This is a genomic window from Halolactibacillus miurensis, assembly GCF_900116255.1.
GTDB lineage: Bacteria > Bacillota > Bacilli > Bacillales > Amphibacillaceae > Halolactibacillus > Halolactibacillus miurensis.
Genome location: NZ_FPAI01000003.1, coordinates 115344 through 173014 on the forward strand (window position 1 = coordinate 115344; position 57671 = coordinate 173014).

A 57671-nucleotide genomic window follows, 5' to 3' on the forward strand; every position below is an offset into this window, starting at 1 on the left:
CATCCGATTGTTGTTTTTCACTCGTCCGAGCAAGAGCAACACGATAAAGACAACAGCGGAACCAATCGTTGCGACTAAATAGTCACCCGATCCACACCCAATCCCAACAATAATTGCCCAAAAGATATACGTGGTATCCCGTGAATCTTTAATCGCCGTTCTAAAACGTACGATCGAGAGTGCCCCCACCATACCGAGAGATAAAGCAATGTTATTACCGATGACGGTCATAACCGTTGCTGTTAAAATCGTCAAAGTAATTAAGGACACATTAAACTTTCGACTATAGGCGGTCCCAACATGGGTATACCAATACGAAATATAAATCGCAATAGCCAAAGCTGTCGCCATTAAAATATTAATTAAAATATCATTTAAACTTAAATTAGGGGACTGCTCCGCTAATTGATAAAGAAAGTCACGCATCGTTTGTCCACTCCTTTTTTATGTTACGTCTTATTTTTCTAACTGATAATCTTTACTTATTTTACGACTCATACTGTATTTACTGACCGATAATTGAGCTGATTCCAGTGGAATGAGTAAGTCTTTAATATATTGGAGTAAAAAGCCATTGTACTTCACTTCTAATACAACATAGCTGTCATCGATTAATGGTGTTTCAATTAACGTTTCATCAAACAGACTAAAATCGCTTTCTGACCCACGGATTTTTTGATCAAAGGTGACACGAATTTGATTTTCTTTCGCGATAAACGCATCCCGTTCATAAGTCACAACCGATTTTGGACGGTACACATGCGTCATCATCATTTGGTAACAATCGAGTAAGAACGGGTGTTGTTTCTCAAGCAGCAGGCTATAGTTACCCGCAATCAGTTGTTCTCCCTCTTCCTTCGTCAATTTATACGACGTTTTTTGTTGATAAGGGCCTTCTTTTTTCTTTAATTCAAGTAAACAGTAATTCGGATCATGCATATACGTCCGTAATCTTAACTTGCGTCGTAATTCAACCCCGTCTTCCTTCTCATGATAATCTCGGTCATCAATCGAATCAAAGTATAAGGAACGAATCGTATAACCCTCGCCTTTTTTACCTTCATAAGGATTGTTTAAACTGTGTTTATCACGCGTCATAATCTTAGCGATATTGTGTCTTAAAAGGTAGTACTGCTTAAGATTAAGCAAATATTTCTTCTCTTCACGGTACACATTATTCATATCCAACCACCTCCTTCAGTGCCGTCAAATCATGAAAGGCACCGTAAATGTCTTGATTCGAAAAATTTTCTATGATGGTATCTAAGTTATTGTGAGCCGCCGTTAATCCTTCTTCGTAGTAAGTATTGCGTTCTGTCAGTCCATACTCACCTGGTGGTTTGAATTCGTAAATGGTTGTGATTGGTAGCCCAATAGATTCCGCAAGTGCTGCTTCATATATCATATGTTCAATTTCATCATCTCGATAATAATTCATTATCGCTAATTCTGTCGCTGCTTCTGTTATTAAGAATTCTAATACTTGCTTATAGCCTCTTGTATCATAAAAGTAGGGCACGACCGTAATCATCTCCAAATCATGTGCGGTTAAATACGTATAAAGCGCACGCATATTGGCCATAAAGCTCAGCTGGAGCGTTTCATCGTCCCAGTCAAAGTCATCGAGTAAATATGGTTCAACATCGACGACCAGCCCTTTCAATTGCTGATCAACTTGTAATTGCTTGTTAATCGTGATGATACGCCGAGCTTCTTCAATTAAACTAGCCGCTCCACCTTCACGTGCCCACTCGGGTGTACCAATCAACTGGTAGACAGCCATTTCACTGCCCATGTCTTCAAGAAACAACTGGATGTCTGTGACCGACAAATCGCTAGAAAACGATTGAAACAGTCGTTTGATCTCATACTGATGAAGGAAATCCGCTGTATCCTCCCCCTTATCGATTACCGTTTCTTTATCCCACGAAAAAATAGCGATGTTCGGCTCTTGTTGATCATTTGTGACATATAACCAGACACCTATGATGAATACGACAATGACGATCAGTTTAATTAGATCATCCCTCAATCACTCACCTCCCTTAACTCAGCTGACACGCAGTGTGACACGATAGGGCTACTCTTAAAAAAAACCGCCCTAAACAGCTAGGACGGTTGCGCCACCTGCTCGTTATCTACCAGGCACCCATTTAAAGTAGATAAGTCTTCACACCTTAAGTAAAACCTTTAGTTCATTAAAAAAATAATCATTTATTTATACCCGCTTTTTCACATAGTGAACCCTTTTAAAGACAAAAAACGAGAAATTTCTTTATTATTTAAAAAACCACCACCCATTCACATGTTTGGGTGGTGGTTAACATAACGCATGAGACGTTCTTAGTTATTCATTCCAGGCAGTGCCCATTCTCCTTTACGGAAGACGGCTTCTGTTTCACCATTTTCTAATACACCATCAATATCTAACTCAGCTGAGCCAATCATAAAGTCAACATGCGTCAAGCTATCATTCACACCGTGTGCGTCAAGTTCTTCATCTGACATTTTCGCCCCACCTTCCATATTGGTTGGATAAGCTTTACCTAAGGCGATGTGACAAGACGCATTTTCATCATACAGTGTGTTATAGAAAATCAGACCTGATTGTGAAATAGGTGAATGATGCGGTACGAGCGCAATCTCACCAAGACGCTTCGCGCCTTCATCGGTATCAAGTAAATGTTTTAATGTGTCATAACCCGTTTCTGCTTCAAAGTCTGTGACTTTGCCGTCTTTGAACGTAAGTTTAAAGTGATCAATCATGTTGCCACCGTAAATCAGTGGCTTCGTGCTTGTGACAACCCCGTCAACGTGGTATTTATCCGGCATCGTAAACACTTCTTCTGTCGGCATATTCGGGTTAAAGTGACGGCCTTCTTCTGTATACGCCCCGCCACCTTTCCAAATGTGGCCTTTCGGTAAGCCGAACGTAATATCCGTACCTGGTGCCGTAAATTTAAGTGACGTATATTTTTTATCATTTAAAATTTTATGGGCCGCTTTAAGTGTTGCATTGTGCTCATCCCATGCTTTAATTGGGTCTTCTGTATTCACACGGACAATGTTAAAGATTTGTTCCCACAGTAATTCTTTTGCTGTTTCAGCATCTTTACCTGGGAAGATCTTCATTGCCCAGTCATTGGTTGGAATCGAGATGATTGACCAAGCAATTTTATCATTCATCGTATATTTGCGGAATGCTTTCATCGCCTCAGCACTCGCTTTTGTCGCTTTAGCCACGCGACTAGGGTCAACATCTTTTAATAGATCTGGGTTTGTTGAACGGACCGATAATAAAGCCACATCATCTTCTGCATAGTATAAGTATTTATCAACGAGCCACTGAGGAACCGTTGTTAAAGCTTCTTCTGCCGCATGTAAGTAACGTTGTAACGTGATCTCATCATCTTGCCAGTTAATCACGACATCTTTCGCTCCAAGCTCATAAGCTTTCTTCACAAGTGTTCGGGTAAAATCAACGCCTTCAATTGATGAGTTAATCATTAATACTTGATTCTCTTTTAAGTTGACACCTGTTTTTAGCGCGAGTTCCGCGTATTTTTCTAACATTTGTTGTTCTGCCATTTGTTTTCCCTCCAAATATAATCTAGGTTACTCCACGTCTATTATACACAAACACTTTCCATTGTTGAAATAATCTATTTTTCTAATGACTCAACCAGTAATGATAATTCTTCCCAGCGTTCCATCTTTTCTTCTAAAGCCATTTCAAGCGCAAGTTGTTCATCATAAGCGAGCCTGACCTTTTCACTATCACTCCCTGCATCAATAACGGCTTGTTTTTTTTCTTCAATTTTATCTTCAAGCGCACCAATCTCATCTTCAATCGTTTGCCATTCTTTTTGTTCATTATACGACAATTTCTTTTTCTTCTTCACGGGGGCTGATGGTTCTTTATTCATGACTTTTTGTTCTTTTTTATCTTCTTTGCGCTCGGCCAAGTAGTCACTATAATCCCCGTAAAAGGTGTCGATGATACCATCATCAGTAAAAACAAATAATTGATCAGCCGTGCGGTCTAAAAAGTAACGGTCGTGAGACACACTGATGACAACGCCTGGAAACTCATCTAAATAGTTTTCTAAGATAGCCAGAGTCTCGGTATCTAAATCATTGGTCGGCTCATCGAGTAGTAACACATTCGGTTCCTGCATTAAGACATGTAGGAGATAAAGTCTACGCTTTTCGCCACCTGAAAGCCGGCGGATAAACGTCTGTTGGTCACCTCGACTAAAGAGGAAGCGTTCGAGCATTTGTTCAGCGGTAATGACTTGGTCATCTTTCGTATGAATGACGTCAGCCGTCTTTCTGATATAGTCAATAATTTTTAAATCTTCATCCATCTCCGAGTGGTCTTGCGTGTAGTAGCCAATCTTGACTGTTTCACCCACACGAATCTCACCCGCATCAGGCAGCATTCGCCCCGCCAACATATTGAGTAAGGTTGATTTACCACTCCCGTTTTTACCGACGATACCAATCCGGTCATCTGGCTTAATTAAGAAGCTAAATGGTTGAAACAATGCTTCTCCCTCAAAGCTTTTGGTTACGTCCGTTAACTCAAAGACTTCATCGCCGAGACGCGTCCCCCGCAAGTTCAACTCTACTTCTCGTTGTTTCTGTTCAAAGGTCTGTTTTTTCATCTCTAAAACACGGTCAATGCGCGCTTTTTGTTTCGTCGTCCGTGCTTTAACTCCCGCTTTTAACCAAGCGATTTCTTTCTTTAAGATGTTTTGGTGCTTTTGTTTACTTTGTTCAGCCAGTTCTAAACGCTCAGCTTTTTTCTCTAAATACGTTTCATAGTTACCAACATAACGGTACATCTGCCCTTTATCTAGTTCATAGATGCGATTCGTCACCCGGTTTAAGAAATAACGGTCGTGAGTGACGATAATGAGCGCACCTTTATAGCTCGGTAAATATTGTTCTAACCACTCAATCGAATCATGATCGAGATGGTTGGTCGGCTCATCTAATATGAGTAGATCTGCCGGTTGAATGAGTGCCTTTGCCAGAGCGACCCGCTTTTTCTGACCACCAGAAAGGGCATGAATCGTTTGATGATAGTCATGAATACCGAGCTTTGATAGAATGGTTTTCGCCTGTGTTTCGTGATCCCAGGCATTTTCTCTATCCATTCGTTCTTGTGCTCGTTGAAACACTTTTAGTTTTTGTTCACTTAACGGATCTTGTTCTAAACTGCTCCGTGCTTGTTCATATTGATGCAGCGTTTTGATCAGTGGCAAATCCCCCATGTAGATTTCATCTAAGACCGTCAGGTCTTCTTTTAGTTCCGCTTCTTGAGCTAAGTAACTCACGGTGAAATCTTTCGGATGTTTTAACTCCCCGAAGTCTGCGTCTTCTTTTTTACTCATGATTTTTAAGAAGGTCGACTTGCCTGTTCCGTTAACACCGACGAGGCCAATCCGTTCTCCGGTTTCGATTGAAAAGCTCACCCCATCGAGTAAGACTTTTTCACCGAACGCTTTATGTAATTGATGTGCTGATAGAATCTCCATAATAGTCTCCTTTTTCACGTATCACTACTGTTAAGTATAGTATAACTTGAGTCAGTTAAACAAGAAAAAACACAGCACCAAAGCGTTAAGGCTGTGTTTTTTCCAATGAGCTTATTGATCTATCCATTTAAAAAGTGCTACTTATAGAATTGGCGAAATTAACCTTGCGACGGATTCTTTAAAGCGAATCCAAGTTGAACGTTTTTTATAATCTTCCAGTGAGAGCGTGTAACATTCCTTCATGTCCCGTTCATATTGTTTAAGGAGTTGACGTGCCACTTGTTCACTGTACATAAACGCATTCACTTCAAAGTTTAACCGGAAACTACGCACATCAATGTTGGCGGTACCGACACTTGAAAGTTTCCCATCAACGACAATCGTCTTCGCATGAAGAAAGCCGTTTTCATAAATATGGATTTTAGCCCCTGCTTCTAACATATTTCCTACATAAGAATACGTTGCCCAGTAAACAAACGGGTGATCGGGCTTATTCGGAATCATGATCCGAACGTCAATCCCAGACAGTGACGCAATGCGAACCGCATCGGCCAGTGATTCGTCAGGAATGAAGTAAGGCGTTTGAATGTAGACATATTCTTCTGCTTCCATGATCATCTTAATGTAGCCATACTTAATCTGTTCCCAATCATTATCCGGTCCGCTTGAAACAATCTGCATCCCGACATTCCCTTTTGGTGTTGCTGTGTAGTAGACAGGATCGTATTGAAGCACACGCTCCTTTGATGCTTGGTTCCAGTCTAAAATAAATCGGGTTTGCATATTTCGCACCGCTTCACCAACAACGCGCAAGTGCGTATCACGCCAGTAACCAAACTTTCGTGACTTTCCTAAGTATTCATCGCCAATATTAAACCCGCCGATGTAACCAATCCGGCCGTCAATAATGGCGAGCTTACGGTGGTTGCGGTGATTAATTTTAAAGTTCAATTTAGGAATGATTGACGGGAAAAAAGCTTCAACATGTACACCCGCATCTTTAAGGGCCTTAATATATTTTCTGCTGAGGCGTCTGGCGCCCATGTCATCATATAAGAATCTAACTTCTAATCCTTTTTTCGCACGGTCAATGAGCGCATCAGCAATCTTCCACCCAAGTTCGTCACTACGTACAATATAATACACTAAATGGACGTGATGCTTCGCATGTTTAATATCAAATAAGAGCTGATCAAACTTTTCTTTACCGTCGCTAAAAATCTTCACATCGTTATGTTGGGTTAGAATCGCATCATTGTTACGTAAATGTAGATAAAATAAGTCTTTATGATGGCGGTATCCCTTTTGAATCGGAAATGAATTTTCTTCAAGTAACTGTAACTGATTCTGGGCTGCCTTTTTGACACCTAACTTACTTTTATTATCCCAAATAAATAGTTTCGTGTTACTGAGCTTACGTCCAAAGATTAAATACAAAATAAAGCCCGCGATAGGGATAAAGGTTAAAACGAGTAACCATGCCCATGTCGATGTAGGATTTTTACGCTCTAAGAAGACAATCGTGAAGGCTAATACAATATTAAAAACTAATAGGGCCCCAAGTAAAAATGTAGGGACTGTCATTTCCTCACCTCTTTTCTTTCATATCCATAATATAGCATACCTAGGCTAACTCATGCACTTTTCTAGGTAACAGATACGAAAACCATGTGAAAAGTCATGGTTCACCACTCATTATTTAGGCCTCTTTATCTAGAAATTGACTCGTCTTATTCATTATTATATGTTATTCCCCTTCATGACATGAGTTAGGCAGGCAAACGATCAAAATTGATTAAAAAAGTTAAAAACGCACCTTTAACGTTATTGCTTTCTTTCACTATTTATAATAAGATACTAGTATACATGAAAACGCATGCAATAATAAACATAGCTTGTTCACATCACTTTAATACTACAACTCAATAAAGGAGCGACTAGAATGGCAAACGTCTTAACATTAGGTGAGATTCTACTCAGACTCTCAACACCGACAGGCACACGATTATCCACCGCAAAACAACTTGATTTAAATTACGGTGGGGCCGAAGCAAACACGGCCATCTCTTTAGCTATTTTCGGACACGAGACAACTTTTATCACCCGCTTACCCGATCATGCTCTCACAATCGGTATGATGCGTTACTTAAAAGGACTTGGGGTGAACACAAATAACATCATTAAAGGAGGGAAAAAGGTAGGCAGTTACTTTTTAGATGTGGGGGTCGGACAGCGTGCTTCAGAAGTCATCTATGACCGGGCAGGTTCTGCCTTTAGTGAACTAACAGAAAGCATGATAGATTTAGATACCGCAATCGATGGTTATGACTTGATTCATCTAACTGGTATTACACCGGCCTTATCACAATCTTTACAAGGCTTCACCCTTAAACTAATGAAAAAAGCAAACGAAAAAAATATCCCTATTAGCTTTGACTTTAACTTCAGACAAACACTCTGGTCTAAAGAACAAGCGCGTTCATTTTTCACTGAAGCGATGCCGTATCTGACCCACGTGTCACTTAGCCCGTGGGATATGACCCATCTTCTCGGCTACGATGACTTATCTCTATCAAATCGTCATGAAGATACACTCAACACGTGCTACAAACGTTTAATCGCTGATTATCCAAATATCCAAACGGTGTATGCGACAAAACGCCTCAGTCCATCAGCTTCTAAAAATGATTTAACCGGGTATTTCTATACAAACGGCACGCTTTTCTCATCTGAGACGTATACGATTGACCCGATTATTGACCGCGTCGGCGGTGGCGATGCTTTTGCATCTGGTATTTTACACGGGATCTTATCTCAATTTGAACCAGACAAAACGGTCACCTTTGCGACACAAGCATCGGTATTGAAACACTATATCTCAGGAGATGCGAACCTTGTTACCGAACAAGATGTGCTTGATGTGATGGCACACGGAGCGCAGATTAAGCGGTAAGTTAAATAGACACACGCACTTAATTGTCGTTTAGTACCATGTTAGTATAAACAAAAACACCGTTAAATCAAGCTTTCGATCCTCTTGATTTGACGGTGCTTATTTATTGAGCCATTTTGATTCACACTATCTAAGTCAATAATGCCGATTGGAAAATTAAACAAGTTACGCTATCGTTTTATTAAAAAATCCAGTTATAACGTTACACATATTAACTCAATTCAAATGATAAAAAATCCAACACTCCTTCCCCTATAAACATAAAATATAGCGCTACTATACCTTCAACATTTTCTAATTCTCTAGACGAAAACCAAGAAAATTCCTCACATGATTTCACATCAATTGCCGTCATTTGTTTACCATTTAGTTCCGTACTAACGAGGATTTTTCCATTCATTTTAGATTTTACCTTTATTGCTAGCTTATTTAAGTTCATCATGTTAAAGTACTTAAATCCAACCACACTTCCATCATGCATATTCGCAATATATTGGATAGGTCTGTCCTCGCCGTCTTGTTTTGTTTCTGTTATATAAGGCTGTCGATATTTGTTTAAAATCGCCCATGGACGGTAACGATTCGCACCTTTATCTGACATAAGTACACTAGCGATTCTCGCCTCATATTCACCTTGACCTAATAACGGTCCATTATTTAATCCACAGCTTGTCATCTCCACTTGATCAATCGAGCCATTTGAATTAATGGTTATTTTCTCTGCACATGCTTGACGTGAAAACATATGACCATTGGTATGTCGGTGATAAAACACATACCATTGATTGTTTATTTCGACTAAACTGCCATGGTTATTGCCATAATAATATTCTGCTTGTCTGTCTTGTTGGTCAACGTCTATATTACCGTTACTAATGATCGTGCCACCAAAAACGAAATCTCGATCAGGATAATCACTGATGGCATAACAGAGTTCGTGTTCATGAATCGATGAATAGATAAAGTAATAGCGCTCACCCATCTTTCTCATCGAACTCGCCTCGAAAAACGCGTGATTGTTAAAGCTTGTATCTTTAGCGTCAGAGACTTGAGGCACGATTAATGCCGGACCTGATTTAACCGTCAGCATATCTTTTTCTAACTCAAAAACATACGCACCAACCATCCGTCTGCCTTTTGATAACAGCCTTAAAGGTGAGGTTTTCTTTGGTGCAAATCCTGAATAGAGGTACACGCGTTCATCGTCAACAAATATGCCCGGATCAAATTGAAAGACATCGCCTGTTTGTTTGCCGACAATGTTACCGTCAGGATATTTTACGTGCCCGTAAAATTCAAAAGGTCCCGTAGGTGTTTCGCTTTTGGCGACAGACATGACACCAGAAAAACCTAATGTATAGTAGAGATAATACTGTCCATCAGGTCCTTTCGCGATATCTGGCGCAAACATATTCTTTTTTCCTGTTTTGTTGTGTGGATCTTGATTCTTTTTGTATATGATACCCTCATATCGCCAACTTGCTAAATCATCGATTGGGGCAGACCACGTCACATAATCATTCTCACAAAAGGCTTTGCCATTAAACTGATCATGTGAACCATAAACATACACACGGTCACCAAATACATACGGCTCTCCATCAGGTATATACTCATCACTTGGAAGGTAAGGATTAAACGCTTGTTTCTTCATCATTAATTAAACCCAATCACTTTTTGCGAGATCTTATAAGCCATGACACTAATCATTCGCCCGACTTTACCCGGTAGATTAATCAACCTGCCCATCAATCCATATTTAAGATTGACGTATAGCTCAACATTTTCTTGTTTCACATAACGCATGAGTTCACGCTTTTTCCGTAAGTTTTCTTTCGTGCCTGATTTAATCAATAAAATAGCGGAAATTACCGTGACAATTTCTAAGTGTTTCAACATGTAATCGCGTAACCGTTCATTGTGTATCGTATCTAAATCAATCGCCTCTAACATCAAATGATTAACTTTAAGTTGCTGATCAATTCGGCGAATCATCACACTTTCATTGACTGATTGATCACTTCTACCAATGAAATATCGGTAGAAGTCAACATCAAGATAAAACAACCGTGTGGCATGAGGGAGCGGTGTGTAGACATACAGATTATCAACATAAAACGTATGCTTTGGCAACGTCAGATTCGCTTCTCGTAATAGATTTGTCCGGTAAATCATCGCATGCATCATCATGAATTGCCCTTTTTTAAACGGTTTAACCTCATCCCATGAAAATATTTTATCTTTTGGTAACACGTTGTCATAACGCATCACTTTACGATACTTACTTCCTTGTTTCTCATAAACAAAATTACTGATGAGTAAATCAATCGTCCCGGTCGTTCCAGAAAATGTCTTTAGTGTGTCAAGTAGTTTAAGGTAAGCCCTAGTATCGACCCAGTCATCGCTATCGACGACTTTAAAATAAAGACCCGTCGCATGTTTAAGACCGGTGTTAATCGCCTCACCATGTCCGCCGTTTGCTTGATGGATAGCCGTAACGACCCCTGGATACTTGGCTGCATAGTGAGTCGCAATCGCTTCTGTTTCATCAGTTGAACCATCGTTAATGAGCAGAATCTCAACATCTTCTCCACCTACCACAAGTGATTCAATCGCGTAGTGCATATAACTTTCCGAGTTGTAGCAAGGAATAATAATAGATAATAGTTTCATACAATCACAACCTTATCTTTCTTTTGTTTCTTCAGGTACTTGTTTAAAGATAATTTTAAAGATTGGATAAAAGACCCAGAATGAAATGGCCGCATTAATCACCATTGTAATAATATCAGCGAGCGTCTCTCCTGTTTGCCCTAAGCCCCATGTATTCATGAATAGGTCGTAAATCGGTGCCTTATAAAACCCTTGTGCTGCGGCTGCGCCGATCGTGATTAAGATATACGCAATTACATACCAAAACGCCGCCACCCATGGATTCGTATTCGATTTAAAGGTAATATTTCGCTGAGCAAAGAAGTTAATAATCTGTGCCACCGCAATACTAATTTGAACCGCTAAAAAGTAAGCTAAACCGCCACCTCCGCCGTCAGCTAAAGCACCAGCTGGGTAGTCAAAAATATAATAGGCACTACCATCCACACTCTGACCGACTTGCCAGATTTGAAAATCGGTAAAAATTAAGGCTGTATCCGCAAACCAACTTCTTAACAACGGCATTAACACAATCTGTAAGACCGTCACACCATTACTCAATAAGAAAAACACGAGAAACTGCGCGGTATTTGGATGGTTTTCTTTAAAATTCGTCCAAAACTGAAGTGGCTTTGCCCCTTCTTTCTCTTTTTTAATGTAGTCAGCACTCATTTTACTGCTCCTTTGTTGTATAAGTCTAGTATTTTTTAAATAACTTGCATCCCTGTCGTTCACTTTTAGATCACACACTTATTGACATTGGCCATGTCTCGTATGATGACCTATAGTTTGATTAATTTTTTAGCGGCACTCAATTGAGTACCGCTAAATGAGCTGATAAATATAGTTAGCTAATTAAATTAAGCAACGTCTCGTTTTTTACTGTTTTTGAATACAAAGTAGAAAGCTAATACAATGGCTAGGCCAATAAGAATATTGACATAGATAGAAATTGTCACCCATTGCGGTGTTTCATCACTCATACCTGCATCCATCGCGCGACTATTTGCTGTTGTGTAAAGAATATTTTTAGAGGCGTCTCTAAGTGCCCACTGCGTATCAATGCCCGTAGCATCAAACTCAGGTACACCATAAGGTGCAACACCCGTAAGCAATAAGTCATTACCATTTCTAATCGCTTGTTGTGCACTCATATAAGGTGTGTCATCAATAATATACATATCGGTAATAACTGTCCCTTTAAAGCCCCACTCATTACGTAATACTTCGTTTAATAAACCATTGCTGGCACCGGCCCAAGTCGTTCCGATACTGTTAAAGGCAGACATCGCTCCCATAGCGCCACCTTCTTTTACAGCAAGTTCAAATGGTTCTAAATAAATTTCACGAATGGCTTGTTCATGACTCCAAGTTAAGACGCCTAATTGACGATTTTTTTCTTGGTCATTGAGCGCAAAGTGTTTCATATAAACAACGCCACCATTATCTTGGTACCCTTTGATCGCATTTGCCGCCATTTTACCTGAAAGTAATGGATCTTCAGAATAATACTCAAAGTTACGTCCGGCAAATCCCGTACGGTGAAGGTTAATACCAGGCGCATACCATCCTGTTACGCCATACACTTCTGCTTCAGCTCCAATGGCTTGTCCCATTTCTTCAGCAAGCACAAGGTTCCACGTGGAGGCTACCATCACTTGTGACGGGAATGGAATCCCTGATGCTCCAGTAGCAGATACAAACGAACTAATACCCGCTGGTCCATCATAATCTACTGTCCCTGGTTTTTCTACAGATTCTAATTCAACGGTTTTATAACCACCATTTAATACAAGTGATTCCATATCTTCAACGGATAGTTGATTTAAAAGTTCTTCCCAGCGTTCATCGTCATAATCTACACCGGTAAACTCCTCTAATGTCAATCCGTTGTCTTCTCCAGTTATCGGTGCTTCATCGTGTTCACGCTCAGTAATATCATAACGCACATCATTGACCATGCTTATAAAGGCTTCATCTACTAGTGTTCCTTTTACTTCAACGACGTCGCCTTCTTCTGTCGTAATCTCAAATACGTCGTTTTGATTTACTTCATCGATATTTTCAAATCCGTTTTCTCTAGACAGATACGTTTCAATACTGCCTTCTCCTGTCACATCTTCATCAAATTGATTGGTTGCCACTTGTTGATCTGTTTCACGAGCTGTTTCATCAAAGACTGTTTCACTGAGTGTTTTTGAACTTACATCAGCGATTTTTTCATGTGAGTTACGCATTAACATTAAGTCATACTCACCAGATTCTAAAACATATGCCCCATTGTCGCTATAGACTTTGTTTGAATCGTATGAAGCCATATCATCTACGTTAAATGACAAGGTCACAACTTGTGATGCACCTGGTTCAATCACGTCTGTCTTCACAAATGCGCCAAGGTCAACAACTGATTTTTCAATATTGCCTGTGTAAGGCGCTGAATAATAGAGTTGAACAACATCTTTTCCGGCCATTTCTCCCGTATTGGTTACTTCAACGTCAACCGTCACTTCTGAGTCATCCCATACGAGTGAACCAGACACGACTTCTTGTTCGAAAGTCGTATAGCTTAACCCATGTCCAAAGGGATACATAACTTTTTGTTCGTAATTGATGGCCCCTTCTGCAGCTGCCGTTTCATAATAACGGTAACCAACGTAAATACCTTCGGCATAATTAATATACTTAAGTGGTACATTCTCTTGATCATAAGCTTGTGAGAAGCTACCATCTGAATTTTCTACAACATAGCTAAAGTCACCAAAGTTTTTAGCTGCCGGTGCATCAAATAAATCTGTCGCATATAGATCAACCGTGCGACCTGATGGGTTGATTGTACCTGCAAGCACTTTTCCTAATGAACCAAAACCACTTTGTCCTGGTCCAGCAATATTAATAACACTCTTCACTTGTTCATACTCTCTTGTCCAGTCTAATTCAAACGTATTAGCACTGTTCACAACAACGATAATATTATCAAAGTTGGCTGTAACAACTTCAACCATATCTCTTTCTCTGTTACTGAGTTCTAAATAGTGTTTATCTGGATCTAGATCATCTTCATTCCCGAATTTTTGTCCTGCCCCAAACATCCCCGCATCAGGATCAAATGTATCAGGACCATCAAGGACATCTGGTAAGTCAGCGCCTTCTCCACCTGAACGAGAAATGAAGATGACAGCTGTGTCTGAAAATTCTTTTGCTTGATTGATTCTGTCTTCAGTGTAAAAGTCACTAGCGACAGGTTCTGGAACAGACCAATCCTGGCCATCCATAAGTACAAGCGGTCTTTCAATGCCTGTTGCTACATAATCATCATATAACGATTGATTCACTTCAATACCCGCATCTTTAAATCCATCTAAAGGCGTAATAGCTGTAGAGGCATCTGTGCCACCTGAACCTGTACCACCATAGATAGGATTAGTAAAACTCCAACCAAATACGTTTACTTTTGCCCCATCTGCTAATGGAAGGGCATTATCATCATTTTGTAATAAAATAATACCTTCATCCGCGATTTTTTCTGCTACTTCTTTAGATTCATCTCTTACGGCGACGGCTTCTGGACTAGTAATATCTAGCTCATCAAAGTACGCTGTAATGACATCTGAATAATAATTTAGAGCAATATTGGCACCAATGACAATGATCACTAACACCGATAATATCGTACTCCATACCGTTCGAAACTTTTTCTTACTCATTTTTTTCTTTTCCATTTCTGTATAGCCTCCTTAGATATATGTGTATAGGAAGTAAATGAGCTATTTAAAAGCTAATGATAATAGCTTTACTTCATTTTTTAAGTTGTTTTCGACCTTTGACTACTTCTTTGATGCCTTTAAAGAACTGACCATTAATCGCCGTTAACATCCCGTCAACCATCGGCATATTAATTGCTCCACCCGTCATTCTGGCATAACCTCTAAACGGCATATGATACACCGACATCATAATCAAGTTCGCCGTCTCACGCTTACCCATCTTCCAAAGGAAAGTATGCGCGAAAGTCACCAGACGGTAACTGAATCGTCCAATCCAACCTTTCGAATAGCGACACTGACTAATCGTGTCATTATAGCCTAATGGTTGTGATCTGTCCCAAGTTGATTTTGGAATCGGTCTTCCAATCAAGGCTTCAAATGCCGCATCACTGATCTCACGTATGTTGCCTGTATAATAAGGCGCTAACACTTTTTCATCATATGGATGGGCATTGACTGATCCTTCAATGTCTATCGTCGTCATTAACTGAATCGTCTCACTAGATGACGCAATCATGAGTTGATACGTGCCCGCTTCTTTTTCCCACTTATTCGTGCTGACGTTAAAGTATCTAAACGTATAGTCATCAAAATCAATCGTGACTTCTTTTGTTTCATTCGGGAATAAATGGACTTTCTTAAACCCTTTAAGCTCTTTATTCGGTCTAAAGATCCGACTCGATTCTTTTCCAACATAGAGTTGAACGACTTCTTTTCCAGCCACGCCACCCGTATTGGTTAATTTGACCGTGACACCGGTATCAGTAACGGATACATCTTCATACTTAAAGGTCGTATAACTTAGGCCATAACCATAAGGGAACCTAACGTTAACATCCGCTGAATCATAGTAACGATAACCGATAAATGGACCTTCACGATACTCAACACTCACTTCTTTACCTGGGAAGTAGTGATACGTTGGTGTATCTTCGTAGCGAATCGGGTAGGACTCTGATAATTTCCCTGACGGGTTTGTTTTCCCTGTTAAAATATTCAGCATCGCCTTAGCCCCTGCTTGACCACTTAAATACCCGTGGACAAGACCTTTCACGTCATCAACAAACGGTAATTCCACGGCCGAACCACATGAAAGCACCACGACAATGTTCGGATTCACAGTCTTTACTGCTTGGACTAAGTCAAGTTGATTTGAAGGAATCTTCATATCACTTCGATCAAGGCCTTCCGCTTCTGTTACTTCATCAAGACCTAAATAGAGTAAAATCACATCAGCTTCTTTGGCAAGTTGCTGCGCTTGTTTAAGTTTCTTCTGATCTTTTTTCCCGTAACGATTAAAGCCTGGCGCATAACCGACAACATCTAAATCGTATCGTTTAACCGCTTCCAATGTTGTTTCAAGTTCAGTCGGATTAACAACCGATGAACCGGCCCCTTGATAACGCGGGGTATAAGCAAAGTCACCAATGATCGCGAGCTTTTCTGTTTTCTTTAACGGCAAAATATTGCCCTCGTTTTTTAATAAGACGATAGACTCTTCTGCCACCTTCTCAGCGAAAGCGTGATGACCTTTTACGTCAATTGTTGCTTTGTCTCTGGCTAGTGCTTCGTTTGTTGTTAACATTAACTCTAAGAGTCGATCAACGGCCGTATCTAAGATTTCCTCTTCGATCACGCCTGTTTGTACAGCCTTTATAATGTCTTGGACTGTCTCACCATTGGCCGTTGGCATTTCAAGCTCATTTCCTGCGATTAAGCCTTTCACTCGGTCATTACTACCGCCCCAGTCGGTGACAACGACACCATCAAAGCCAAATTCCTCACGTAAAATCTCTTGCATGAGGTGTCGATGTTCATTTGTGTAGTCACCGTTTAACTTATTGTAAGACGACATTACCGTCTTCACATCACCTTCTTTGATGGCGATTTCAAAAGCGGTTAAGTATATTTCACGTAACGTACGTTCATCCACAATCGTATCAATCGACATCCGGCGTTCTTCTTGATTGTTCACCGCAAAGTGTTTCACACAAGCAGAGACCCCTTGAGACTGAATCCCGCGAATGTAGGCCGCTGATAATTTGCCGGCTTGATAAGGATCTTCACTGAAATATTCGAAATTACGCCCACATAGCGGATTTCGTTTCATGTTAATACCAGGGCCAAGCAGCACATTAACGCCTTGTGCATGTGCTTCTCTACCGAGATGTTCCCCGATTTTTTCACCGAGTTCGGTATCCCAGCTATTAGCTACTGTTGCAGCAGTTGGAAAACACGTCGCTGGAACGCTTTCATTTAATCCTAAGTGATCGGCAGCGGCCGCTTGCTTTCTAATCCCGTGCGGGCCATCCGCAAGAAAGATACTGTCAACACCTAAGCGTGCAATGCTTTCTGTTTCCCAGAAGTTTTTCCCTGACATCAACGATGCCTTTTCTTCGAGTGTCATTTGTTCAACTAATTGTTTATGTTTCATCTCTTTTCCCTCTTTTTATATCTCGTATTTTCACCTGCCATTTGTACACCTTAACGTTAAAGCATGTTCAACATGATGGTTATAATTTAACATGAATTTAAGTAAGCGCTTATCATTCTTCATGAACGTCACGTTTTTTTACATAAACGACATCTAAGTGCCCATAGAAAAAGACTATTCGCCGTTGAATAGTCTTGTCATCATACTGTATGTGGTAATAAAATCATCAGTTTAAACCAGTGGTTCTTCTCGCTAATCTGTACCGTACCGCCGTACTTTTCGACCGCATGTCTGATACTTTTGATTCCGTAACCATGGGCTTGTTTATTCTTCTTTGTTGTAGACGGTAAGCCGTCTTGATAACGCAAGGCACCTTCAAAATAGTTTTCAACTTGAATCATCGTAAACTGGTGTTGTTTTTTAAGTAACACATGAATCAGACGTTTGTCACTATCCTTTACCTTACACTCATATTCAATCGCATTGTCTAAAGCATTACCAAAAATGGTGACAATATCTTTTACATCCATTTCATTTAATAACTGTCCGTCCGCGACAGCTGTCAACGTGATGTTGTTTTTTAAGCAGTTCATATGTTTCATCGTCAAGAGTGTATCAAGCACGTGATGCCCGGTTTTATGTTGGGCTTCAAACATCTTTATCTCATCTTGCATCTCATCGATAAACGCTTCTCGTTTATCAGGATCTGTTTCTGCTTTTAGGGCAATCAGTTGGTGTTTTAAATCATGGTATTTGAAGTTAATAAGATCGATACTTTCCTTTGACTGTTGGTACTGGGTATATTGATATTTAAAAATGTTTTGCATCGCTTCCAGTTCATGTTTAACTCTTAGTTCATTTAATTGAACGTGATAAGCAAATAGAATCGCAAAACCTCCGAGGTCTACGAGTGTGCGAATATTTAAAATCTCCGTCGTATACTGTCCGCTAAAAGGTGTTCGCACCGAAACAAAGCTTAGATTACTAATAAAGAAAACAGCCACCCCAATCGTCGCACTTGACCAAAACTCGCGTGGCTTTATGCCTAACACACCGTCTTTTGGGATGTGTTGTCTTTCGAGAAACCAAATAAGAAAAAACAAAAGAAGATACGTTGTGATTAATAAGCTCACACTTAACATTGAATAAGCGGATTCGTTTCTTAACAAATAAAAATGTAACTGCCAATGGAATGAAGCAACGAGCTCTGCGGCGACAAAAGCTTTAACGACAAAATAACCAGCTTCATACATGGATACCTCTGTCGTTGTATAGATAAATAGCCACATCATCATCACCGCAAGTGCCATGCTTGGAATCCAGAAATAAATCGGTAAATCACCCGTTACCATTAAAAATGATGCTTGGATGACTAAAGCCCCTAGCATGATGCTGATAAGTTTTCCGCCAGTATAATGACGTTTTAACATACTCATATAGACAACACACGCAAGCCACTCAGATAAAGCTGTAAATAAACGCGGAATCTCTGGAAATAGATCGTTCATATCGATTGGTCTCCCCAATGTTTAGTGAGCGTGTCTAGAAAGCCTTTTTTCTTCGTTCGACCCATCGGTAATTCTGTTGTTTTCATGACGACAAACGGATCATTAATTCCTTGAACGTAGTTAAGATTAACCATAAACCCTTTATGTATCCGGTAAAAACCGTCACCTTTTAATACTTCCTCATAATGTTTAATCGCCCCCGTTGATTCAATGATCCCGTCTATCGTATGAAAGAGGAGTTGATGACCTTGGCTCTCAATATAATAGAGATCTTTTAGTTCCAATCTTACGACGCCACCTTTTACTTTAATGGTGATAAAGCGACTTTTTTTAAGCTCAAGACGTTCAAGCGCTTTGAGTAGCCGTTCTTTAAAGGCAAAATAATTGATCGGCTTTAAAACATAATCAAGGGCATCGACCGCGTAGCCTTTAATCGCATATTGGGTCATATTCGTAATAAAGATAATAATCACGTGTTGATCAACTTTTCTAATTTCTTCTGCGACCGTCATCCCATCCATTAAAGGCATTTGAATATCCAAGAAGATAATATCAAACTGGGAAGTATAGTGATCAATAAACTGATCACCATCGGTATAGATTGACCACTCCAGCGGCTGATGTTGTTCTTCTTTGAATGTCGTTAAAAACGCTTCCAATTGTTCGTGGTACAATGTTTCATCTTCAACGATTGCCACCTTTACCATTTCCCCGTCACTCCTTTTGTCTTACGTTATAAGGACTCTCCCTAACGATAGGGGACGAATCTATCCTTTACAATTTTAGATTGATAGGTGATAATTTACACCATAAACATTAAAGGTTCAACTCCATTAGAGCCCAATCGCCTTTAAGTATAGCACACCCATTTTTTAAAATACCAGCCTTCCTTTTTTCTTCTCTAGTAAAATATAAACATGTAAGGGGTCTTAATATGATGTATGATTATTTAATTGTTGGCGCCGGACTTTTTGGCGCTGTGTTTAGTTATGAAGCAACAAAACAAGGGAAAACTTGCCTGGTGATTGATAAACGTCACCATATCGGTGGGAATATCTATACAGAAAAACAAGCCGGGATTGATGTCCATAAATACGGCGCGCACATTTTCCATACGAATAGTAAAAAGATTTGGGATTATGTGAATCAATTCGCAGCATTCAACCGATTTACTAATACTCCCATCGCTAATTATCACGGGGACATTTATAACCTCCCCTTCAACATGAACACCTTTCATCAATTATGGGGTGTGGTAACACCTGATGAGGCGAAAGAAGTCATCGAACGTCAGAAACAACAAGCAGGTGTAACTCATCCAACCAACTTAGAAGAACAAGCGATCTCACTTGTTGGTACGGATATTTATGAAAAACTGATCAAAGGCTATACCGAAAAACAATGGGGTCGACTTGCGACGGAACTTCCAGCGTTTATTATTAAGCGCCTGCCAGTGAGATTTACGTACGATAACAATTATTTCAATGATCGTTATCAAGGTATTCCAACGGAAGGCTATACCCACATTATTGAACAGATGCTTGAAAAATCTGACGTTAGACTCGGTATTGATTTTTTTGATGATAAAGATCACTATCAACAACTGGCTAAAAAGACGGTCTTTACTGGGATGATTGATCAGTACTTTGATTACGTCGATGGCACCCTTGACTACCGGAGTTTACGGTTTGAAACAGAACTAAAGCCCATCAGTAACTACCAAGGAAACGCCGTTGTGAATTATACTGATTCGGACACACCTTATACGCGCATCATTGAACATAAACATTTTAATTTTGGGACGCAACCTGACACGATCATCACCAAAGAATATCCAAGTGATTGGAAAAAGGGGGATGAGCCGTATTATCCTATCAACGATGAGAAAAATAATGCCCTCTATCTAAAATATAAACAACGCGCCGAAAAAGAAACGAACGTGATCTTTGGTGGTAGACTCGCGACGTATAAATATTATGACATGCACCAAGTGATTGGGGCCGCTCTTGAAACGGCTGAAAGGGCGTTAAGCCATGACCAATAAGTCGCTTCGTCAAGTAAAAAGCATTCTCACAATCAGTGATGCTTTTGTCATCTTGATGTTACTGATCATTTCTTTTACGCCACTCGCGATCTTTCACTACAGCTATGCCCAGTCGGCAGATGATACCGTCGTCGCTTATATCTCTATTGATGGCGAAATCGTTGATGAATTTATTTTAAGTGATACGACACCACATGAGCTAAAAACTTATTATCCTGCGGGGAATCAATACAACATCATTGAAGTTGATGAGACGCGGATTCGGGTAAAAGAAGATAATTCACCCGACCAAATCGCGGTGAAAACCGGTTGGATCTCGCGTCCTGGTGAGACGAGTATTTGTTTGCCACATAGACTCATGATTGAGATTAGAGGAGAGGCAAATACTGATACACCTACCGATATTAATGCGTACTAACAGGACATATAAGTTTATACACTTAAATCGATAAAAAATTTAAGAAATTCTAACTTATCACTTGACGAACGGGATGAAGTTCACTATAATCCATACTAACAACTTAAAACTCTTATTACGAGTGGCTGAGGGAATAGGCCCTGCGACGCCCAGCAACCCCTGCATAGGCAGAAAGGTGCTAAATCCTACAGATGTGACATCTGAGAGATAAGAGGAGGACATGTGCGGTTACAACACCCTCTTCTTATTTTTCAAAGAAGTGGGTGTTTTTTGTTTCACCCTCAACTTATCGCATCCGTGTCGTTTCTATATTCAGAATAAACAAATTTTTTATATTCTAAGGAGGAATTACTTATGACCCACAATCCCTTTCACATTCAAGGTGCCGAAACACAACTCATTCACGCCGGCCAACAGACCGACCCTACTACCGGTGCTGTTGCTGTTCCGATTTACCAAACCACCGCTTTTTCATTTAAAGACACCGAACATGCGCAAAATCTTTTCGCATTAAAAGAACCTGGCAACATTTATTCAAGGATTATGAATCCCACCGTTGATGCGTTTGAACAGCGCATCGCTGCATTAGAAGACGGCGTGGCCGCTGTTGGTGTTGCCTCTGGTATGTCAGCGATCACACTCGCTATTTTGAATGTCGCCGAAGCAGGGGATGAAATCATTACCGATAGTAACCTTTACGGTGGGACATATAATTTATTCGAGCGCACGTTACCGAAATACGGCATTAAGGTGATCTTCGTTGATGGAACTGATCCACAAAACTTTGAACAAGCCATCACCGCCAAAACAAAAGCGATTTTCGCTGAAACGATCACGAACCCATCACTCAACGTTTTTGACATTGAAGCGGTCAGTGATATCGCTCATAGCTATGACGTCCCACTCATTATTGATAACACGTTTGCAACGCCATATGGGGCTAAACCACTCACCTTTGGTGCGGATATCGTCGTTCACTCAGCGACGAAATGGATTGGTGGTCACGGAACTACCATGGGTGGGGTTGTCGTTGATGGTGGTCGTTTCAACTGGAATAATGCCCGCTTTAAAGGCTTTACTGAACCGGATGAGTCGTATCACGGCATTCGTTACGGCATTGACGCAGGCCCAGCAGCGTTTGCGATTAAATTACGCGTGCAACTGTTACGTGACATCGGTCCGTCACTTAGCCCACAAAATGCCTTTAACTTACTTCAAGGATTAGAAACATTAAACTTACGCATTAAGCGTTACCATGACAATACGAAGCGCGTCGCAGATTATTTAAACAACCACCCTCAAGTCGAATGGGTGAACTATCCAGGGAATGCCGATCATCCAGGATATGCGCTAGCGAATAAATATCTGATTGATTATTACGGCTCGGTCATTACTTTTGGTATTAAAGGTGACCGCGAGACCGGCCGACAAGTGATTGACCATGTGAACTTGTTCTATCATGTCGCGAATGTCGGTGATGCCAAGTCGCTAATCATCCATCCAGCGTCAACGACGCATCAACAGTTATCAGCTGAAGGGTTAGAACAAGCAGGCGTCTCGGAACAATTAATCCGTCTTTCCATTGGACTTGAAACGTCTCACGATATTATTGCTGACTTAGATCAAGCGATCGCTAAAGCAACGGAGACAACACCAACGCTAACACCTTCTACAGAGGATGCGATCTATTGGGCGCTTCATTCCCCGTTCGCACGTGAAGAGGGCCTCCGTCCAAAAGAAATTGTCGTCGTTGGTGATCCTACTCAACACGGTTGCTTAAAGAAAATTAAAAAATTAGGCTTCCATTATAAAACGTTCGACGAACAAGCAGAGATTATTGATATACTCTTTGTGACCGAACCTAATCAGCTAACAGACATTCCTGCCCACGCGAAAATCGTCTGGTTTAAAACAAAAGAAGATTATCAGGTACTAAAACAACAAGCTTTAGCTAACAATCAAGTCATTGTTGAAGGTGCGTGTCTCTTTGGTACGGCTAATAAAATCCGGTTAAATCCGCGTCGTGACTAGTACAAATATCTAGCGTTTTTCATACTTTCGACACCCTTTGATGAGCTTGAGCTGTCACTTTGACTGCTCAAGCTATTTTTCTTGTCATTTTTTGTCTATCTGGTTATTGAAACGTCTTATCAAGACTACTATAATAGAAAAGCAATCTTGTTTTAAAATCTGTTTTAAGGGAATATTATCAAAAGAACTTTTCTTTAAGGATGGATGTCTTATGAGTAATCATCGTAAAAAAGTACTCCTTATTATATTAGTCGGTCTCATCGTGGCGGGTAGTATCGCTTTCTTTATCTTTCGACCCCTGCCCATCTACGAAACGACCTCTATTCAACCAGAAGAGGAAAATATTACGACGGTCATTAACCAAGTCGATGAAAAAGATGAAGAAGTACAATCAAATGCGACTGATTTGTCACTCGACTTAAAAACAGCTGTAGAAGAAACATTAAGAATTTTCACACGGACCGATGTGAAAATTACCGCCCTAGGCGATTCACTTACTCAGGGTGTCGGTGATGAAACAAATAGTGAAGGCTATATCGGTGTGTTGAAAGGTTACTTTGATCAAACGGACACACGCGTAGCTATTAATAACTTCGGAAAGCGTGGGAACCGGACGGATCAATTACTCACTCGCCTTACAGAGGAAGAAGCGATCATTGATTCCGTTGAAGAGGCCGATTTTATCCTCGTCACGATTGGTGCCAATGATTTAATGCAAGTAGTGAAAAACAACGCACTAAATCTCAACCTTGATGTGTTTAACGAAGAAGAACAAGCCTTTAAGACACGTCTCACTGACATTTTCGAGATGATTAATGATTATAACCCGGACGCAGAGATTTATTTGCTCGGTTTTTTCAATCCGTTTCTCGGCTACTTTGATAATGTCATTGCTTTAAATGAAATCTTGACTTCTTGGAATCAAACTGGTAAGGAAGTGATTGAATCGTATTCGAATGGGCATCACATCGATTTATATGATTTATTTGCCCTCAAAGATATTTCGCTGTTAGCCGATGACAACTTCCACCCCAATAAAACAGGCTACACCTTAATTGGGGCACGGGTATACAACTACCTTAAACAGGATATTGACACATTAACGAGCGAGTTAAGCTCAAATAATGTATCACCAGAATCCTAACAAAGAAAGCTTGTAGAATGGACTGATGATTGTGAAAGAAAGTTTTATCAACTCAATAAAGAAAATGACGACATGGCACCGCCGCTTTATCTTACTAGCTCTCATTAACGGCGTCTTGATTGTCACCTTGTTCGTATTTCTCCTCCTCACACCTCCTGTGTCTGATGCTTTACCTGATCCAACGTATCAGGAGGAATTAGGGGCAAAGTTCACAGTAGAAACGACAAAAAGCGATCTAAATGATTTAATTAATACGTATATAAATCAAGTACTGAAAACAAACCAGGCTAATTTTGATGTTATTGTGGATAACGATATTCAACTGAATGGGGAACTATACGCGTTCGGCGTGCCTATTCCACTTCGAGTGACGATGGACCCGGTCGTCATGGACAACGGGGATATCGTGCTAAAAATGAACACACTCTCACTCGGATTACTCGACCTACCACGCGGACGCATTCTCCATTACATTAATCGCCAAGTAGAAACGCCAGACTGGCTTTATTTTGATTCAGAAAATGAACAAATCTATTTAGCCGTAACGTCTATTGAAATTGACAGCAACCTTCGCTTTAGAGTTGATGCGCTTGATCTATCAACGGATTCTATTATCTTTACCTTCACCGTTCCAAAAAGTGGCGTTGATACTACTACAAATGAATAATCTTTAACAAACACTACAGCAGCCGCTTAACATTACGGCTGCTTTTTTCATCTATATTTAAGTCGCTTTAGCATATAAAAAACCAACCTGAAAGTGACAGATTGGTTTTGGTATAAGAAATATAATAGCAGGCCTTGATGTTCATTCATAAAAAGTAAGTGTTAACCCGACTAATTTTTCAACTCATACGAAAGAATGAGCGAATCGGTAAACGAAATCTTCGTTTCTTGTCATCTAAATTTAAATAATTTTTTAGTGTGCCCATATAGACAAGATCTAACTTATCCCATTGCCTCAAATCATCTGGGCGCGTTAAGCCTGCGCGTTTATCTCTCGGATACAAATCAATTTCTTGAAGCATCGTCGCGACAAACTGTGAACAAAAATAAGCATGCGTGCGTTTTACTTCATAATTAATAAAGAAACCGAATAATCCAATAAAATTATAGCGGTATAAGTGCTGCATCGACTCAATCATTTGTAAGTGTTGGCGCAAGGCTAAATATTGGTCATTAGAAATCTCTAGCTCATATACGGCACACATCGATTGATTAAAAAAAGGTTCTGTCACAGCTTCTCTCACAAACCCACCAATAAACGGATTGTAAGGGCGTTTACGACCAAAGCTATAGACTTCACTCAAATCTTTATCGAAGGCAATCGAGACATGATTCAGATTCGTTTTTGTATATAAATCAATCGCCTTAGATAATAATGTTCCTGTCGATAAGAATAGTAAATAGATCGTGCGTGTCTCTTTCATAGTTGCCCCCTTTCCTTTCTTACTACTTAGACACAACCAACAAGTAAAAAGTTACATCGCACACAATAAAAGAAGTCAAGGATTGATATAGTGACCTCTATCGTGTATTCTCAGTATAGCATGAAATAATCAAAAAAAGTCTTTTTCATACAATTTTCCAGTCAACAAATCATGTATCTGTTCGACACCAATAATGAATAGTAGACAGGAGGAAAAACCTATGCAGCGGATCCTTATTCTCGGTAGCCCTGGGACAGGTAAAAGTACACTCGCACGGGAACTGAGTCACCATCTTCAGCTCCCCCTTTATCATTTAGACCAATTTTTCTTTGAAGCACATTGGGTCATTAATGAACCAGCCTTCAAACAAAAACTTCACGACGTTCTTCATGAAGACCGCTGGATTATCGACGGAAATTATGCCGCTTCTCTACCCCAGCGATTATCACGGGCTGACACGGTCATTTACTTAGACTATCCGACTCCTATTGCCTTATCCGGTATTATTAAACGCTACTGGCGTTATAAACATACGACAAGACCAGATATGGCACCAGGGTGCCTAGAACAACTCAAACCTTCATTCCTTTGGTACGTCCTGACCTTTAAACGAAAGAAAAGAAAACAAACATTTGCGAGCCTAACAGCGACTCAAATCCCCGTCTATTTCTTTCATTCGCGTAAAGAAACAGCGACCTTTATCCGAACGCTAACAAACTAAAGATTACTTATTTCGACTGTGTTTGTTTGCGCTCTATCCATAACTCCCGATTTCCGATAGCTCTTTAACACGTAGAAAGTCATCACACCTAAAAACCAAAGATGATCGTTGATAGACCGGCATACGACAAAAGTAAGATGATGGCGACTACCACGCCAGTCCCACTAACGCCTCCGCGTTCGCGGTAATCTGCTTGAGATAAATCATCATGTTGAAATTCAGCCAATTTTTGTCTTACATGCCGGTAATATAAGGCATTCCCTTTCATCCCCAAGTAGAAATAGAGCACAAGGGGAAGCAAGGTACTAAGAAAGAAAAGACTCGTCACGGCTGCGACAAAATCCATTAAGAAAAACACACCAATGAGAATTAATAATTCTCGGTACATCTTCCGGTAACCGAGCCAAAACAACCCGACAAAAAAGCTCGCCCAGTTCCAACCTGCGTTTACATCCGGTTGAGATGCGACCGACCACTTTTGGTCATAAAAGTGATAACGGGTATCAACAAAAGCCTGCCAAGGCTCTTCTTTGTGTTCGGCATCTTGATGTTTTTCAGACCGATTGACAGTCAATCCATCATTAATTTTATCGTCTTGTTGGTCTTTTGAGACGTTGTCGTCTCTAAAATAGTCTTGTATATTCAAGCCACACGTCGGACAAAAGACTGCCGCGTTTGGTGCTTCATTTCCACAGTTTGGACAAAACATTGACGTCACTCCTTTGTTTTTTTCCAGTTTAACATAAGCCCTGTGCTAGCTACAGAAATTTCTTTTATTAAACTCGATGGACACCCCAGTCGTCAGTTGTCTAAATGAAAAACCCCCTTACATAAGGAGGCTTTACTTATTATCTTTATTTTGAATATCAACCATCGCTTGATGAGCTTCCGCATAGTATTCTGCGGCGAGTTTATACTTGCGGTTATTGTAATAATAATCACCTAGTAGTCTAACATACCCAGCATAAGCAATATATAATTTGCGTGATTTAAAGTACGGAATCACTTCTTTCACGAGTAGTTTTTCGAAGTTTTGCGTGAAACCATATAACGCAAAGCGCAGTACTTTTACTTGATAGACATAGCGCGGGGGCATATCTTTTTCTGATTTTAATAATGTCTCTGCTTTTGTTAACCAGTCTTTCGCAAGGTCTGGTTTTTCATATTGAATATACGTCTTCACATGACCGAGTATCGCAATTAGTTCCTGAAGACTAAATTGATGCTTCACTAAATCATAGGCTTTTGCATAGTAGCGTATAGCTTGAGTTGACATGTTTAAGTCATGGAACAATTCACCAATCGCTTCATAGACCCGAAACAGAATCGTATCACTCGATAACCGTTTACCTAAGCCTTCCGCTAATTCAAATTGTTTTAGCGCTTCATCCATTTCTCTAATCCGTTTATAGTTCACACCTTTTAAAATATGACACTTGGCTGCCCGTTCTAATCGGTAATGATCGCGATAATAAACAAGCGACCGTTCTGAATAAACAGAGGCATGATAAGAATAATGTAACACCGTTGCGGTTTTAGCCACGTGGTAAATTAAATCATAGTACTCTTCACTTTCCTCTTTGAAAATATCACTATAGATTCTTTCTGCTTCTTGAAAGTGTAAGAACGCTTTCTCGTAACTCGACTCCAAGTATTCAAAATGGGCTTTAAATTTTAACCAATAATATTGTTCTTTTTCAGAAAAATATTTTTGATCTTGTTTTAAGAGCTTTAGTTTGCGTTTAGCTTTATCTTTTTGTTTAGTCAACACAAAATAATAGAGCGTATGTAGCTTGACTAACCAGAACAGATCAGCATCAATCACTTTTTCAATTTTCGTTTGAATGTCTTGATACAAATCATGGGCTAAGACGAGATCGCACTTTAGTAAACTTTCCATCCAGCGCATCACTTGGCTAGCGATATCTTCATCAATCACCTTTTCCGGACTAATTCCTAGACGTTCGCACAATTTCTTAACCGCTTCCGGATTTGGATCAGCGGCATTACGTTCGATTTTTGAAAGATAAGAGACTGAGACAATCCCTTTTGCGAGTTCCTCTTGTGTTAAGTTGTATTTGATACGAAAATATTTTATTTTTTCTCCGATACCATCTGACATAGCTTCACCCCTTATCTTTCCTTATTTTACACAAATTTATGACTTTAGTCACCATTTATTTGGAACATTTTTAGATTTGTTCTCGAAAATCGATTGTTTTTATTACTCATCACGCTTAAAAATCGGTAATTTATACTAATTGCGATAATCCCCACCTATTTTTAACCATAAACAGCCAAGTTATTCCCCTTTCCTCATCTCTAGACAGACCATCACACGCACTCATCCTTGTCATTTTTTCTTCATTATATGTCGAATCCACATTCCTTTTTTATATTTGAGCTAATAATATTGACTAACAGACGGGAATCATCTAAAGTAGGCTCTATGAGCTTAATGATGGAGGAATGCACGGATGTTACAAGCAACAAATGTAAGTTTACGGTTTGGAGATAAAAAGTTATTTGAAGATGTGAATATTAAATTCACACCAGGCAATTGTTATGGATTGATCGGGGCGAATGGTGCCGGCAAATCAACGTTTCTAAAAGTCCTCTCGGGTGAAGTTGACCCTCAAAGCGGTCATGTCTCACTCGGTAAAGATGAACGGTTAGCCGTCTTGAAGCAGGATCACTTTGCTTATGAGAGTTACCCAGTGACTGAAACGGTCATTATGGGACATAAACGTCTTCACGAAGTGATGAAAGAAAAAGATGCTATTTACGCAAAAGACCCGTTCACAGAAGATGATGGCATGAAAGCTGCTGAACTTGAAGGTGAGTTTGCGGAAATGAACGGTTGGGAAGCTGAATCAGATGCGCAAATTTTATTAAAAGGTCTTGGTATTCATGAAGACTTACACGATAAATTGATGAGTGATTTATCCGGTTCAGAAAAAGTGAAGGTATTACTTGCCCAAGCGCTATTTGGTAGTCCTGATATTTTACTATTAGATGAGCCAACCAACCACTTGGACATCCAAGCGATTCAGTGGTTAGAAGAATTCTTAATTAATTTTGAGAACACGGTCATTGTCGTTTCGCACGATCGTCACTTCTTAAATAAAGTCTGTACGCATATTGCCGATGTTGATTTCGGTAAAATTGCGTTGTATGTTGGTAACTATGACTTCTGGTACGAATCAAGTCAACTTGCCCTACAAATGGCACAAGATCAAAATAAGAAAAAAGAAGAAAAAATTAAGGAACTACAAAACTTTATCGCACGCTTTAGCGCAAACGCATCGAAGTCAAAACAAGCGACTTCTCGTAAAAAGATGTTAGATAATATTTCACTTGAAGATATTAAACCATCGTCTCGCCGCTACCCTTATGTGGCCTTTAAACCAGAGCGCGAGATCGGTAATGACCTACTAAAAGTGGAAAACTTATCAAAAACGGTTGAGGGTGTCAAAGTATTAGATAACGTCAGTTTCACCTTAAATCGAGACGATAAAGTCGCCTTTGTGGGTAAAAATGAACTCGCAAAATCAACGTTGTTTGATATTTTAATGGGTAAACAAGAAGCTGATAGTGGCACGTTCACTTGGGGTGTAACGACCTCACAAGCTTACTTACCGAAAGACAACAGCGAATTCTTTGAAAATAATGACCTGACACTTGTTGAATGGTTACGTCAATATTCTCCAGAAGATCAAACAGAAACCTTTTTACGTGGTTTCCTTGGCCGGATGTTATTTAGCGGTGAAGAAGCGTTAAAGAAAGCAAAAGTGTTATCTGGTGGAGAGAAAGTACGTTGTATGCTGTCGAAAATGATGCTGTCAAGCGCCAACGTGTTAGTCCTTGATGAACCGACAAACCACTTAGACTTAGAATCTATCACAAGTGTGAATAACGGCTTAATTAACTTTAAAGGTTCACTTTTATTCACCTCACATGACCACCAGTTTATCAACAGTATCGCGAATCGTCTGATTGAAATCACACCACAAGGTGTCATCGATAAAGAGATGAGCTATGATGAATATGTGACCGATCAAAAACTACAAAAACAAATTGCCGCAATGTATGCGTAAATCAATAAAGAGCCTTCGGGCTCTTTTTTTGTGACTATCGCTTTTTCAAATAACTCTCCCCGCTTTTTCTTCACAACTACTCACTCCTGTTTCATGTTCACTGAACGCGCCGTTAGCTTTAATTAATCTCAGTCCTTTACTTTCTTCCTATGACTTAATATAGATATTAACGGGATATACTAGGATGAACACTACCCTTTTTTTACTATTCATTGATCCAGCCGCATAGTTTTTCTAATAACGGGTATATGAATACTAATGCAGATTTTATTGTTTTCCGATTTGCGTTCATTTCCTTTTTTTACTTATATTGTGAACAAAACAACAGATGAATTTATGAAATTTTTGTGAATTTTTAAGTAGGCGGTGATTCAAACGTTGCTATATCAACCTTTTAAAAAATAGTTTGTGAAAACATGTTCAAACTCTTGTCACATTTTAAACAAAGTAGTATAATAAGTTTGTAAAAGAAATCACAAACACTTCCCCTCACGTTTTGTAGGAGGGTTTAGTTTTTCTAACGTTTGTGATTAAACATACAAGTCTCATACATTTACACTAAATAACACGATTAAATTATTGGAGGAATGGAAAATGAAAGTTGCAGTAATTGGATGTACACACGCAGGAACAGCCGCTATTAAAAACACATTAGAGTTATACCCGGATGCTGAGATTCATGTGTTCGAACGTAATGACAACGTCTCTTTCCTATCTTGTGGGATTGCTCTTTATGTTGGTGGCGTCGTAGATGATGCGCAATCACTTTTTTATGCATCAGTAGAAGGATTTGAAGATAAAGGCGTCCACATGCATATGGAACATGAAGTTGTGACGGTTGATGTCGAACAAAAACAACTCGAAGCGAAAGATTTAAAAACAGATGAATTCACGATTCATAGCTATGATAAACTGATTGTCACAACCGGTTCTTGGCCAATTACCCCACCCTTCCCTGGTCTTGACTTAGAGAACGTTGTTTTATGTAAAAACTATGATCACGCAAAAGAAATTATCCGTCGTTCAGAAGACGTACAAAAAGTAACGGTTGTTGGCGGTGGCTATATCGGGGTTGAACTCGTTGAGGCGTTTGAGGAAAATGGCAAAGACGTAACATTAATCGATGCGGAAACACGTATTTTAAATCGTTACCTTGACCAAGATTTTACTGACCCAGTTGAAGCAACCTTACGCGAAAAAGGCGTGGAATTGCGTCTACAAGAACTCGTGAAAAGCTTTGAAGGTACAGATAAAGTTGAACGCGTCGTAACCGATAAAGGCGAAGTAGAAGCTGAACTTGTTGTGTTATGTATCGGATTCCGTCCAAACACCGATCTATTTAAAGATCAATTAAACATGTTACCAAATGGTGCGATTGTTATTGATGAATATATGCAAACAAGCGCAAAAGACGTCTACGCAGCAGGTGACTGCTGTGCGGTGCCTTATAACCCAACGAAAAAAGCGCAATACATTCCACTTGCGACAAACGCCGTAAGAATGGGGACACTTGTGGCACAAAACTTAGTAAAACCTACATTGAAGCACCCTGGTACACAAGGGACGTCAGGTCTTAAGTTGTACAACCATCACCTTGGTTCATCAGGCCTCACTGAAGGTGCTGCTAAAATGAATGACATGGAAATTGGCGTTGCTTACTATGAAGATACGTATCGCCCAGATTTCATGCCAGACAACAGTATCATTAAATTAAAACTTGTTTATGATAAAAACACTCACCGTGTTCTAGGTGCCCAAGTTATCTCAGATACTGATTTAACACAAGTCGTCAATACTGTCTCAGTTGCGATTTCTCGTGACATGACGATTGAAGAATTAGCTCTAACAGACTTCTTCTTCCAACCACACTTCAATAAGCCGGTTAACTACTTAAACCAAGTAGCACTTAATGCGATGGCAAACGAAGTAAAATAACGTTAACCCTACACATGCAAAAACAAGCGTCCTATTAATGGGCGCTTGTTTTTTAGTTTGGTTATGTTGATTGTTTACTTGCTTCTATCATAGCTTTAATGATCGCTCGATCCCCTTCGTGGAAGGCTTTCACGATCCGACTTCCAACAACAACCCCATCACAATGACCAGATAACATCTTCACTTGTTCTTCTGATGAGACCCCAAATCCAGCTAACACAGGTGTATTCGCACCATTTTTTAAATGCGCCAAATACTGATGCACTCGGTCTGTGAACGTTTGACGTTCTCCAGTTGTACCTGTGACTGTGACGGCATATAAAAAGCCTTCTGTTCGTTTTTTTAGTTCTTCTTGACGTGTGGTTGGACTCGTAAGAGCGACGAGTCGAATGAGCGCTATATCGTGTTGTGTCAATATATCCGTGATCATTTGTTCTTCTTCCATCGGTAAGTCAGGAATAATTAAACCGCTGACACCCGCGTCAACACAAGCCTTGGCAAAAGCTTCAATCCCGTAACGATAGACGGGGTTCATATACGTCATTAATATGATTGGCATATTTCTTTCTTTTGACACTTTTAATGTATCAAACACGCCTTGAACCGTTGCGCCACTCTTAAGGGCACGAATACCTGCTTCTTGAATCGTTTCCCCGTCCGCAACAGGATCAGAAAACGGGAGACCGAGTTCAATCGCACTAGCGCCACACGTTTCTAAAAACTGAATCCGTTCGTTTAAAGCATCTAATCCTCCGTCACCCGCCATAATATAGGGCACAAATAATTTATCTCCCCGAGCGAGAATTTCCTTAAACCGTGCATCTAGTCGTTGTTTACTCATCACTTTGACCTCCTAATACCGCCTTCACTGTCTCAACATCTTTATCCCCGCGTCCCGATAAACAGACGACGATGGATTGATCTTCTGTCATCGCTTGAGCGAGCTCAGGTAAATAACCAATCGCATGGGCGCTCTCAAGTGCCGGAATAATGCCTTCAGTTTCAGACAAGAGCTTAAGCCCAAATAGCGCATCTTGATCGGTCGCTGAGACATACTCGACCCGGTTAATATCTTTTAAATGGGCGTGCTCTGGTCCAATGCCTGGGTAATCGAGTCCGGCCGAGATCGAGTCTGCTTCCGTGATTTGACCATCGTCATCTTGGAGTAAGTACGTCATCGTTCCGTGTAAGACACCGACACGACCACCGGTGAGTGTTGCGGCATGCTTACCTGTTGATATACCGTGGCCCCCTGCTTCGACACCATACATCTTAACCGACGCATCATCCACAAACGGATAAAACATCCCCATCGCATTACTCCCGCCTCCGATACAAGCGATGAGCGCGTCAGGTAATCTGCCGGTTTTCTCGTTAAATTGTTGTTTCGTCTCCCGCCCAATCATACTTTGAAAATCTCTCACGATTTGCGGGAACGGGTGCGGACCGACCACGGAACCGATAATGTAGTGGGTATCTTCGACATGACTGACCCAGTAACGTAGCGCTTCGTTCACCGCATCTTTTAACGTGGCACTTCCATGATGAACCGCTTCTACTTTTGCCCCAAGAAGTTCCATCCGGAATACATTGAGTTTTTGGCGCTTTATATCTTCTGCGCCCATAAAGACAATGCATTCGAGACCAAGTAAGGCACATGCGGTGGCGGTTGCTACCCCGTGTTGGCCGGCGCCTGTTTCAGCGACAACTTTTTTCTTCCCCATATGTTTCGTGAGTAACGCTTGACCAAGGGCGTTATTGATTTTATGCGCCCCCGTATGATTCAAATCTTCACGTTTTAAATAAATCTTGGCCCCACCAAGTTTTTTGGTTAGGCGCTCGGCGTAGTAAAGAGGTGTCTCTCTTCCGACATAGTCCTTTAAATAATAGTGAAACGTCTCCAAAAAGTCTGGGTCATTCTTGACCTCATTATAAGCTTCTTCTAATTCAAGGACCGCTGGCATGAGCGTTTCCGGGACAAACCTTCCGCCGAATTGACCGAAATGCCCCGTTTCATTTGGTTGTTGATACATGTTTTCCCCTACCCTTCGCTTTGTCGATAAATGCTGTTATTTTATGATGATTTTTTTTTCCCTCTGTCTCTACACCACTGGAAACATCAAAGCCACTGACATTGTTTAGTTGTTTCGCAGCGTTAAGGTTATCCACGGTTAACCCTCCCGCAAGGAGAACGGGTGTATGAAGGTCAATATCTGTTAACCACGTCCAGTCAAAACTTTCTCCTGAACCTGGTAAGGCACCATCAACGAGTAAATAGTCACAAACACCGTCATAAGCTTTGAGCTGTTTGACATCGTCCGCCGTTTGTAACTTTAACGCTTTTATACAAGGGACGTGATAGGTGCGAAGTTCAGCTGGTGTTTCGCTGCCGTGAAGCTGTACATAATCAAGACCAATATCGCTTGCGATTTTTTCGACTGTGTCTTTTGGACAATCGACAAATACGCCCACCGTTTTAATAGATGTTTCGAGTGAACGAATAAGCGTTTTGGCTACGTCCGGTGTGACTTGACGTTTACTTTCCGCAAACACAAAACCGATAAAGTCCGCACCACCTTGTTCAACCACTTGAGCCGTCTCGATATCTGTCACCCCACAAATTTTCACTAAAGGTGCCTTATTCATGAAGAAACGCCCCAATCATCTGTTTTGGATCGTGTGTCATTAACGTTTCACCGACCAACACACCACTTGCTCCGGCACGCTTTACTGTTAAAACATCCGCGACTTCTTTCATCCCACTTTCACTAATGATGTTGACGCCGTTTAAATCAACAGCTTTCATTAAGTCAAGCGTTTGATTGATCGATGTCGTAAATGTTTTTAGATTACGGTTATTTATCCCAATCAAAGGACATCCCAGTGCCAAGGCTGCCATTAGTTCTTCTTTGTCATGGACTTCAACTAACACTTCTAAACCAAGCCCAGTCGCATAGTGATACAAGTCCCTTAGCTCTTGATCTGTCAGCGCACTGACTATGAGTAAGACCACATCGGCTCCTGACTGATAGGCGAGGTCAAGTTGAATAGGATCAATAATAAATTCTTTATTTAAGACAGGAATGTTGACCACTTGTTTAACTGCCACTAAATCATCCATCGAACCTTTAAAATACTCGCGATCAGTTAACACCGAAATCATCCCTGCCCCGTATTGCTCATACGTCTTCGCCTGGGTGACCGGGTCTAATGTGTCATTAATAATCCCCTTTGAGGGCGACGCACGTTTAAACTCAGCTATCACTTGAAAAGGCGCTGTGTTAAATTGGTTAAGAAAAGAGACAAGTGGTGCTGTCCGCTCCCTGTTCGGATCCAGTGTTTGTTTCAATGTGTTCACTTCTTGTTTTTTCGTTTCAATGATCTCGGTTAAAATACTCACTTTGCCACCTCTTTTTGCTTTTTACTAAAAGCAATCATCGTTTCTAGTTTTTTGAGCGCATGGCCTTCATCAATGCTTTGTTTCGCAAGAGCGACACCTTCTTTTACGGTTTGTGCTGTGCCATCCGCAAAAATCGCCAGAGCTGCATTGAGTAATACCGTGTCCCGGTGAGGTCCTGGCTCACCTTCGAGGACGCGTCTTAAGATGTCGGCATTCTCTAATGCATCTCCTCCTCTAATCTCACTTGCTTCAGCGTAACTTAAGCCAACATCTTCTGGTGAAATCGTAAAGGGTAACAGTTCGCCGCTTTCAACTAATACCCCGTGTGTCTCCCCGTGAAGCGCCGCTTCATCCATATAGTCCGGGCCATTAATGACGACGGCCCGCTTTCTTCCGAGTTGATGAAGCGTAGCGCCCATCTCCATTAATAAATCACGTCGATAAATACCGACAAGTTGTGTCGTTAATTCAACTGGGTTTGTTAGGGGGCCAATCAAATTGAAAATCGTTGGTATACCGAGTGCCCGTCTAATGCCGGTCACTTGTTTCATCTTCGGATGGACGTTTTGCGCAAATAAGAAAGCGATATCGTTTAATTTTAGTAATGCATACGTCTGGTCTGGGCTTAGGTTAATGTCGACACCGAGCGCTTCTAAGACGTCCGCACTCCCGGTCTTACTGGAAATACTACGGTTTCCATGTTTGGAGACGGTAATCCCAGCACCCGCAACGACAAAGGCACTCGTGGTGGAAATATTAAAACTCATCGAACCATCCCCACCAGTCCCGCAGTTATCCATCGCTTTCGGTAAGTCCTCTGGTAGTAAAACGGCTTGTTCTCTAATGACATTGACAAGACCCGTCAGTTCTGAGACCGCTTCTTTTTTATGTTTAAGACCAATCAAGAAACCACCAACAGCGGCGGGGTCAGTAGATGCGTCAAACATTAATCTTGTCGCTTGTTCCATTTCTGTGATGGTTAAATCTTCACCTCGAGTAATCTTCTCTAAGTAAGGTTTCATTGGTCGGTCTCCTTTCTAATGGTCTGAAAGAAATTGTTCAATAACGTATGCCCATCGGTTGTCCCAATTGATTCTGGATGAAACTGCATCCCGTAAATCGGTAACGTCTTATGTTTTAAAGCCATGATCTCATCATCGTCAGTTGAACGGGCCGTGATCGTTAAACAATCAGGGAAATCTTTTTCAATCGCCACGAGTGAGTGATAACGCATCACGTTTATCTCAGGTGGTAAGCCGGTAAATAAGTCCTCACCATGATGGGTAATCACTGACTGTTTCCCGTGTTTCACATGTTTCGCATGGCTCACCACACCTCCGAAGACTTCGGTAATCGCTTGATGACCAAGACAAATACCCAGTATCGGATACTTGTCACCGAGTGTGTCAATCACGTCTAAACAAATACCAGAATCTTTTGGTGTTCCAGGACCAGGTGAAAGAATAATCGCTTCTGGGTTTAATTGATTAATTTCTTCTAACGTCATGGCATCGTTACGAACAACCTGAACGTCTTCACCTAATTCACTCATATATTGAAACAAGTTATACGTAAACGAATCATAATTATCGATCAGTAACATCATCGTTTAAACACCTCCACTAACGATTTCGCTTTATTTAATGTTTCTTCATATTCACTTAATGGATCAGAGTCATAAACAATCCCAGCACCGGCTTGCACGTAAGCCTGGTGGTCTTTGACAACCATCGTCCGAATCGAGAGAGCAAGATCTAAGTCTCCGTTCATATTAATGTAGCCACACGCCCCGCTATAGACACCACGTTTTTTCGTTTCAAACTGATTGATCAACTGCATCGCTTTAATCTTCGGTGCCCCTGAGACCGTACCAGCCGGTAAGGTAGCTGTTAGTGCATCGAGACTATCCATTGACGCGTCAAGCGTAGCTCGTACTTCTGAGACGATATGCATCACATGTTCATAGCGCTCAATCATCATAAATTTCGGTAAACTGATCGAGTGGACTTTGGCAATCCGGCCGAGATCATTCCGACTTAAGTCCACCAACATTTTATGTTCTGCCCGCTCTTTTTCATCGGCTAAAAGCTCTTCGGCGAGCTTGTCATCTTCAACAGTTGTCTGTCCTCTTTTTCTTGTTCCAGCGATGGGATTTGTCACAACGTCCCGCCCGCGGACTTGAATCAAGCTCTCCGGTGAGGTGCCAAGAACCACATACGGACCAAACTGAATGTAATACATGTACGGCGATGGATTACTGATACGTAATTTCCGATACAGTTCAAACGGATCTTCGGTATAATCGGCAACAAGCCGCTGCGACAACACGATTTGAAAAATATCTCCGTCAATGATATGTTGTTTTGCTTCATTCACTTTATCCATAAACGCTTGTTTTGACAGCGTTGGTTTAAAGGTGATCTGTAAGTCATGATCTTTTTTCACATCATGCGCTTGTCTAATTTCTTCCTCAAGCTTATCTAATGATTCGACTAACGCCACCTCATCACGGTCTTCGGTTAAGTCAACCGCAATTAACGTCACGGTTTGATTTTTATGGTCAAAGACGATGACTTCTTGATAAAACAACAAGTGAACATCAGGCATATCAAGTTCATCTTCAAGGACTACTCCAATGTCTTCATAGCCTCTGATCACGTCATAACCGATATACCCAATCGCTCCGCCGTAAAATAAATACGGTAAGCCTAAGTCAACCCGCGGGATTTCTCTTTTCACGATCTCAATCGGTAAAGTATCTGTCTCTTTCGTCTTCTCACCTGTCCGGTGATTGATCACGGTCACTGTTTTCTCTTCACCAATCACTTCTTTAAACGGTGATTGCCCGATAAAGGAATAACGCCCCTTTTCCCCGTGACCGAGTGAACTTTCTAAAATAAACTTTTTCTCACCTTTCATCTGTTGATACACCGAAATCGGTGTGAGAACGTCCCCTGTAAATGTCCGTGTTTTAAATCGCAATCGTTTCTCCTCCTTTTTCTTCTCGCCTTCATCTCTACTCACTCAACTGATTTCGCTAACGTCACAACATTTTTAACTCACTGCCTTATTAATAGTCGCTATTTAAATTGGGATAAAAATATCCCCTTATCCATCACAAAGAATAGATAAGGGGACGATTTATAAAAACCGCGGTACCACCGCCTGTTTAGAGAATATAGTCTCTACACTTAGTTGATAACGGAGCATCACTCCGGCTAGTGAGCTACTTAGTGGTTCACTCCTGCACTCAAAAGGCCATTCATCACGGGGTTATTACTGATTCACACCATCCATCAGCTCTCTTTATAATAACCACCGTCACTACTTATCTTTTTCCTCGATTTTTATATTCTGTTGTTTTGTATGTGTCCTTTTTTACCTCATGTTCGTCTACTGACACATGTGACTTCATTTAAAATTAAAAAGAGGGCCTCGTCCAAAAAGGACGAGTTCCCTCGTTATGCCACCTTAATAAAAAGTCAGACCGATCAGCCTGTGTTTTGTGGTAACGGCAAAACAACTCCCGTTAAAGCCTACTCTATACAACGTATATTTCGGTTTAATGCTTCGAAAAGCCCATTCATCTTATCGCTCACCACTGGTTCGCAGCACCACCAGCTCTCTTTAGATCAGCTTGATAAAACTACTCTTCTTTTCTTCATCGCGCATCATTTTTTAAGTTACAACTATCTTAGTATGAACCGGACCGTTTGTCAACAAAGAATAGTGAATTTTCTAAAAATTAATCCATCCCTCTATTCTTACCTTCTGTCCCACACTTATATTTCAGTAATGACTTCTTCAATCCGCTCACCTAAATGGCGTCCAGGTTGATCACGTCTCACGGTTAAGGAATCCCCCACAGTTAATTGTTGGGCCTGTACCGCGGTTTTGTCCGCTGACAGTAAATAGACACTATCCGCATCTTGAACGGTGACCGATATGACTTGTTCCTCTGTTTCCAGCTCAATTCTTAGAAACGGACGGTACTCTTTTTTCACGCGGCCAACCGTGACAAGTCGCTCTGTTTCTGGTCCTTTAACCATCAGTGCGTCACCTGGTGTGACTTCTGCGAGATACGTCGTTTTATTCTCATCTTTTACGAGGTAATGATGATAGGCCCCAGCATTAATACGAAAAGGGCGTTTGGGGTACGTGTCTGTTTCGCGATTTTCCGCAAGAGCTAAGCAATAGCCACTCCCCGTATTCCCAATCCAGACACCTTCAAGTGGGTCGAGTTCATCAATGAAGTCAAGACACACTCGCAGTCCTTCACCAATCGATGTTATTTTTGTAACCTTTCCTGTCGTCACTGCGTCACTCATAGTAAGACACCCTTTCTGTATAGTAACATCATTAAATTGGAAACAGTTTTTACTTTTCAATCTCTATCTTAACATATACAATAAGAAGGGAATTTAATTTAGGGGGAAAAAGCGGTGCGTCAAGGTTTATTCGTATTGTTTTTAATGTTAATACTCGCATTTTTTGTGATTGGTTATCAATCAGAACAGCACCAAGAGTCACATGAAGATTCATCTGTCATTGTCTCAACTGGAACCATCACAGTATCACCATATGTATAAATTAAGAGGCAGGTCAATGTTGACCTGCCTCTTAATTTACATTCTATTAAACTACCTTACATATTCCAATCATTAACCTTACTCTTCTAATCCGTTACGTTCAATAATGTCTTTATACCAATAATAACTCTTCTTTTTAATCCGTCGTAAATCTTTTGGTCCCTCTTCATCACGGTTGACATAAACAAAACCGTAACGTTTCTGATACCCGTTCAGCCAGCTGAGTAAGTCAGTAAATGACCACGTACAATAACCTAATACCGTCACCCCATCACTGATCGCATCTTGTATGGCTGCGACGTGTTTTTTAAGGAAATCAATCCGGTAGTCATCATTCACAACATCACCGTCTTCTAACGTATCAAACGCACCAAGCCCATTTTCCGTAATGAGTACCGGTAAGTGGTAGCGACTTTCAATCCGTCTTAGAGCGACCCGTAACCCGTCCGGGTCAATCGTCCAGTCCCAATCCGTCGTTTCTAAGTAGGGATTTTGTACTTGTTTAAACAATCCTTCTGTCCCGGATTCTTGTTGGGTCCCTTTCTTACCCGTCGTATTCATTTCTGCTTCTCCTACCCCGTCTAGCGGGTTATGTTTGATCGTGGCAGTTTGATAATAATTTAAGCCCATAAAGTCAGGTTTAGCCGAGGCTAACAACTGAAAGTCACCCGGTTCAATCGTCGGCGCAAGACCGTGTTTCTCTAAATAGTTCCAGATGACTTGTGGATAACGACCAAAGGCATACACATCCATCCACCAATGCGCATTTAAACTTTCAGCATTTTCCTGTGCGATGATATGTTTAGGATCAGCATCGTATGGATACGTTGGTGAGTAGGCAAAACTCGGACCAATCTGACCGTCTGGTACGAGCTTATGGAAACTGTTGATCACCGTCGCATTCGCTAAGTTCGCGATATGATTGGCTTCATACATCCGTTTTAAATCTTTTACACCCGGTGGATGTAGGGCTTTTTGATAGCCAAGACCGACAAAGATATTTTGTTCATTTAACGTGACCCAATATTTCACCCGGTCCCCGTACCGCTTAAAAAGTGTCTGGCAATACGCATCAAAGTCTTTAATAATCTCGCGTGATTCCCAAGCGCCATAAGCGTCCATCAGGGCTTGTGGGACGTCCCAGTGATACACGGTAATAACGGGTTCAATATGATAGTGAAGTAACAGGTCAATCAGTTTATCATAAAAGATAAGTCCTTGTTCATTCACGTCGCCATTGCCTTCTGGATAAATCCGTGACCAAGCGATAGAAAAGCGATACGCTTTTAAACCTTGTTCATGCATCAGTTTAACGTCTTCCTCAAAGCGATTGTAATGATCGACCGCAATGTCGCCATTGGTATCTTTAAAGGTCGTACCAGGAATTTTCGTATACACGTCCCAAACCGATGGGCCTTTGCCATCCGCATCATGGGCGCCTTCAATTTGGTAAGCCGCTGACGCTGAACCCCATAAGAAATCAGCAGGAAACGGTGTTTTTGTTTGATGTTGCATCGATATTGCCTCCTCTTGTCGTGATAAATATCATTCATGATAATAAGTCATCATGATTGAAGAAAAAACATGTCATAATATCAACGTTTTAAGTAAAAAAATCTCTCAATTACTTAAAATCATCTCATTAATTATAACTTAATCCAAACGAAAGACAAAGTCAACCGAAAAAGAAGCGTATCACTATCATGATCACGCTTCTTGTCGGTTATTTTTAATTTAATTCAGTGATGCGGGTATCAAGATCCATTCGCGGCATCGCTCTTGGAACTTTTTTAGGGTAACCGAGTTGAATCATCCCGACGAACTTCTCACCTGGTTTCACACCAATCAGTTCACGGAACGCTTCTGTATCTGTCAGTGGCCCTGTTTTCCAAATCATACCGAGACCTTTTTCCCAGCCAATTAAACTTAAGTTATGAATAATCAAGCTCGTTGAGGCATAGTCTTCTTGACGGCGTTTTAACTCATGGCTTTCATTCATAAACACCATCACATAAACCGGGACTTGGCTAAATGTCCCGTAGGCTTTGTTGAATGCGCGGTCTTTATCTTCTCCCGTTTTACCACGCGCCATAAAGTCTCCCGCTAAATTAGCCAGTTGTTCTTTCGTCTCGCCGGTAATAATCGTAAAGCGCCAAGGTTGTGTCATTTTATGATTCGGTACCCAGACGGACGTTTTTAGCATCTCTTTTACTAAGTCAATGCTGACAGGTTTATCTTCAAATAATGAGACTGACCGTCTCTCTTTAATGAGTGTTTCAATATCCATCTTCATCCCCACTTTCTTTATGGTTTCATCGTCATTATAGCAGAGACTGTTTGAAAAATCAGTTAACTTGCTTAGAGTGTGACGCAACGTCAGTCCATTTTTGCGAGTCATATCCTGCCTTCTTTTGATAGAACTTTCTATAAAAAAAAGCGCTAGCCCGTTGCATTTAAAGAGACGCCGTGATATGATAATGATAGTTAATAAATTAATTTAATTAAGTTTTACGGATAGTCTTATTACTCACATTTGAAAGGAATGAACGAAACATGAACACACACACATTAGTCAACACATTTGAACACATTTTTGGCGAGGGCGGGGACATCCGTACCTTTTTCGCCCCTGGTCGCATCAATCTGATCGGTGAACATACCGATTATAATGGAGGGTATGTCTTCCCTGCCTCTATTTCTTTTGGTACCTATGCTGTTGCTCGTAAGCGGGATGACAACGTCTTACGCTTTTACTCCATGAATTTTGAAGACCTTGGCATAATCACCAGTTCATTAGCTGACTTAAGCTATAATAAGGCGGATAACTGGGCCAACTACCCCAAAGGTATGACGGAAGCTTTTAACACCCATGGGTATACCGTTGATTCAGGATTTGACGTTCTTTACTTCGGTAACATTCCAAACGGCGCTGGTCTTTCTTCTTCTGCTTCTATTGAAATAGCGACAGGCGTCTTACTTGAAACATTGTTTAATCTCACGATTGATCGTGTGGAGATGGTCAAACTCGGTCAATATGTTGAAAACCATTATATTGGTGTTAACAGCGGGATCATGGATCAATTTGCGATTGGCATGGGTAAAGACAAGCATGCGATTCTACTCGACTGTCATACGCTCGACTATGAATACGCTCCCGTTGAACTCGGAGAATATGTTATTATGATTATGAACACAAATAAACGCCGTGAGCTAGCCGATTCAAAATATAACGAGCGTCGCAGTGAATGTGAAAGTGCCTTAAAGGACTTACAGAAAGAACTCGACATTAACAGTCTTGGAGATCTGTCAGTTGAGGACTTCGACGAATATAAACATTTGATCAGTGATGAGACAAAACAAAAACGTGCCCGTCATGCCGTTTATGAGAACGCTCGCACAAAAGAAGCGTTTACTAAACTACATGATAAAGACTTAGTCGCGTTTGGTCAGTTACTCAACGACTCACATACCTCACTGCGTGATGACTATGAAGTTACCGGACTTGAACTAGATACACTACAAGAAGCTGCCGTCCAACAAAAAGGTGTGCTCGGCGCTAGAATGACTGGGGCTGGATTTGGTGGATGTGCGATTGCGCTCGTTGAAAAAGCAGAAGTAGATGCATTTAAACAAAACGTAGAAAAAATGCACACAGACAAAATCGGCTACGCACCAACATTCTATGAAGCTACGATTGGCGACGGCGCAAAAGCTTTGTAAGAACATCTTAATGAATAATAAGCACATGAAATTTAATGACTAACTGAATGATTTTAAGGAGGCAAACACATGAATATTTTAGTATTAGGCGGAGCCGGGTATATCGGGTCTCATGCCGTTTATCAATTAGTTGAACAAGGCCATAACGTGAGTGTGGTCGATAATTTACAAACCGGTCACAAGGACGCCATCCATCAAGATGCAGATTTTTTTGAAGGCGATATTCGCGACTTAACCTTTATGACCGATGTCTTAACAAAACAAAACATTGAGGCTGTGATTCACTTTGCGGCGAACTCTCTTGTTGGGGAGTCAATGGAGAACCCATTAAAATATTTTGACAACAACGTTTATGGAACCCAAGTCGTGCTTCAAGCCATGCAAACAGCCGGTGTTAAAAACATTGTTTTCTCTTCAACAGCGGCGACTTACGGCGAACCAAAACAGGTACCAATCACAGAAGATATGCCAACGGTACCAACCAATACGTACGGTGAAACAAAATTAACGATGGAGAAAATGATGCATTGGTGTGAAAAAGCCTACGGCATCCGTTACGTTTCCCTGCGTTACTTTAACGTTGCTGGCGCAAGAGACGATGCGGCGATTGGTGAAGACCATGACCCAGAAACACACTTGATTCCGATTGTGTTACAAGTCGCACTAGACCAGCGTGAACATATTACGATTTACGGTGACGACTATCCAACCGCAGATGGGACATGTATTCGTGACTACATTCATGTTGAAGACTTAATCGATGCTCATATTTTAGCGGTTAAATATTTATTAGACGGTGGCGACAGCAATATCTTTAACTTAGGCTCATCTGTTGGCTTCTCGGTCAAGGAAATCGTTGATGCCGCTCGCTCTGTCACTGGACATCCGATTGAAGCAAAAATCGGTGAACGTCGTGCGGGTGACCCATCCACGTTAATCGCTTCAAGCGATAAAGCAAAACAAATCCTTGGCTGGTCACCGAAACGCACGGAAATCAATCGTATTTTAGCCGACGCATGGCGCTGGCACCAAGCTCATCCACACGGCTACGAGGAGGCATAAAGATGGTCACACACTACATTGAACGCTTGATTGATTTAGCGATTGACACCGAGTTAATCACCGCACGCGACCGCATTTATGCACGTAACCAAATACTCGGTCTATTAGACTTACAGACCTTTACTGCACCAGCTGACACATTAACTGAAGGAACCATTCCTGATTGTCTAAAAGCGTTACTAGATGATGCCGTCACGCGCGGCGTCATCAGTGACGCGCTAGATGAGCGTGAACAACTCGACGCAAAAATAATGGATACCTTCCTTTCTAAACCGACAGAAATTAATGCGACATTTAAACAGCTCTATGATGAAGATCCGACAAAAGCGACCGATTACTTTTATGCGCTCAGTCAAAACAGTCATTATATCCAAACCGAGCGCATTGCAAAGAACATTCAATATGAACGTCAAACGTCATTTGGTAAGGTAGATATTACGATTAACTTATCCAAACCTGAAAAAGATCCCAACCAAATTAAACGGGAACGTGAAATGAAACAAGACGTGAAATATCCACAATGCTTACTTTGCATCGAAAATGAAGGCTATCCGGGGCGCACGGGACACCCTGCCCGTTCGAATCACCGCGTAATTGATGTGGATTTAGACGGTGAACAGTGGTATTTCCAGTATTCACCGTACGTGTATTACAATGAGCACAGTATCGTCTTTTGTGAAGAGCATCGTCCGATGGTCATTAGTGAATCCACATTCACCCGACTACTCAGCTTTGTCGAACAATTCCCGCACTACTTTATTGGGTCAAATGCGGATTTACCGATTGTTGGGGGAAGTATTTTAAGTCATGATCATTACCAAGCGGGACGTTATTCATTTGGGATGACAGAAGCCGATGATTTATTCAGCTTTACCCTTGATCAATTCCCTGAGATTGACGCGTCTGTCGTCAATTGGTCGATGTCAGTCATTCGTCTGAAACACGAAGATAAAGCACCACTGATTAAAGCGGGGGCTCATATTTTAGACACGTGGCGTGACTACAGCGATGAAGCGGCAGATATTTTAGCTTATACTGACGAGACACCACACAATACGATTACGCCGATTGCTCGCATGCGCAACGGAAAGTATGAACTCGACCTTGTTTTACGCAACAACCGGACAACGAATGAACATCCAGATGGTTTATTCCACCCACATCAAGATGTGCACCATATTAAGAAAGAAAATATCGGTTTAATTGAAGTGATGGGCCTTGCCGTCTTACCACCACGTTTAAAGCCAGAACTTGATGAAATGAAGGCTTATCTTTTAGGTGCAGAAACGATTAAAGATCACCATAAAGTATGGGCTGATGAGCTAAAACAATCTGAAACCATCACAAAAGATAACGTTGACGCACTTGTTGATCAAGCTTTAGCTGAAAAATTTGTCCGTGTCTTACAGGATTCTGGGGTGTTTAAGTCGAATAATACAGGTACGGAAGGATTTAAACGCTTTTTAGCAAATCTGTAAACACCAAACTCACAAGAATAAGGAGGGATTGCATTGGCAATAACAACAAAACCTGTAGAGGTTGAAGGTCACGACTGGCATCTCTACACATTGACAAACAAAAATAATATGTCCGTCAGCTTTTTAGATTACGGTGGGATTATCACTGAAATCATTACACCAAATAAAGCCGGAGTTCAAGAGAACGTCGTGCTCGGTTACCGTGACTATGCCGATTATTTAAACAATAAGACGTATTTTGGCGCCTTAATTGGACGTGTCGCTGGACGCATTGAAAACAGTACCTTTGTCTTTAACGGAGACACGTATCACGTTCCTGAAGTCGAAAATGGCCATAGTTTACACGGGGGACCGGGTGGACTGCATACCCAGGTGTTTGAAGTCGAAACACTCGAACATGCCTCAAGTACAGAAGCTGTTCTATATTACACGAGTAAAGACGGTGACCAAGGCTACCCCGGTACGGTGACGTATAAAATCAGCTACGTTTTAGCTGACGATAATACGTTCACGATTCGTTATGAAGCTGTTAGTACAAAGGACACCGTGCTTACTATCACCAATCATAGTTACTTTAACTTATCGGGTAACTTAAAAGAGACGATTCTTGATCATGAAATTACACTTGACTCTGGACAGTTCGTTGAACTGGATGATGAGCTCATCCCAACCGGAAAGATTTTACCGGTATCAGGGACAACCTTTGATTTCACTCAAGGACGGACAGTCCGCGGTGCTGTTGATTCAACGGACCCACAAAATAAATTAGCGTTACAAGGCTATGATCATTACTTTATCTTTGACCATAGTAAAGATGACGTCGTCGTCGTAAAAGACCCTAGGAGTGGACGCAAACTTACCGTTCAAACTGATCAACCCGGTATGGTGATGTATACATCGAATGCCCTTGATGATTCGTTAACGTTAAAAGAACAACCGTCTCAAAAATATTTGGGTGTCTGTCTCGAAACGCAAAGTTCACCGGCGTCACTTGTACACGATGGTTTCCCATCTATTTTCCTTCCGAAAAACGAGGTCTATCGTACAAAGACAACATTTACCTTTGAAACAGAATAATACTTAGAAATAGCCATTCAACAACTGTTGAGTGGCTATTATTATACTGATAATCTCTTTATACACTTCTTAAGTGTTGTCTCTTTTAGCCCACATATGATGTTGCTCGTGTACTTATGTCTTCACTACTTGAATGAAGAGGTTCAATGATGACGACAAACCATCCTTTCCCCTCATAATGATTATAGCCACTTGTTTCACAGTAGCTATATAACGTATCACCTTCAACAACATAGCCTTTTTTCGCCCCGTCATCTAGGACTCGTGACACTGCTCTAAGGCAGCTAACATCTTTTTTGAAAATATCGATCGCATCACGTGAAGCAATCACTTGTTTATCCTTATTTATCACGTATAAGTCAGTTCGATCACCAACAGTCATTGCATTAATAATCTCTATTATATAGTCCCAGTTAAAGCGTGTCGTAAAGACCCCAATCATCGTATCCGCATCATAAATAGGCGCCGCAAACACCATCGTTTCACATCCAAGTGTCTTTGATGTGTATAGATCACTGACATACACTTTCCCTGTCTCTCTCACGTACTGAAACCATTCTCTTCCGCTAAAATCATCCGTTTTGGCAACGTTCCTATCTACATTTGCGACCCGCTTACCTGCGATATCAACAATCATTAAATCATGATAGACTTCATAGATCCGGTGAATGTCCATAAGCAAGGCTTGTGCTTCCCGTCTAGCGGTCGCGGTTTGTTCTTTCGCCGCATGTTTAACAGACTCAAATGTTGCCCAAGCTTGAACGTCACAGTGACGCTCAAATAAATTTCGGTCAATCTTATCAATCGTGTCAAACGCCATATCTGTCGTCCGAAGCGCAATTATATGATTGGCCCGCTCTTCGATCCGACCGATGATGTGTTTACTTTCACCACTTAAGTTAAGCGTTGCCTCTGCAAACGTCTTAATCTCTTTTGCGACAACACTAAATCCTATTCCTGCTTCATTTGCACGAGCGGCTTCAATTCCTGCGTTTAACGCCAAAATATGTGACTGTTTTGACAGTGTTTCCAGTGACGTCATCACCTCATGTATGCGGTGACTTTCTGCTTTTAACTGTTGCATTAATACCGACATATTTTCATCTTTAAGAAAGGCTTCCATTATCAACACCCTTTTTTATCCTTTTCAACATAGTAGCACAGTCGACCTTTCATCTACTAGACTTTATACTCAGATTGATTAAAGAAATATTGATACCATCTCACCATGAGATAGAAGCGTTCATATAGAACGGTTTGTTCTTTTTCGTTCGTATATATTTTTTATTCGCGAAAAAAGATGTCTGCTCCACCGAAGTAGAACAGGCATCTTTGATTATCATACACATATAAAGCTGTTTTCACATGATCGTCACTCACATACCTTCTTAATCATAAGGGCCGGCGTACACTTTCCAAATCCCGTCTTGTCTACGTAATTCAGCGACATGGGTCGCACTAAAGAGTTCGAACCTCACACTCATTTTCACAATATCTTTATCGGTACGTGATTGAATCTCATCCACATGGAGGTCATAAAAGTAGCGAAAATCTAGTGCCGTTTCTAAGTACTCACGAAACAGTTCTTCTTGGTAATAGGCCTGTAAGTCAGTGAAATCATCAAATGATTCGTCATTATATAGAATCGATGTACTGACACCATCTTCTCCAGTTACGACACTATGCAAAAAGACGACGAACATTTCATCTGAAGTGAAGGACTCAAAGTGAGTCAGGTCATTTGTCTCAAGAAATGCCTGGTAATGTCCGCGTGCTTCTTCATCCAATTGTTCAATATAAGAGAAATTTTGTGGCCGCTGTAACTGTTGAATCGATGCGCGCAGGGCTTGATTATCACGCGTCAGCTCAGCAATTGTTTCTTCCTGTTCTGATAGTTGTGCTTGTAAGGTCAGGGTCCTATCGGTCTGAGTTTCATCTTCACTACATCCTGTGAGGATGAGTGATATAACAATAAACACCGTTAAATAACTGACTATGTGCGTAAACTTAAACATCGATCTCACCGTTTCGCTTAAACAATTCCACGAGAATAAGCGCGACCGCTCCTAAGGCTGAGGCATTATCCCCTAGTTTTGAGACAAGAATAGGCGTGTCTTTTGCTTGGGCGGTGAGTGCACGGCTTGCTACGGTGCGCTGGATTTCAGGTAATAAATACTTACTTGCCTTCATTACACCACCGTTTAATAACACCCGGTCAGGATTAATCGTATGAATGACATTGGTAAGACCAACCCCAATTGCCTCAGCTGTCTCCGTTAACAAATGCTGACTAAAGGCATCACCTTGTTCCGCTGCTTGATACAAGTCATAAGCTGTTGGTGATTGGTGCGTTAATAGCGTATCTGCACCTGCTTTTATTGCCTGTTCGGCCCGCTTTTGAATCGCTTCGCCTGAAACGATTGTCTGCAGACAACCTCTATTCCCACAAGTACATACATCTCCATGTAAATCAATCGTCATATGACCAATCTCACCAGCAATATGGGCTTTCCCGCGGTACAGTTCATCATCAATCACAACCCCAGCGCCGACACCACTACCAATATTGACTGCGAGTAAGTTATTGATGCCTTTGCCTTCACCAAACCACGTTTCTGCAAGCGCAAGTGCTCGGGCATCATTTTCAACTTGTACCACGAGATCAAAATGCCCCGTTAACACATCTTTTACTGGAATGTCACGTAAGTTTAAGTTAGGTGCATACAACCCCACTCCGCGCTCAGCATCAACAACCCCGTGCATGGCCACACCGATACCGATCAATTGATCCATATACGACGCATTGCGATTAATTAACCCATCGGTTTCTTCAATCAATAACTGTAAATACGCCTCTTTTGATATTCCCACTGGGACATCTGTCTTTGCGGTATCGATCATGTCTGCTTGTAGATTGGTTAAGACAATCGTCACATCTCGCGGACCAGCATCAATACCGATCACATAAAAAGCCTCATGATCAACGACGAGTAAGGTTGGCTTGCGCCCGCCTTTTGACTCGCCTTGCGCACTTTCTTTGACGATTTGTTGTTCAATGAGCTCTTTCACAATCGTCCCTACCGTTGGTGGGGTAAGTTTAATATCTTTCGCAATTTCCGCTCGAGAAATCGGGCCATCATTCAATATTTTATTTAAAATTAACGATTTATTTAATCGCTTCATCGCTTGAAAACTTCCGCGTTTCATTATTTTTCCTCCAACTGCCAACTCGACTTGGTATATTCGCACTTCATTAAAATAATTCACTATCTAAATTATCATTTTACCATGTACAGACACGCTTTAAAAGTTATCTTCACGATTGTTTGTGTCAAGTTGTTCTCGACAAGAATAATGATTGGACGCGTTTACTTTATATCATTCCATCAAACTTCTTATATGTGATCTTAAATATAGGCTAACACATAATAGATGATGACAAGTTCATGCTATCAATAGCATGAAGTCCCTAGCTACTTATGTACCTAACGATATAGATTACAAAGGTTGAACTTTTTTAAACCATCTAAAAAACCAGATGACCTACAAGGCCACCTGGTATATTAGGTCAGTAAAAGCACACCCACGATTTAACAGCGAAATTACCTTAATCAAGAAACTTATCTAGGTAGATATTTTGATTGGAGATTTCTTTTAGTGAATTTGTTTCTTCATCGAATTCTAAAACAATCAGATCACCATAATTACCTGAATTAACGTCAGCACTAAATAAGACGATTTTGTTTTCGCTCAAGTTAACCATTTCTAAGCTACCGTTGATCGAGACAGTGTCTAGAGGAGTCGTATTAACATAAACAATAGGATCTTTCGTCAATACAATAAGTAAAGTAATCGACAGTAAAATGATCATGCACGCATTTAACAGTTTCCATTTCAGCTCCATTTGTACCTCCCATTATTTACGCTTGAAATTTTTACAACCAAGTGTAAATTTATTTATATAATTTATAAATATTGCTAAATTAATTATACAAATGCAAATAGGAAATTTCAACTAGGTTTAAAAATGATTATACCATACTTAACACAGATATTTCCTTTAGCTTATATTTTGCAGATGCTTCTCTTATGGTTTGACCAGCTTAACACTCTTCTGAACAAATGGTCTCAATCAAGCTAAACGTCGTCACATCAACTAACCCGCGGTTACTAATACGAATATCCGGAATAACCGGTAACGCAATCAATGAAAACGTCATAAACGGCGCATGAAGGGGTGACCCTAAACGCACCCAACCAGCTTTTAAGCCTTCTACCTGACGAAGCAAGTCCGCTTCTTTTAAATCTGACATGAGCCCAGCGATTGGCAGCGGCACAGAGGCGATGACTTCACCGTCTAATACACACACCATCCCGCCACCGATATCAGATAAATAATTGGCTGCCACAGCCATATCACTTTCACTCACACCCATCACGAGTAAGTTATGACTATCATGCGCAACAGTTGAAGCGACAGCTCCGCGCTTAATGTGAAAACCGGTCACAAATTGATTGGAGATTTGCCCCGTCTTGTGGTGACGATCAATACAACTCAGTTTAATCACATCTTGGCTAAGATCGCTTTCGACGATACCATTGTTGATTGGTAACTCAACAACTTTTTTCTTCGTTCGCGCACTGTTTTCAATGACTTCAATCGCGTTGATATTTACTGATTGCTGGTGAGTGGTGTTAAAGTAAAAGTCCTCTGCCGTTAATACTTTCCCAACATTCACAGACTGATAATAATGCTTTGGATAGACAAAGGCAGGTGTCTCTTTAATTAATTGAGTTTCCTTAACAATCTGGTTTCCTTTCACAAATACATCTGTAATATCCATTGATGTTAAGTCATCAAGTAAAATAATATCGGCCACTTTCCCTGGTGTTAAACTACCGTAGTCATCGTCTAGTTTAAAATACCGTGCAGTATTGAGTGTCGCTAATTTGATAGCTGTCACAGGATCGACACCTTCTTCAATGGCTCGTCTCACCACATGGTTGATTTGCCCTTGATTAATCAGTGTTTCAGGATAAATATCATCGGTCACAAGCATCAAGTGATCCGTTTCAATTTGATCTTCTGTGATCACTTTAATCACTTCCTTAACATCCTGCCACGCCGAACCTTCTCGAATCATCACGGTCATCCCGAAACGTAGTTTTTCAAGTGCCGCTTCTTTTGTGACTGTCTCATGACATGACGTGACGCCACTTAATAGATAGCTCGTTAAGTCTTCGATCGTTCCTTCAGGAAAGTGCCCAGTTGGTTGATAACCTTGTTTTAACGTCGCTTCAATCTCACCAATCATCTTCTCATCTCGATGAATCACTCCGGGATAATTCATTACTTCACCTAAACCAACGACACCATCCCACATTAAACCTTCTTCAACATCTTCAACTGAAATCTTTGCGCCCGCATCTTCTAATCCATCGGTCGCTGGTACACAAGAAGGAAACGTTGTAAACACATGAATCGGCGCATTTCTCCCTTCTTCATGCATACGTTTCACCCCTTCAATTCCAAAGACATTCGCCATTTCATGTGGGTCCATAAAGACAGCTGTTGTGCCTTTTTTTACGGCCGCTTCACTAAACCCGGTGACCGAAAACATCGTACTCTCGACATGCATATGCCCATCCATTAATCCAGGTGCGATATACTTTCCTGTCGCATTTACTACTAAAGTCGCTTCACCAATCATCTGACTAGCGTCTCCGATAAAGGCAATCCGTTCATCCTTCATTGCCACATCAATGCCTTCAATTAATTCACCTGTCACCACATTAACCAAGGTTCCATTTGTTATAACCGTATCGGCATAAGCCTTACCTTGAACAACATCCATTAACTGCTTACTGACTTTATATAGTGGTTTTACCATCCTATAACTCCCCTTTAATTTGATATTTTTGTGTATTACGTCTGTTTATTCATGTTGATTCTTTTCTAGTTTTCTTACTTCTTACTTCTCTTCAGCACTTTATGATCTTTGACTTTCTATTTTGCTTTGTATTTGGCTAAAGAAAAACACCGCAGGTGTACCCATCGATTGGATACACCTGTGGTGTTAAACATACAATCGATGTAGTCCAGTGATTTACGGTCACTCAGGTAGAAACGCTTACGCCAATTCATAAGCTTATACATCTTCCATTATTTGTTTATCATGACGACAAAATATGTGTGTTTAAGTAATCACTAACCCCGTTTTCATCATTTGTCAACCGCGTCACATCATCGGTCATCGCTTTTAATTCATCAGGAGCATTTTTCATCGCGACACTAAAACCGGCATATTCAAACATCGGCACGTCATTAAAGCTATCACCCATTACTAAAATATCCGCTGGGTCGATATTGAGTTTCGTTAAAACAGCTTGAATGCCTGTCGCTTTATTTTTCTCTGTCACCATAATTTCAACATTTGCGGGTGTTGAAGAAGAGGTTGAGAACGGATAACGTGCATGAATCTCGTTTAATCGCGCTTTCCACTGATCTAGCTTAGAGGCATCTTTACTAAAACAATAAAACTTTGAGTAACCAATATCTTTCACCTCATCAACCCAGGTAATGCCACCACCAATCGCTTCAACACGCTCATTCCATTCACTACCTAAAATATCAGCTGGTTTCTCACCTGAAATTTCCGCTTTTAACATCGCTTGGTCTTGTTTTAACGCAACACCTTCACCTGTCGTTGGGAAGACTTCATAATAGATATTTAGCTCACGAGCGGCCGCGATGACGTCTTTCACAAGTGGAAAATCAAGCGTATGTTGGAAAAGTAATTCTTCTCCTAAATAACCCGTCATGCCATTTGAACTAATAATCCCGTCAACTTCAAATCCAACGGGTGCCCGGGTTAAAATCTCACTTTGCCCACGACCCGTCGCGATAAAGACCGGTATGTCTTTCGCTCTGACTTGTTGAATTGTCGTCATCGTTTCTTCGCTGACATAATTATCTTCACGTAATAACGTTCCATCCATGTCTAAAAAAATCGCTTTTGGTTGTCTCATCTTTATCCCTCCGCATCGATATTAAGAATCAGTATAGCATGAATTACACGTCTGTGCGATACATACACAATGTCTCAATTTTCAGTCGATTATTTACCGTGACTATGTTAAAGTGAAGTCAAACATCATACTTTTAAAAGACTACTAGGGGTGCCCACATAGGGCTGAGAGAAAACACATGTTTTTGACCCTTATTGACCTGATCTAGTTCGTACTAGCGGAGGGAAGTAGTAACGTCAGGTCTTGTCTTTTATCGTATATTACCACGATGAAAGGAGGCTATTTTTTTATGTTTAAAACCCGCATTTTGACAGAAACTGCGATTTTTATCGCCATTGGTGTCATTGGTTCGACTTTTTTAGCGATAAGCTTCGGTCCTTATCGCGCGCTGTTTATTCAACATCTATTGAATGTCATCATCGCTGTCTTTTACGGGACTCAACGGGCGGTGACCGTCAGTTTCACTGTTGCCTTACTGCGAAACTTGTTGGGAATCGGGACGCTATTTGCTTTTCCTGGCGGGATGATTGGCGCTTGTTTCGCTGGGCTATGTTACCGGATGAAACCGTCCATTTACGCCGCTGCTTTGGGCGAGGTCATCGGAACCGGTCTGATTGCGGCAATTGTCTCACGCCAAATCAGTCAGTTACTGACAGGCGAGTTGTTACCGTTATTCTTTTTTGTGCCTGGTTTCTTGATCAGCAGTGCCACTGGGGCGTTAATAGCTATCTTGTTGTATGTAAAAAAAGGCGCCTTGTTGCAACGTGTATTTAAACGCGCACCAACAGCCCACATAAACGCTCGCAACGAGTAAATATACGAAAAAGCCAAGCCCTTTAATTAAATGGGGCTTGGCTTTTTCTATTAGGATTCATCATTGATTGTTTCTTTTTCTTCCTTGCCTTCGTGATGAATATGCGAAGATTGTTCTTGGTCTACTTTCACATATACTTCCTCAATCCGCTTATCAGACACAGACAAAATATCAAACTGAACGTTTTGATAATGAATCGGTTCTTTATAATGGTTATCCGGGATTGACCCGATATAGTCGGTAAGAAAACCATTCAGTGTTTCAAATTCATCAACCGGTAACTCTAGACCGAATAGATGATTTAAATCGATTAAATGAATGGTCCCCTTAACGGTTGCTTCATGATGGGAATGCTTCAATACCTCATCGTCATCAACACTACGTCCGTGCTCACTAGAAATCTCTCCGATAATTTCTTCAATAAGATCTTCTAGTGTGACTAAACCATCGGTTCCGCCATACTCATCAACAATAATGGCCATGTGGATGTTCTCCCTCTGCATATCTGTTAATAAAGTATCAATTGATTGATGCTCCATCACAAAATATGGTTTACGCATAATATCGGCTAAATTAAACTGGGTTTTATCCGCCTCTATCATGACAATTAAGTCTTTTGTATGCAGGACACCAATAATTTCATCTAAGTCTTCTTTATAGACTGGGAAACGCGTATAACGATGTTCTTTAATCATCTCAATCACTTCTTCAAATGATGACTCGACATCAATCGCTTCAATTTCGGTGCGGTGCGTCATAATATCTGAAACGTCTTTATCATTGAATTCAAAGATATTATGAATCAGACGCTTTTCACTCGATTCAATCGTACCTTTTTCATCACCAATATCCACCATCATTCTAATTTCTTCTTCTGTCACATCTTCGTCTTCGTCATTAGGATCGACGCCAAATAACCGTGAGACCGTATTGGTTGAAAAGTTTAAAATCCTTACGACGGGTAAACTAACCTTAAATAATAAGGTAATCGGCTTGACCGCAAAATTCGCGACCTTCTCTTTTCGTTTCAACGCGACTTGTTTTGGTACAAGTTCACCGAACACTAACGTCATATATGACAAAATGATTGTCACAATAACTAAACTTAGCGTCTCAAGTACATTTAAAGATAACGGTAAAAACCCTCTGAGTGCCACGGCTAGCGGCTCACTAAATACATCCGCCGCGAACGCACTTGCTAAGAAACCCGCAAGCGTAATCCCAATTTGAATCGTCGCGAGGAATCTCCCCGGTTGTGACAGCAGTTTATCAAGTGCTTGGGCAGTTTTATCGCCTCGTTCCGCCATTCGTTTTACTTTATTATCATTCAATGATACTAACGCAATTTCTGATGCTGCAAAAAAGGCGTTCAGTGAGATTAAAATCACCAACGCTACAACAGCTATTCCCATGGTTGTCATCCACTCCTAATTTAATAATCTAATTCTTAGTATAACGAATCTTTTCCTGCTTGTCTTTTATTTCTCCTTAAGAAAGGAATGAACACTTAGTTTAAACGGACTAATTATCACCTATTTTCATACTCACTACAGTAAAGTATTCACCGAAGCATCGATAACCAAACCTCTATCACTTTAAAAAAGAATAAACATCCCCTGTTTTGATTATTAACTATCATTTTTAAAATTATATTTGATAGTTAACTATCATTTTGGTATAATGATCATAAGAAAGGGTGATGATATGGAAGATTACACATCCATTCCCGCTTCCCGGCGGTTGGAATTGTTAAAAAATCAATTCACCAAATCAGAATTCAAGTTATATGAGTATATTTTGGCCCACTTAGATTTAGTTGTTTACCACT

At 40.8% G+C, this 57671-nt stretch carries 49 protein-coding genes, 3 riboswitches and 2 other annotated features (2 of these 54 cut by a window edge); of the genes, 16 read left to right on the plus strand and 33 right to left on the minus strand.

The features are described 5' to 3' along the window. The 6 genes from BM390_RS03305 to cls all read right to left on the minus strand — a co-directional run. Window positions 1–426: the 5' portion of a DUF4956 domain-containing protein gene (locus BM390_RS03305; protein ID WP_062320627.1), read on the minus strand. It extends 252 nt beyond the left edge of the window; the window shows 426 of its 678 coding nt (coding positions 1–426); the start codon lies at window positions 424–426; its stop codon lies off the left edge, out of view. Between the two features lie 30 nt (window positions 427–456). After that, window positions 457–1182, minus strand: a complete 726-nt coding sequence (locus BM390_RS03310) for a polyphosphate polymerase domain-containing protein (RefSeq protein WP_082394436.1) — start codon at window positions 1180–1182, stop codon at window positions 457–459. Beyond that, window positions 1175–2032 carry a hypothetical protein gene (locus tag BM390_RS03315; protein ID WP_089852913.1) on the minus strand — a complete coding sequence of 286 codons (858 nt, stop codon included), beginning with the start codon at window positions 2030–2032 and terminating at the stop codon, window positions 1175–1177. Before BM390_RS03315 ends, BM390_RS03310 begins: the two co-directional genes overlap by 8 nt. Window positions 2033–2343: 311 nt before the next feature. Continuing rightward, window positions 2344–3588, minus strand: a complete 1245-nt coding sequence (locus tag BM390_RS03320; RefSeq protein ID WP_062320623.1) for an aminopeptidase — start codon at window positions 3586–3588, stop codon at window positions 2344–2346. Between the two features lie 74 nt (window positions 3589–3662). Further along, entirely contained in the window at window positions 3663–5543 is a 1881-nt protein-coding gene (locus tag BM390_RS03325) for an ABC-F family ATP-binding cassette domain-containing protein (RefSeq protein ID WP_089852914.1), read from the minus strand. Window positions 5544–5684: 141 nt separating this feature from the next. Next, window positions 5685–7127 (minus strand): cardiolipin synthase, encoded by a 1443-nt coding sequence (gene cls / locus BM390_RS03330; protein WP_089852915.1) that lies wholly within the window; start codon window positions 7125–7127, stop codon window positions 5685–5687. Between the two features lie 358 nt (window positions 7128–7485). Between cls and BM390_RS03335 the strand changes: the two genes are divergently transcribed. Then, the gene (locus BM390_RS03335; protein ID WP_062320621.1) at window positions 7486–8496 is read left to right on the plus strand and encodes a sugar kinase; all 1011 of its coding nucleotides are present in this window, start codon (window positions 7486–7488) and stop codon (window positions 8494–8496) included. A 211-nt stretch (window positions 8497–8707) separates the two neighbouring features. Here the strand turns inward: BM390_RS03335 and BM390_RS03340 are convergent, their stop codons facing one another. From BM390_RS03340 to BM390_RS03370, 7 genes are all read right to left on the minus strand, one after another. Beyond that, the gene (locus BM390_RS03340) at window positions 8708–10153 is read right to left on the minus strand and encodes a family 43 glycosylhydrolase (protein ID WP_256212379.1); all 1446 of its coding nucleotides are present in this window, start codon (window positions 10151–10153) and stop codon (window positions 8708–8710) included. Then, a complete protein-coding gene (locus BM390_RS03345; protein WP_089852916.1) occupies window positions 10153–11169 on the minus strand; it encodes a glycosyltransferase family 2 protein in 1017 nt (338 codons plus the stop codon). The genes BM390_RS03340 and BM390_RS03345 overlap by 1 nt, the downstream gene beginning before the upstream one ends. A 12-nt stretch (window positions 11170–11181) precedes the next feature. After that, the gene (locus BM390_RS03350) at window positions 11182–11820 is read right to left on the minus strand and encodes a hypothetical protein (protein WP_062320620.1); all 639 of its coding nucleotides are present in this window, start codon (window positions 11818–11820) and stop codon (window positions 11182–11184) included. A gap of 188 nt (window positions 11821–12008) precedes the next feature. Then, the gene (locus tag BM390_RS03355; RefSeq protein WP_062320618.1) at window positions 12009–14867 is read right to left on the minus strand and encodes a glycoside hydrolase family 3 protein; all 2859 of its coding nucleotides are present in this window, start codon (window positions 14865–14867) and stop codon (window positions 12009–12011) included. Between the two features lie 76 nt (window positions 14868–14943). Continuing rightward, complete coding sequence (locus tag BM390_RS03360; protein WP_089852917.1) at window positions 14944–17346, minus strand: beta-glucosidase; 2403 nt, start codon at window positions 17344–17346, stop codon at window positions 14944–14946. Between the two features lie 200 nt (window positions 17347–17546). Beyond that, window positions 17547–18854, minus strand: coding sequence for a GHKL domain-containing protein (locus BM390_RS03365; RefSeq protein WP_062320616.1), 1308 nt, complete (start codon window positions 18852–18854; stop codon window positions 17547–17549). Next, entirely contained in the window at window positions 18851–19561 is a 711-nt protein-coding gene (locus BM390_RS03370) for a LytR/AlgR family response regulator transcription factor (RefSeq protein WP_089852918.1), read from the minus strand. The genes BM390_RS03365 and BM390_RS03370 overlap by 4 nt, the downstream gene beginning before the upstream one ends. Before the next feature lie 230 nt (window positions 19562–19791). On the opposite strand from BM390_RS03370, the gene glf reads away from it, so the two are divergent. The 5 genes from glf (at window position 19792) to BM390_RS03395 (ending at window position 25158) form a co-directional block, all read left to right on the plus strand. Next, window positions 19792–20898 (plus strand): UDP-galactopyranose mutase, encoded by a 1107-nt coding sequence (glf, locus tag BM390_RS03375; RefSeq protein ID WP_089852950.1) that lies wholly within the window; start codon window positions 19792–19794, stop codon window positions 20896–20898. Next, window positions 20888–21316 carry a NusG domain II-containing protein gene (locus tag BM390_RS03380; RefSeq protein ID WP_062320614.1) on the plus strand — a complete coding sequence of 143 codons (429 nt, stop codon included), beginning with the start codon at window positions 20888–20890 and terminating at the stop codon, window positions 21314–21316. The genes glf and BM390_RS03380 overlap by 11 nt, the downstream gene beginning before the upstream one ends. Window positions 21317–21425: 109 nt before the next feature. Continuing rightward, window positions 21426–21530: riboswitch (SAM riboswitch) on the plus strand. A gap of 140 nt (window positions 21531–21670) precedes the next feature. Then, window positions 21671–23347: an O-acetylhomoserine aminocarboxypropyltransferase/cysteine synthase family protein gene (locus tag BM390_RS03385; protein WP_062320612.1), complete on the plus strand. Its 1677-nt coding sequence runs from the start codon at window positions 21671–21673 to the stop codon at window positions 23345–23347. 211 nt (window positions 23348–23558) lie between these two features. Further along, entirely contained in the window at window positions 23559–24491 is a 933-nt protein-coding gene (locus tag BM390_RS03390; RefSeq protein WP_177220618.1) for a GDSL-type esterase/lipase family protein, read from the plus strand. Between the two features lie 25 nt (window positions 24492–24516). Continuing rightward, window positions 24517–25158 carry a YpmS family protein gene (locus BM390_RS03395; protein WP_062320605.1) on the plus strand — a complete coding sequence of 214 codons (642 nt, stop codon included), beginning with the start codon at window positions 24517–24519 and terminating at the stop codon, window positions 25156–25158. 178 nt (window positions 25159–25336) lie between these two features. Here BM390_RS03395 and BM390_RS03400 read toward each other — a convergent pair whose 3' ends face one another. Then, complete coding sequence (locus tag BM390_RS03400) at window positions 25337–25921, minus strand: hypothetical protein (RefSeq protein WP_062320604.1); 585 nt, start codon at window positions 25919–25921, stop codon at window positions 25337–25339. A gap of 220 nt (window positions 25922–26141) precedes the next feature. On the opposite strand from BM390_RS03400, the gene BM390_RS03405 reads away from it, so the two are divergent. Beyond that, window positions 26142–26642 carry an AAA family ATPase gene (locus BM390_RS03405; protein WP_062320602.1) on the plus strand — a complete coding sequence of 167 codons (501 nt, stop codon included), beginning with the start codon at window positions 26142–26144 and terminating at the stop codon, window positions 26640–26642. 88 nt (window positions 26643–26730) lie between these two features. Here the strand turns inward: BM390_RS03405 and BM390_RS03410 are convergent, their stop codons facing one another. Together BM390_RS03410 and BM390_RS03415 are read right to left on the minus strand one after the other, a co-directional pair. Beyond that, a complete protein-coding gene (locus BM390_RS03410; protein WP_062320600.1) occupies window positions 26731–27351 on the minus strand; it encodes a DUF2628 domain-containing protein in 621 nt (206 codons plus the stop codon). 132 nt (window positions 27352–27483) lie between these two features. Continuing rightward, entirely contained in the window at window positions 27484–28764 is a 1281-nt protein-coding gene (locus tag BM390_RS03415; RefSeq protein ID WP_062320598.1) for a helix-turn-helix domain-containing protein, read from the minus strand. A 355-nt stretch (window positions 28765–29119) separates the two neighbouring features. On the opposite strand from BM390_RS03415, the gene BM390_RS03420 reads away from it, so the two are divergent. Then, window positions 29120–30739: an ABC-F family ATP-binding cassette domain-containing protein gene (locus tag BM390_RS03420; RefSeq protein ID WP_089852920.1), complete on the plus strand. Its 1620-nt coding sequence runs from the start codon at window positions 29120–29122 to the stop codon at window positions 30737–30739. Between the two features lie 594 nt (window positions 30740–31333). After that, window positions 31334–32674 carry an FAD-dependent oxidoreductase gene (locus BM390_RS03425; RefSeq protein WP_089852921.1) on the plus strand — a complete coding sequence of 447 codons (1341 nt, stop codon included), beginning with the start codon at window positions 31334–31336 and terminating at the stop codon, window positions 32672–32674. A 61-nt stretch (window positions 32675–32735) separates the two neighbouring features. On the opposite strand, the gene trpA is transcribed toward BM390_RS03425, so the two are convergent. The 8 genes from trpA to BM390_RS03465 form a co-directional block, all read right to left on the minus strand. After that, entirely contained in the window at window positions 32736–33515 is a 780-nt protein-coding gene (gene trpA / locus BM390_RS03430) for a tryptophan synthase subunit alpha (protein WP_062320596.1), read from the minus strand. Continuing rightward, on the minus strand, window positions 33508–34707 hold the full coding sequence (gene trpB / locus BM390_RS03435) for a tryptophan synthase subunit beta (RefSeq protein ID WP_062320595.1): 1200 nt from the start codon (window positions 34705–34707) through the stop codon (window positions 33508–33510). The genes trpA and trpB overlap by 8 nt, the downstream gene beginning before the upstream one ends. After that, window positions 34688–35320: a phosphoribosylanthranilate isomerase gene (locus BM390_RS03440; RefSeq protein ID WP_062320593.1), complete on the minus strand. Its 633-nt coding sequence runs from the start codon at window positions 35318–35320 to the stop codon at window positions 34688–34690. Before BM390_RS03440 ends, trpB begins: the two co-directional genes overlap by 20 nt. Beyond that, a complete protein-coding gene (trpC, locus tag BM390_RS03445; protein ID WP_062320591.1) occupies window positions 35313–36074 on the minus strand; it encodes an indole-3-glycerol phosphate synthase TrpC in 762 nt (253 codons plus the stop codon). The genes BM390_RS03440 and trpC overlap by 8 nt, the downstream gene beginning before the upstream one ends. Then, on the minus strand, window positions 36071–37096 hold the full coding sequence (trpD, locus tag BM390_RS03450; protein ID WP_089852922.1) for an anthranilate phosphoribosyltransferase: 1026 nt from the start codon (window positions 37094–37096) through the stop codon (window positions 36071–36073). Before trpD ends, trpC begins: the two co-directional genes overlap by 4 nt. Then, the gene (locus BM390_RS03455; protein WP_062320588.1) at window positions 37093–37680 is read right to left on the minus strand and encodes an anthranilate synthase component II; all 588 of its coding nucleotides are present in this window, start codon (window positions 37678–37680) and stop codon (window positions 37093–37095) included. Before BM390_RS03455 ends, trpD begins: the two co-directional genes overlap by 4 nt. Continuing rightward, window positions 37677–39056: an anthranilate synthase component I gene (gene trpE / locus BM390_RS03460; RefSeq protein WP_089852923.1), complete on the minus strand. Its 1380-nt coding sequence runs from the start codon at window positions 39054–39056 to the stop codon at window positions 37677–37679. The genes BM390_RS03455 and trpE overlap by 4 nt, the downstream gene beginning before the upstream one ends. A 147-nt stretch (window positions 39057–39203) precedes the next feature. Further along, window positions 39204–39424, minus strand: a binding site (T-box leader). Window positions 39425–39515: 91 nt separating this feature from the next. Further along, window positions 39516–39748, minus strand: a binding site (T-box leader). 108 nt (window positions 39749–39856) lie between these two features. Then, a complete protein-coding gene (locus tag BM390_RS03465) occupies window positions 39857–40402 on the minus strand; it encodes a 3-dehydroquinate synthase II domain-containing protein (RefSeq protein ID WP_062320587.1) in 546 nt (181 codons plus the stop codon). Window positions 40403–40516: 114 nt separating this feature from the next. Between BM390_RS03465 and BM390_RS15365 the strand changes: the two genes are divergently transcribed. After that, window positions 40517–40663 (plus strand): hypothetical protein, encoded by a 147-nt coding sequence (locus BM390_RS15365; protein WP_156321340.1) that lies wholly within the window; start codon window positions 40517–40519, stop codon window positions 40661–40663. A gap of 78 nt (window positions 40664–40741) precedes the next feature. On the opposite strand, the gene BM390_RS03470 is transcribed toward BM390_RS15365, so the two are convergent. Beyond that, a complete protein-coding gene (locus BM390_RS03470; RefSeq protein ID WP_089852924.1) occupies window positions 40742–42178 on the minus strand; it encodes a glycoside hydrolase family 1 protein in 1437 nt (478 codons plus the stop codon). A gap of 214 nt (window positions 42179–42392) precedes the next feature. Then, on the minus strand, window positions 42393–42950 hold the full coding sequence (locus tag BM390_RS03475) for a nitroreductase family protein (RefSeq protein WP_177220619.1): 558 nt from the start codon (window positions 42948–42950) through the stop codon (window positions 42393–42395). A 266-nt stretch (window positions 42951–43216) separates the two neighbouring features. Here BM390_RS03475 and BM390_RS03480 point away from each other — a divergent pair, with 266 nt between their 5' ends. The 4 genes from BM390_RS03480 to BM390_RS03495 all read left to right on the plus strand — a co-directional run bounded on the left by BM390_RS03480 (window position 43217) and on the right by BM390_RS03495 (window position 48000). Then, window positions 43217–44383, plus strand: a complete 1167-nt coding sequence (locus BM390_RS03480) for a galactokinase (protein WP_062320581.1) — start codon at window positions 43217–43219, stop codon at window positions 44381–44383. Window positions 44384–44452: 69 nt separating this feature from the next. Continuing rightward, a complete protein-coding gene (galE, locus tag BM390_RS03485; protein ID WP_089852926.1) occupies window positions 44453–45445 on the plus strand; it encodes a UDP-glucose 4-epimerase GalE in 993 nt (330 codons plus the stop codon). Window positions 45446–45447: 2 nt separating this feature from the next. Beyond that, complete coding sequence (gene galT / locus BM390_RS03490; RefSeq protein WP_089852927.1) at window positions 45448–46923, plus strand: UDP-glucose--hexose-1-phosphate uridylyltransferase; 1476 nt, start codon at window positions 45448–45450, stop codon at window positions 46921–46923. Between the two features lie 33 nt (window positions 46924–46956). Then, on the plus strand, window positions 46957–48000 hold the full coding sequence (locus tag BM390_RS03495) for an aldose epimerase family protein (protein ID WP_089852928.1): 1044 nt from the start codon (window positions 46957–46959) through the stop codon (window positions 47998–48000). An 85-nt stretch (window positions 48001–48085) separates the two neighbouring features. Here BM390_RS03495 and BM390_RS03500 read toward each other — a convergent pair whose 3' ends face one another. The 6 genes from BM390_RS03500 to BM390_RS03525 all read right to left on the minus strand — a co-directional run bounded on the left by BM390_RS03500 (window position 48086) and on the right by BM390_RS03525 (window position 55029). Then, a complete protein-coding gene (locus tag BM390_RS03500; RefSeq protein WP_089852929.1) occupies window positions 48086–49123 on the minus strand; it encodes a methyl-accepting chemotaxis protein in 1038 nt (345 codons plus the stop codon). Window positions 49124–49388: 265 nt separating this feature from the next. Then, window positions 49389–50015 carry a hypothetical protein gene (locus BM390_RS03505; RefSeq protein ID WP_089852930.1) on the minus strand — a complete coding sequence of 209 codons (627 nt, stop codon included), beginning with the start codon at window positions 50013–50015 and terminating at the stop codon, window positions 49389–49391. After that, entirely contained in the window at window positions 50008–51207 is a 1200-nt protein-coding gene (locus BM390_RS03510) for an ROK family transcriptional regulator (RefSeq protein ID WP_062320574.1), read from the minus strand. The genes BM390_RS03505 and BM390_RS03510 overlap by 8 nt, the downstream gene beginning before the upstream one ends. A gap of 400 nt (window positions 51208–51607) precedes the next feature. Beyond that, window positions 51608–51904: a hypothetical protein gene (locus BM390_RS03515; RefSeq protein ID WP_062320572.1), complete on the minus strand. Its 297-nt coding sequence runs from the start codon at window positions 51902–51904 to the stop codon at window positions 51608–51610. 199 nt (window positions 51905–52103) lie between these two features. Further along, a complete protein-coding gene (ade, locus tag BM390_RS03520; RefSeq protein WP_062320570.1) occupies window positions 52104–53891 on the minus strand; it encodes an adenine deaminase in 1788 nt (595 codons plus the stop codon). Window positions 53892–54075: 184 nt separating this feature from the next. Further along, a riboswitch (purine riboswitch) is annotated at window positions 54076–54177 on the minus strand. Then, window positions 54175–55029, minus strand: coding sequence for an HAD family hydrolase (locus BM390_RS03525; RefSeq protein WP_089852931.1), 855 nt, complete (start codon window positions 55027–55029; stop codon window positions 54175–54177). Its footprint overlaps the riboswitch before it by 3 nt. A gap of 136 nt (window positions 55030–55165) precedes the next feature. Then, window positions 55166–55272: riboswitch (TPP riboswitch) on the plus strand. 46 nt (window positions 55273–55318) lie between these two features. Here BM390_RS03525 and thiW point away from each other — a divergent pair. Continuing rightward, window positions 55319–55843 carry an energy coupling factor transporter S component ThiW gene (gene thiW, locus BM390_RS03530; RefSeq protein WP_089852932.1) on the plus strand — a complete coding sequence of 175 codons (525 nt, stop codon included), beginning with the start codon at window positions 55319–55321 and terminating at the stop codon, window positions 55841–55843. Window positions 55844–55893: 50 nt separating this feature from the next. On the opposite strand, the gene BM390_RS03535 is transcribed toward thiW, so the two are convergent. Next, window positions 55894–57264, minus strand: coding sequence for a hemolysin family protein (locus tag BM390_RS03535; RefSeq protein WP_307725266.1), 1371 nt, complete (start codon window positions 57262–57264; stop codon window positions 55894–55896). Between the two features lie 283 nt (window positions 57265–57547). Between BM390_RS03535 and BM390_RS03540 the strand changes: the two genes are divergently transcribed. Further along, window positions 57548–57671, plus strand: the 5' portion of a protein-coding gene (locus tag BM390_RS03540) for a MurR/RpiR family transcriptional regulator (RefSeq protein ID WP_062320565.1). The gene runs 704 nt beyond the window's last position; only the first 124 of its 828 coding nucleotides appear in the window; its start codon is at window positions 57548–57550; its stop codon lies beyond the right edge, outside the window.

What these genes read in the sequence shown, in the direction of transcription:
- galT (WP_089852927.1), top strand. Translation starts at nt 45,448, where the DNA reads ATGGTCACACACTACATTGAACGCTTGATTGATTTAGCGATTGACACC.
- BM390_RS03340 (WP_256212379.1), bottom strand. Translation starts at nt 10,153, where the DNA reads ATGATGAAGAAACAAGCGTTTAATCCTTACCTTCCAAGTGATGAGTAT.
- ade (WP_062320570.1), bottom strand. Translation starts at nt 53,891, where the DNA reads ATGGTAAAACCACTATATAAAGTCAGTAAGCAGTTAATGGATGTTGTT.
- BM390_RS03390 (WP_177220618.1), top strand. Translation starts at nt 23,559, where the DNA reads ATGAGTAATCATCGTAAAAAAGTACTCCTTATTATATTAGTCGGTCTC.
- BM390_RS03535 (WP_307725266.1), bottom strand. Translation starts at nt 57,264, where the DNA reads ATGACAACCATGGGAATAGCTGTTGTAGCGTTGGTGATTTTAATCTCA.
- BM390_RS03395 (WP_062320605.1), top strand. Translation starts at nt 24,517, where the DNA reads ATGATTGTGAAAGAAAGTTTTATCAACTCAATAAAGAAAATGACGACA.
- BM390_RS03360 (WP_089852917.1), bottom strand. Translation starts at nt 17,346, where the DNA reads ATGAAACATAAACAATTAGTTGAACAAATGACACTCGAAGAAAAGGCA.
- BM390_RS03370 (WP_089852918.1), bottom strand. Translation starts at nt 19,561, where the DNA reads ATGGTAAAGGTGGCAATCGTTGAAGATGAAACATTGTACCACGAACAA.
- BM390_RS03350 (WP_062320620.1), bottom strand. Translation starts at nt 11,820, where the DNA reads ATGAGTGCTGACTACATTAAAAAAGAGAAAGAAGGGGCAAAGCCACTT.
- BM390_RS03325 (WP_089852914.1), bottom strand. Translation starts at nt 5,543, where the DNA reads ATGGAGATTCTATCAGCACATCAATTACATAAAGCGTTCGGTGAAAAA.
- BM390_RS03455 (WP_062320588.1), bottom strand. Translation starts at nt 37,680, where the DNA reads ATGATGTTACTGATCGATAATTATGATTCGTTTACGTATAACTTGTTT.
- BM390_RS03365 (WP_062320616.1), bottom strand. Translation starts at nt 18,854, where the DNA reads ATGAACGATCTATTTCCAGAGATTCCGCGTTTATTTACAGCTTTATCT.
- BM390_RS03345 (WP_089852916.1), bottom strand. Translation starts at nt 11,169, where the DNA reads ATGAAACTATTATCTATTATTATTCCTTGCTACAACTCGGAAAGTTAT.
- BM390_RS03415 (WP_062320598.1), bottom strand. Translation starts at nt 28,764, where the DNA reads ATGTCAGATGGTATCGGAGAAAAAATAAAATATTTTCGTATCAAATAC.
- cls (WP_089852915.1), bottom strand. Translation starts at nt 7,127, where the DNA reads ATGACAGTCCCTACATTTTTACTTGGGGCCCTATTAGTTTTTAATATT.
- BM390_RS03335 (WP_062320621.1), top strand. Translation starts at nt 7,486, where the DNA reads ATGGCAAACGTCTTAACATTAGGTGAGATTCTACTCAGACTCTCAACA.
- BM390_RS03425 (WP_089852921.1), top strand. Translation starts at nt 31,334, where the DNA reads ATGAAAGTTGCAGTAATTGGATGTACACACGCAGGAACAGCCGCTATT.
- BM390_RS03380 (WP_062320614.1), top strand. Translation starts at nt 20,888, where the DNA reads ATGACCAATAAGTCGCTTCGTCAAGTAAAAAGCATTCTCACAATCAGT.
- BM390_RS03505 (WP_089852930.1), bottom strand. Translation starts at nt 50,015, where the DNA reads ATGTTTAAGTTTACGCACATAGTCAGTTATTTAACGGTGTTTATTGTT.
- BM390_RS03420 (WP_089852920.1), top strand. Translation starts at nt 29,120, where the DNA reads ATGTTACAAGCAACAAATGTAAGTTTACGGTTTGGAGATAAAAAGTTA.
- trpA (WP_062320596.1), bottom strand. Translation starts at nt 33,515, where the DNA reads ATGAGTAAACAACGACTAGATGCACGGTTTAAGGAAATTCTCGCTCGG.
- BM390_RS03465 (WP_062320587.1), bottom strand. Translation starts at nt 40,402, where the DNA reads ATGAGTGACGCAGTGACGACAGGAAAGGTTACAAAAATAACATCGATT.
- BM390_RS03440 (WP_062320593.1), bottom strand. Translation starts at nt 35,320, where the DNA reads ATGAATAAGGCACCTTTAGTGAAAATTTGTGGGGTGACAGATATCGAG.
- thiW (WP_089852932.1), top strand. Translation starts at nt 55,319, where the DNA reads ATGTTTAAAACCCGCATTTTGACAGAAACTGCGATTTTTATCGCCATT.
- BM390_RS03310 (WP_082394436.1), bottom strand. Translation starts at nt 1,182, where the DNA reads ATGAATAATGTGTACCGTGAAGAGAAGAAATATTTGCTTAATCTTAAG.
- galE (WP_089852926.1), top strand. Translation starts at nt 44,453, where the DNA reads ATGAATATTTTAGTATTAGGCGGAGCCGGGTATATCGGGTCTCATGCC.
- BM390_RS03385 (WP_062320612.1), top strand. Translation starts at nt 21,671, where the DNA reads ATGACCCACAATCCCTTTCACATTCAAGGTGCCGAAACACAACTCATT.
- BM390_RS03320 (WP_062320623.1), bottom strand. Translation starts at nt 3,588, where the DNA reads ATGGCAGAACAACAAATGTTAGAAAAATACGCGGAACTCGCGCTAAAA.
- BM390_RS03510 (WP_062320574.1), bottom strand. Translation starts at nt 51,207, where the DNA reads ATGAAACGCGGAAGTTTTCAAGCGATGAAGCGATTAAATAAATCGTTA.
- BM390_RS03480 (WP_062320581.1), top strand. Translation starts at nt 43,217, where the DNA reads ATGAACACACACACATTAGTCAACACATTTGAACACATTTTTGGCGAG.
- glf (WP_089852950.1), top strand. Translation starts at nt 19,792, where the DNA reads ATGTATGATTATTTAATTGTTGGCGCCGGACTTTTTGGCGCTGTGTTT.
- trpD (WP_089852922.1), bottom strand. Translation starts at nt 37,096, where the DNA reads ATGAAACCTTACTTAGAGAAGATTACTCGAGGTGAAGATTTAACCATC.
- BM390_RS03355 (WP_062320618.1), bottom strand. Translation starts at nt 14,867, where the DNA reads ATGGAAAAGAAAAAAATGAGTAAGAAAAAGTTTCGAACGGTATGGAGT.
- BM390_RS03525 (WP_089852931.1), bottom strand. Translation starts at nt 55,029, where the DNA reads ATGAGACAACCAAAAGCGATTTTTTTAGACATGGATGGAACGTTATTA.
- BM390_RS03405 (WP_062320602.1), top strand. Translation starts at nt 26,142, where the DNA reads ATGCAGCGGATCCTTATTCTCGGTAGCCCTGGGACAGGTAAAAGTACA.
- BM390_RS03500 (WP_089852929.1), bottom strand. Translation starts at nt 49,123, where the DNA reads ATGGAAGCCTTTCTTAAAGATGAAAATATGTCGGTATTAATGCAACAG.
- BM390_RS03515 (WP_062320572.1), bottom strand. Translation starts at nt 51,904, where the DNA reads ATGGAGCTGAAATGGAAACTGTTAAATGCGTGCATGATCATTTTACTG.
- BM390_RS03410 (WP_062320600.1), bottom strand. Translation starts at nt 27,351, where the DNA reads ATGTTTTGTCCAAACTGTGGAAATGAAGCACCAAACGCGGCAGTCTTT.
- trpB (WP_062320595.1), bottom strand. Translation starts at nt 34,707, where the DNA reads ATGTATCAACAACCAAATGAAACGGGGCATTTCGGTCAATTCGGCGGA.
- BM390_RS03400 (WP_062320604.1), bottom strand. Translation starts at nt 25,921, where the DNA reads ATGAAAGAGACACGCACGATCTATTTACTATTCTTATCGACAGGAACA.
- BM390_RS03475 (WP_177220619.1), bottom strand. Translation starts at nt 42,950, where the DNA reads ATGGATATTGAAACACTCATTAAAGAGAGACGGTCAGTCTCATTATTT.
- BM390_RS03470 (WP_089852924.1), bottom strand. Translation starts at nt 42,178, where the DNA reads ATGCAACATCAAACAAAAACACCGTTTCCTGCTGATTTCTTATGGGGT.